The 56,950-nt window shown below is 64.3% G+C and carries 49 protein-coding genes and 3 pseudogenes (1 of these 52 cut by a window edge); 27 read left to right on the top strand and 25 right to left on the bottom strand.

The window, feature by feature from the left end:
* Window positions 1-547, top strand: partial view of a dienelactone hydrolase family protein gene (locus AC3WXD_RS26365; protein ID WP_059414318.1) — the 3' portion only. 212 nt of this gene lie to the left of the window's left edge; only the last 547 of its 759 coding nucleotides appear in the window; its start codon lies off the left edge, out of view; the stop codon is at window positions 545-547.
* Window positions 544-1,131 carry a cysteine dioxygenase family protein gene (locus AC3WXD_RS26360; RefSeq protein WP_059414316.1) on the top strand — a complete coding sequence of 196 codons (588 nt, stop codon included), beginning with the start codon at window positions 544-546 and terminating at the stop codon, window positions 1,129-1,131. The genes AC3WXD_RS26365 and AC3WXD_RS26360 overlap by 4 nt, the downstream gene beginning before the upstream one ends.
* An 86-nt stretch (window positions 1,132-1,217) precedes the next feature.
* Here AC3WXD_RS26360 and AC3WXD_RS26355 read toward each other — a convergent pair whose 3' ends face one another.
* Entirely contained in the window at window positions 1,218-1,424 is a 207-nt protein-coding gene (locus tag AC3WXD_RS26355; RefSeq protein WP_370552872.1) for a DUF6884 domain-containing protein, read from the bottom strand.
* Window positions 1,425-2,822: 1,398 nt separating this feature from the next.
* Between AC3WXD_RS26355 and AC3WXD_RS26350 the strand changes: the two genes are divergently transcribed.
* Window positions 2,823-3,065, top strand: a complete 243-nt coding sequence (locus AC3WXD_RS26350) for a hypothetical protein (protein WP_454734071.1) — start codon at window positions 2,823-2,825, stop codon at window positions 3,063-3,065.
* A gap of 406 nt (window positions 3,066-3,471) precedes the next feature.
* On the opposite strand, the gene AC3WXD_RS26345 is transcribed toward AC3WXD_RS26350, so the two are convergent.
* Complete coding sequence (locus tag AC3WXD_RS26345) at window positions 3,472-5,484, bottom strand: hypothetical protein (RefSeq protein WP_454734072.1); 2,013 nt, start codon at window positions 5,482-5,484, stop codon at window positions 3,472-3,474.
* Window positions 5,485-5,719: 235 nt separating this feature from the next.
* Here AC3WXD_RS26345 and imuA point away from each other — a divergent pair, with 235 nt between their 5' ends.
* The 8 genes and pseudogenes from imuA to AC3WXD_RS26305 form a co-directional block, all read left to right on the top strand.
* Window positions 5,720-6,421: a translesion DNA synthesis-associated protein ImuA gene (gene imuA / locus AC3WXD_RS26340; RefSeq protein WP_454734073.1), complete on the top strand. Its 702-nt coding sequence runs from the start codon at window positions 5,720-5,722 to the stop codon at window positions 6,419-6,421.
* Window positions 6,348-7,811, top strand: coding sequence for a Y-family DNA polymerase (locus tag AC3WXD_RS26335; RefSeq protein ID WP_454734074.1), 1,464 nt, complete (start codon window positions 6,348-6,350; stop codon window positions 7,809-7,811). The genes imuA and AC3WXD_RS26335 overlap by 74 nt, the downstream gene beginning before the upstream one ends.
* Window positions 7,812-7,818: 7 nt before the next feature.
* Window positions 7,819-9,354 (top strand): annotated as a pseudogene (locus AC3WXD_RS26330) (PHP domain-containing protein); the annotation flags it as partial.
* Window positions 9,355-9,418: 64 nt separating this feature from the next.
* On the top strand, window positions 9,419-9,736 hold the full coding sequence (locus tag AC3WXD_RS26325) for a hypothetical protein (protein ID WP_454734075.1): 318 nt from the start codon (window positions 9,419-9,421) through the stop codon (window positions 9,734-9,736).
* A 15-nt stretch (window positions 9,737-9,751) separates the two neighbouring features.
* On the top strand, window positions 9,752-10,039 hold the full coding sequence (locus tag AC3WXD_RS26320; protein WP_454734076.1) for an EexN family lipoprotein: 288 nt from the start codon (window positions 9,752-9,754) through the stop codon (window positions 10,037-10,039).
* Between the two features lie 102 nt (window positions 10,040-10,141).
* Window positions 10,142-10,552, top strand: coding sequence for a hypothetical protein (locus tag AC3WXD_RS26315; RefSeq protein ID WP_454734077.1), 411 nt, complete (start codon window positions 10,142-10,144; stop codon window positions 10,550-10,552).
* A 3-nt stretch (window positions 10,553-10,555) separates the two neighbouring features.
* Window positions 10,556-11,062 (top strand): M48 family metalloprotease, encoded by a 507-nt coding sequence (locus AC3WXD_RS26310; protein ID WP_454734078.1) that lies wholly within the window; start codon window positions 10,556-10,558, stop codon window positions 11,060-11,062.
* A gap of 40 nt (window positions 11,063-11,102) precedes the next feature.
* Window positions 11,103-11,686, top strand: a pseudogene (locus AC3WXD_RS26305) (amino acid ABC transporter ATP-binding protein); the annotation flags it as partial.
* A gap of 67 nt (window positions 11,687-11,753) precedes the next feature.
* Here AC3WXD_RS26305 and AC3WXD_RS26300 read toward each other — a convergent pair.
* Window positions 11,754-12,035: a hypothetical protein gene (locus tag AC3WXD_RS26300; protein WP_454734079.1), complete on the bottom strand. Its 282-nt coding sequence runs from the start codon at window positions 12,033-12,035 to the stop codon at window positions 11,754-11,756.
* A gap of 363 nt (window positions 12,036-12,398) precedes the next feature.
* Between AC3WXD_RS26300 and AC3WXD_RS26295 the strand changes: the two genes are divergently transcribed.
* The 3 genes from AC3WXD_RS26295 to AC3WXD_RS26285 all read left to right on the top strand — a co-directional run bounded on the left by AC3WXD_RS26295 (window position 12,399) and on the right by AC3WXD_RS26285 (window position 13,901).
* Window positions 12,399-12,764 carry a BON domain-containing protein gene (locus tag AC3WXD_RS26295; RefSeq protein ID WP_420992452.1) on the top strand — a complete coding sequence of 122 codons (366 nt, stop codon included), beginning with the start codon at window positions 12,399-12,401 and terminating at the stop codon, window positions 12,762-12,764.
* 37 nt (window positions 12,765-12,801) lie between these two features.
* A complete protein-coding gene (locus AC3WXD_RS26290; protein ID WP_420992451.1) occupies window positions 12,802-13,263 on the top strand; it encodes a PRC-barrel domain-containing protein in 462 nt (153 codons plus the stop codon).
* Between the two features lie 119 nt (window positions 13,264-13,382).
* Window positions 13,383-13,901, top strand: coding sequence for a hypothetical protein (locus AC3WXD_RS26285; RefSeq protein ID WP_454734080.1), 519 nt, complete (start codon window positions 13,383-13,385; stop codon window positions 13,899-13,901).
* Between the two features lie 67 nt (window positions 13,902-13,968).
* On the opposite strand, the gene AC3WXD_RS26280 is transcribed toward AC3WXD_RS26285, so the two are convergent.
* Window positions 13,969-14,190 carry a YMGG-like glycine zipper-containing protein gene (locus AC3WXD_RS26280; protein ID WP_420992449.1) on the bottom strand — a complete coding sequence of 74 codons (222 nt, stop codon included), beginning with the start codon at window positions 14,188-14,190 and terminating at the stop codon, window positions 13,969-13,971.
* Window positions 14,191-14,528: 338 nt separating this feature from the next.
* Here AC3WXD_RS26280 and AC3WXD_RS26275 point away from each other — a divergent pair, with 338 nt between their 5' ends.
* The gene (locus AC3WXD_RS26275; protein WP_454734081.1) at window positions 14,529-14,786 is read left to right on the top strand and encodes a hypothetical protein; all 258 of its coding nucleotides are present in this window, start codon (window positions 14,529-14,531) and stop codon (window positions 14,784-14,786) included.
* Window positions 14,787-14,816: 30 nt separating this feature from the next.
* Here the strand turns inward: AC3WXD_RS26275 and AC3WXD_RS26270 are convergent, their stop codons facing one another.
* From AC3WXD_RS26270 to AC3WXD_RS26260, 3 genes are all read right to left on the bottom strand, one after another.
* Window positions 14,817-23,396 carry a glycoside hydrolase family 94 protein gene (locus tag AC3WXD_RS26270; protein WP_454734082.1) on the bottom strand — a complete coding sequence of 2,860 codons (8,580 nt, stop codon included), beginning with the start codon at window positions 23,394-23,396 and terminating at the stop codon, window positions 14,817-14,819.
* 51 nt (window positions 23,397-23,447) lie between these two features.
* The gene (locus AC3WXD_RS26265; protein WP_454734083.1) at window positions 23,448-23,624 is read right to left on the bottom strand and encodes a CsbD family protein; all 177 of its coding nucleotides are present in this window, start codon (window positions 23,622-23,624) and stop codon (window positions 23,448-23,450) included.
* Window positions 23,625-23,715: 91 nt separating this feature from the next.
* Complete coding sequence (locus AC3WXD_RS26260; RefSeq protein ID WP_454734084.1) at window positions 23,716-23,871, bottom strand: DUF3309 family protein; 156 nt, start codon at window positions 23,869-23,871, stop codon at window positions 23,716-23,718.
* A gap of 593 nt (window positions 23,872-24,464) precedes the next feature.
* Between AC3WXD_RS26260 and AC3WXD_RS26255 the strand changes: the two genes are divergently transcribed.
* The 6 genes and pseudogenes from AC3WXD_RS26255 to AC3WXD_RS26230 form a co-directional block, all read left to right on the top strand.
* Window positions 24,465-25,184: a Crp/Fnr family transcriptional regulator gene (locus tag AC3WXD_RS26255; RefSeq protein ID WP_454734085.1), complete on the top strand. Its 720-nt coding sequence runs from the start codon at window positions 24,465-24,467 to the stop codon at window positions 25,182-25,184.
* Window positions 25,185-25,379: 195 nt separating this feature from the next.
* Entirely contained in the window at window positions 25,380-25,535 is a 156-nt protein-coding gene (locus AC3WXD_RS26250) for a DUF3309 family protein (RefSeq protein ID WP_454734086.1), read from the top strand.
* Window positions 25,536-25,610: 75 nt separating this feature from the next.
* A complete protein-coding gene (locus AC3WXD_RS26245; protein WP_454734087.1) occupies window positions 25,611-25,958 on the top strand; it encodes a hypothetical protein in 348 nt (115 codons plus the stop codon).
* Window positions 25,959-26,226: 268 nt separating this feature from the next.
* The gene (locus AC3WXD_RS26240) at window positions 26,227-27,006 is read left to right on the top strand and encodes a PRC-barrel domain-containing protein (RefSeq protein ID WP_454734088.1); all 780 of its coding nucleotides are present in this window, start codon (window positions 26,227-26,229) and stop codon (window positions 27,004-27,006) included.
* A gap of 102 nt (window positions 27,007-27,108) precedes the next feature.
* Window positions 27,109-28,086, top strand: a complete 978-nt coding sequence (locus AC3WXD_RS26235) for a 2-deoxy-5-keto-D-gluconate 6-phosphate aldolase domain-containing protein (protein WP_492324974.1) — start codon at window positions 27,109-27,111, stop codon at window positions 28,084-28,086.
* Window positions 28,083-28,436 (top strand): annotated as a pseudogene (locus tag AC3WXD_RS26230) (alpha-D-glucose phosphate-specific phosphoglucomutase); the annotation flags it as partial. The gene AC3WXD_RS26235 and the pseudogene AC3WXD_RS26230, both read left to right, overlap by 4 nt.
* 211 nt (window positions 28,437-28,647) lie before the next feature.
* Here the strand turns inward: AC3WXD_RS26230 and AC3WXD_RS26225 are convergent.
* From AC3WXD_RS26225 to AC3WXD_RS26200, 6 genes are all read right to left on the bottom strand, one after another.
* A complete protein-coding gene (locus tag AC3WXD_RS26225; protein WP_454734126.1) occupies window positions 28,648-28,932 on the bottom strand; it encodes a hypothetical protein in 285 nt (94 codons plus the stop codon).
* Window positions 28,913-29,368 (bottom strand): RES family NAD+ phosphorylase, encoded by a 456-nt coding sequence (locus AC3WXD_RS26220; protein WP_454734114.1) that lies wholly within the window; start codon window positions 29,366-29,368, stop codon window positions 28,913-28,915. Before AC3WXD_RS26220 ends, AC3WXD_RS26225 begins: the two co-directional genes overlap by 20 nt.
* A complete protein-coding gene (locus AC3WXD_RS26215; protein WP_454734115.1) occupies window positions 29,368-29,793 on the bottom strand; it encodes an Xre family toxin-antitoxin system antitoxin in 426 nt (141 codons plus the stop codon). Before AC3WXD_RS26215 ends, AC3WXD_RS26220 begins: the two co-directional genes overlap by 1 nt.
* A gap of 39 nt (window positions 29,794-29,832) precedes the next feature.
* Complete coding sequence (locus AC3WXD_RS26210) at window positions 29,833-30,204, bottom strand: hypothetical protein (RefSeq protein ID WP_454734116.1); 372 nt, start codon at window positions 30,202-30,204, stop codon at window positions 29,833-29,835.
* A gap of 218 nt (window positions 30,205-30,422) precedes the next feature.
* Window positions 30,423-31,514: a PDDEXK nuclease domain-containing protein gene (locus tag AC3WXD_RS26205; RefSeq protein WP_454734117.1), complete on the bottom strand. Its 1,092-nt coding sequence runs from the start codon at window positions 31,512-31,514 to the stop codon at window positions 30,423-30,425.
* 273 nt (window positions 31,515-31,787) lie between these two features.
* Entirely contained in the window at window positions 31,788-32,048 is a 261-nt protein-coding gene (locus AC3WXD_RS26200) for a hypothetical protein (protein WP_454734118.1), read from the bottom strand.
* Between the two features lie 245 nt (window positions 32,049-32,293).
* On the opposite strand from AC3WXD_RS26200, the gene AC3WXD_RS26195 reads away from it, so the two are divergent.
* The 6 genes from AC3WXD_RS26195 to AC3WXD_RS26170 all read left to right on the top strand — a co-directional run bounded on the left by AC3WXD_RS26195 (window position 32,294) and on the right by AC3WXD_RS26170 (window position 42,488).
* Window positions 32,294-33,718, top strand: a complete 1,425-nt coding sequence (locus AC3WXD_RS26195; RefSeq protein ID WP_492324973.1) for a KAP family P-loop NTPase fold protein — start codon at window positions 32,294-32,296, stop codon at window positions 33,716-33,718.
* Window positions 33,718-35,838: a site-specific integrase gene (locus AC3WXD_RS26190; protein ID WP_059414610.1), complete on the top strand. Its 2,121-nt coding sequence runs from the start codon at window positions 33,718-33,720 to the stop codon at window positions 35,836-35,838. The genes AC3WXD_RS26195 and AC3WXD_RS26190 overlap by 1 nt, the downstream gene beginning before the upstream one ends.
* 438 nt (window positions 35,839-36,276) lie before the next feature.
* Window positions 36,277-36,903: an HNH endonuclease gene (locus AC3WXD_RS26185; RefSeq protein WP_082080044.1), complete on the top strand. Its 627-nt coding sequence runs from the start codon at window positions 36,277-36,279 to the stop codon at window positions 36,901-36,903.
* Window positions 36,904-38,690: 1,787 nt separating this feature from the next.
* The gene (locus AC3WXD_RS26180) at window positions 38,691-39,395 is read left to right on the top strand and encodes a nucleotide-binding protein (RefSeq protein ID WP_059414608.1); all 705 of its coding nucleotides are present in this window, start codon (window positions 38,691-38,693) and stop codon (window positions 39,393-39,395) included.
* Window positions 39,392-39,730, top strand: a complete 339-nt coding sequence (locus tag AC3WXD_RS26175; RefSeq protein WP_156174007.1) for a stability/partitioning determinant — start codon at window positions 39,392-39,394, stop codon at window positions 39,728-39,730. The genes AC3WXD_RS26180 and AC3WXD_RS26175 overlap by 4 nt, the downstream gene beginning before the upstream one ends.
* A gap of 1,453 nt (window positions 39,731-41,183) precedes the next feature.
* The gene (locus AC3WXD_RS26170) at window positions 41,184-42,488 is read left to right on the top strand and encodes a replication initiation protein (RefSeq protein WP_059414606.1); all 1,305 of its coding nucleotides are present in this window, start codon (window positions 41,184-41,186) and stop codon (window positions 42,486-42,488) included.
* 546 nt (window positions 42,489-43,034) lie between these two features.
* Here AC3WXD_RS26170 and AC3WXD_RS26165 read toward each other — a convergent pair.
* The 12 genes from AC3WXD_RS26165 to AC3WXD_RS26110 all read right to left on the bottom strand — a co-directional run bounded on the left by AC3WXD_RS26165 (window position 43,035) and on the right by AC3WXD_RS26110 (window position 56,473).
* Window positions 43,035-44,762, bottom strand: a complete 1,728-nt coding sequence (locus tag AC3WXD_RS26165) for an ATP-dependent helicase (protein ID WP_059414604.1) — start codon at window positions 44,760-44,762, stop codon at window positions 43,035-43,037.
* A gap of 236 nt (window positions 44,763-44,998) precedes the next feature.
* Window positions 44,999-45,850, bottom strand: a complete 852-nt coding sequence (locus tag AC3WXD_RS26160; RefSeq protein ID WP_059414602.1) for a hypothetical protein — start codon at window positions 45,848-45,850, stop codon at window positions 44,999-45,001.
* Window positions 45,851-45,911: 61 nt separating this feature from the next.
* The gene (locus AC3WXD_RS26155; protein WP_059414594.1) at window positions 45,912-46,526 is read right to left on the bottom strand and encodes an IncC plasmid conjugative DNA transfer DtrJ family protein; all 615 of its coding nucleotides are present in this window, start codon (window positions 46,524-46,526) and stop codon (window positions 45,912-45,914) included.
* 284 nt (window positions 46,527-46,810) lie between these two features.
* Window positions 46,811-47,317, bottom strand: a complete 507-nt coding sequence (locus AC3WXD_RS26150; RefSeq protein ID WP_059414658.1) for a hypothetical protein — start codon at window positions 47,315-47,317, stop codon at window positions 46,811-46,813.
* Between the two features lie 6 nt (window positions 47,318-47,323).
* Window positions 47,324-49,180, bottom strand: a complete 1,857-nt coding sequence (gene traD, locus AC3WXD_RS26145) for a conjugative transfer system coupling protein TraD (protein WP_059414589.1) — start codon at window positions 49,178-49,180, stop codon at window positions 47,324-47,326.
* Window positions 49,180-50,427, bottom strand: coding sequence for a TraI domain-containing protein (locus tag AC3WXD_RS26140; protein WP_059414587.1), 1,248 nt, complete (start codon window positions 50,425-50,427; stop codon window positions 49,180-49,182). Before AC3WXD_RS26140 ends, traD begins: the two co-directional genes overlap by 1 nt.
* Before the next feature lie 2 nt (window positions 50,428-50,429).
* A complete protein-coding gene (locus AC3WXD_RS26135; RefSeq protein WP_063923078.1) occupies window positions 50,430-51,500 on the bottom strand; it encodes a type IV secretion system protein in 1,071 nt (356 codons plus the stop codon).
* Between the two features lie 8 nt (window positions 51,501-51,508).
* The gene (locus AC3WXD_RS26130) at window positions 51,509-52,270 is read right to left on the bottom strand and encodes a TrbJ/VirB5 family protein (RefSeq protein WP_059414585.1); all 762 of its coding nucleotides are present in this window, start codon (window positions 52,268-52,270) and stop codon (window positions 51,509-51,511) included.
* A 12-nt stretch (window positions 52,271-52,282) separates the two neighbouring features.
* A complete protein-coding gene (locus AC3WXD_RS26125; RefSeq protein ID WP_059414583.1) occupies window positions 52,283-54,733 on the bottom strand; it encodes a VirB4 family type IV secretion system protein in 2,451 nt (816 codons plus the stop codon).
* Entirely contained in the window at window positions 54,727-55,056 is a 330-nt protein-coding gene (locus AC3WXD_RS26120) for a VirB3 family type IV secretion system protein (protein ID WP_059414581.1), read from the bottom strand. The genes AC3WXD_RS26125 and AC3WXD_RS26120 overlap by 7 nt, the downstream gene beginning before the upstream one ends.
* A 1-nt stretch (window position 55,057) precedes the next feature.
* Window positions 55,058-55,405 carry a hypothetical protein gene (locus AC3WXD_RS26115; protein ID WP_059414579.1) on the bottom strand — a complete coding sequence of 116 codons (348 nt, stop codon included), beginning with the start codon at window positions 55,403-55,405 and terminating at the stop codon, window positions 55,058-55,060.
* A 15-nt stretch (window positions 55,406-55,420) separates the two neighbouring features.
* Complete coding sequence (locus tag AC3WXD_RS26110; RefSeq protein ID WP_059414576.1) at window positions 55,421-56,473, bottom strand: TadA family conjugal transfer-associated ATPase; 1,053 nt, start codon at window positions 56,471-56,473, stop codon at window positions 55,421-55,423.
* Window positions 56,474-56,950: the final 477 nt, after the last annotated feature.

Here is a 56,950-nt window from a genome sequence, read left to right as displayed (position 1 = left end):
TGGTGTCGACCTTGAATACAACCCGCAGGATCAACAGCGCGGGCGTGCGCTCAGCGCAGGCCTGGACAGGACGCTGGCCGTCCAGGACCTGGCAGCGACCGCCGCGTGGCTGCGCTCGCGCCATGGTGCCGGCGCGGTGGCATCCGTGGGTTTCTGCCTTGGCGGCGAATTGGCCTACCTGGGTGCGGCGCAGGGCGTGCTTGATGCCGCCGTGGCATATTACCCGACGCGCATGGGCGATCATGGGGGCGCTGGAAAGACCATAGACGTGCCCACCCTGGTCCATATCGGGCATCTCGACTTCCGCACGCCTCCCGAACTTGTCGACGGCCTGCGCAAGGATCTCGCAGGGAAGCCACACGCCGAGGTTCATGTCTATGCCGAGGCCGATCACGGCTTCGGACGCTTCGGCCATCCGCCCTTTCATCCGGCATCGGCTGCCTTGGCGGAGCAGCGCACGCATGCGCTGCTCGGGCGCTTGGTTAACGGGACATTGACATCCGGCGATATCGCCGTTCATCAACGTAGCACAGGAGAACCCGCATGAGTCATTCCCCCGCCTGGAAGCCCCTCGTGGCCGCGGCCGTCAAGCGGATCAAGCGCATCCATGCGGAAAGCGCGGAGCACAAGCTGGAGCGCACGGCGCAGGTGCTAGAGGAACTTGCCGCCCGCCGCGAGTGGTTCTCTTTCGCCAACTTTCCGCTGCCGGCGCCCGGTGGGTCTGGATCACAGCGTTACGTACTGCACGCTGATCCGGATCAAGGCTTTGCACTCTACGTCAACGCGCTGCACCCTGGGAAGACCAGCGTGCCGCACAACCATGGCACCTGGGCCATCATCGTGGGGATCGAGGGGGAAGAGACCAACCGGGTCTATCGGATCACTGCCGACGACGGGCCGGCCGCCGTGGTGGTCGACAGGGAGTTCAAGGTCGAGCCTGGTCACCCTGCGCTCTACCAGCCCGATGATGTGCATAGTATCCATGTGCTGAACGGCCAGCCGGCGCTGCTTTTTCACCTGTATGGCAAGGCGCTGGAAACACTGACGGACAGAGTGGCTTTCGACCTGGAGTCCGGAAAACGCTATCCCTACAACGAAAAGCATTTTCGTCCGAGCGTCTCGACCATTTGACGGGCGAAAACGACCAGCAATGCTCACCGCGCAACTCCGGATCGTGATAATTAGCGAAGCCAGAATGCTTGAGCGCGGACATTGCGCTAATTTGTTGCGGGCTCGAGCGCGAGCCGAACGTCATAAGGCTCAACCTCGAGATCCGGGCCAATAAATCCGTGCAGGGCGGAGAGGATCATCACTTTCGGCACCGCGCCTGCGAGCGTGACCGCACGATAGGTCTGGTTTATGACACCTCGGTAAAGCTGCAACGCCGGTGCGCGCTGCTCGTCCTTTGGACCAGAGCAAGCCATCAGCACCAATCGAAAAGTGGGTGGGGGCAGGGAGCTGTCTATGGGTGCTCGAGGGATGCAGGCCCGAATTGCAGCGCATCTGTTTTGAAGGACATGTCGCGATACCGAGGGGGACATAGGCCCCAAGGTACACCGCGCAATCCATTGTCAATGCTTGGGAAGGCTCTTGTCGTCGTCGCATCAACCACCCTCGGATGCTGGCGGCGGCGGGGGCACCATGCCAAACGTTGCATGCCCTAGACCAAGAGCTATTGCGAGAGGTGTTCAACGCGTTAACGGTCTCGTCGTTCAGAGAGTTCCAACAAGCCACACTTAAGAGGATCCTGGGGGAGGCAAGCAGCGTGCTAACTCAGGCTCTTGTGGCCCGACGGCCGGCTAAATAGTCCGCGGAGGCCAGCGCGAGGCGGTGGTGATTTTTCCCCGTCGCCATAGGCGCTCTCTGCACGCTAACGCGCCGTGCTTCGGCGGGAACGCGTCGCATTTCACGAGACAGGGAAGCGAATGGCGGGAAGACTAGCGCGATTGCGAGGTAGACTGCCGAAAAACTAGGTTGGCGTGGATCGGCCTTTAGCGAAAGCTGTACGGATTCAATCTGCACCATGGCCCGCACGATTAAAGCCCGTCAATACACTTGCCGCGTGGTTAGGGTGATGGTGTCCGGTGTCATGGCAGCCTCCAGCAGACTGGAAACCGCTCAGGTTACGCCCGACAAACTCGGACATTTGAACTTGGCTATAGCGGACATTACAACTTAGCCCTGACAAAGCTTAAATTCATAATGATAATTATGTAAAATAAAGGCCAATCATGACTTTCGAACATGCAAAATGTCCGTTGTGTCTGGACCCGCTCGCTGAGCGCAGTCGCCTCCCTGACCGCGGTTATCAGTACCAGTGCCCGGCTTGCGGTGGGCCGTTTGAGGTGAGCGCCCTGGCCCAGAGACGAGCCGGCAAAGTCGGCATCCACCGCGGCGCCCGCGCCAAAATGCAGCAGCATCTATTGGATGGCAAGCGACCACGCGTAGTCTTCGTCAATACGACCCCGAACAGCTACTATGAGGTCAGAGAGGTTAACGCCAGCGAGCAGACAATAATCGATTGAGTAAACGATTCTGCTCCTCCGGATTTTTGGCATCGAAACTCGCACGGAACACATGAAAATCTTGCCACCGGAAGGTCTGAGCGTGGACCAGCTAATTGCAGCATTGCAGGCGATCTCACATGAGGGGTTGGGCAGCGCGCCGGTCCACGTACTCGTGGGCGGGACAACCACGGGTACCGTGCGCTCTGTCGAGGCCATCCCTGGCTGGCATACGGCAATCAAGGTGGCCGCCGTGCTAATGGCCGACAACGACAGCGACGAGGCGGCCCAGGGCCACCCACCGAGCGCGAGTGCACCATGACCGGCACTCCAGAAAACCAACGGGCGGAAGAGCGCGCGGCGCTAGAGCGAGAGCGCCGCGCGTTTGACCGACGGCAAGCCGCCTTCATCGCTGTCACCCGGCAATTTGTCCCTTCGGGCAGCGGTGTGCCGGCGCAGCAGGACTTGGCCGAGTTGTTTGCCGCTGACTCGGAGTGGGACGCCGCTCGCGCTGACGTGCAACGGATCGTCGGCGAGATCCGCTCGGGCACCCGCAGGTAAGGAAAGACGGACGAACGATCGACGCGTGCCAGCCGAGGCCCACAGCAACGTATCCCGATCCGCCCGGATAGGCTCCAAATCGGAGCCTGCAGAGCACGAAACCAGCTGGCCAGCCTGAAAGCTGCCGATGGCAAGGTTTGGCCCTAGCAAGGCAGTGCTAGAGGCGTTGCCGGACGGAATGGCGGCGCTGAAGCGCCAGCACCCGCCGCCTCCCCGAAGATGAGGCCCGGGTCCAGGCGCTGTTCGACGCCTTCAGCCGGGGCCATCCCGCAAACCAACCGGCACACACGCGAATAGTGCCCCTGTTGGCGATGGGCATGGCCTGGCGCATGGGGATGAACGCCACTTTTCTCAGCGTGCACATTCTCGTGCTCTTTCTCGGCTCGGCTTTCCCCTGACGCCCATCTCAAGGCTGGTCGTAGACCCACACCGAGCCGTCCGTGAGGCGCACGGCGACGCGCAGCTTGCCGTTGGCATCCTGCGTTGCCTCGAAATCGGCGCCCTGGCCGACGCCCGGCAGCATCAACGTCGAGGGCACGAGCCCGCTCAGGTCGAGCAGCGACAGCGCGGGACCGGCGAGGCCGACCAGGAAGTTCTGTGTCGCCTGCAGCTTGGTCAGCGTCGGGACGGCGCCGGGCAATGTCGCATAGGGCGCGTTTGGCTCTTGGGTGACAATCATGCCTACCCCGCCCTGATAACCGTAGAAGGCACCATACGGGTCGGTTGCCGTAGCCGGGATGGCCCCGAGGCTGAGCCGGGCCTGATTCAGATACCAGTAGCTCCAGCCGGCATTCCCGGCGTTCAGGAACAACCGTTCGCCGGTCGAAAAGAATCCCACGGCACTACCGTTGGCAAAGGGACGCGCGTCGACGACGTGCTCGCCGGACGGATGATTGCTATTTCGCATTGCGGTCACGCCGACCTGCTGTGCCCACCAGGATGCGTCTGTCGTGCACCACCCCGTCGTCATGATGCTGGCCCCGCCGGTGGTCTTCACGAACCGGCGCCCGGCCGTCGCATCGGCCGCATATTGCGCGCAACCGGTCAACGTGAAGTCCGCGCGCGGATTGGCGAAGGCCGCGTCGAAGCTGCCGAACGGCACGCTCGCGCCATCGGCGCCCAGTTGCACCACCACCGCCGGATCGGCCGGGTTCACCACGCTCGTGTCCGCCGCCAGCCACACGCCCCGGGCCGCCGCCGGCAGCGCCGTGGCGGGCTCGACCGGCCCTTCGCCGGCCACGCCGAAACGCTCCAGCCGCGCCGGCTGGCTGCCGTCGGCGGTCAGCCGCCACACACGTGTGCCGTCGATGGCCAGGCTGACGACCGACGGGCTGGCGATGGGCGCGTCCGGCAGGCGGCTCCAAATGCCCGGGGACGTCAGCTGCAGCGTGCTGCTGTTGGTGCGGCCATCCGGGTAGGTCGCGGTCAGCGTCAGCGTCGCGGCATAGGCGTCGACCTGTGCGGCATCGATGCCGATCGTCAGACTGGTGCTGGTGGGCATGCCGACGATGGATGCGGCCGTGCCGCTTTGCTGGATCGACCACGCCAGCGTCGCCCGGCCGGCCAGGTCGGCGCCCGGCCCGTCGGTCAGCGTCGCCGTCACGGTGCCGGTGCGGCCCGGCTTCACGCTCAGCGACGGCGCCGAGAACGCGATCGAGGGCAGCGCCACCAGCGGCCGCGCCAGCGCCGCGTTGGCGCACAGCCGGTCGCCCGCCGGCGTGCTGGCGCACGCGGTGAGTTGCCCCGTGCCCGCCAGCGTGCCCATGGTGGAGACCTGCGCCGAATGGCTGTCCGCCGCCGGCGCGGCGGCGAACGTGGCGTTGTCGACCGCCCACGACCAGTCCGTCAGGTCGGCCGCGCCGTCGACGCCGTCCGAGCGCTGCACCACCGCGGTGACGACTTGCGCCGCTGCGCCGTAGTTGACCGTCAGCGTGGAGGGCGACAACGTCAGCACATAAGTCTTCGCGGGCGCGGCCTGCACCGTCAGGTGCGTGGTGCTGGTGGCCTGAGTACCGTCGGGCAGCGTCGCCGTGGCGACGATGTCGACCTCGCCGGGCGCGAGCATGCGCACCGAGGCATAGGTGCCCACCGGCTGCATCATGCTGGCCGCCGCCGGCGCCTGGTCGGAGGCCGACACGATTACCGCGACCGCTTCGTTGGACGACGACCACGCGAACCTGGCGCCCTTGACCTCGAGGCCGTCGGCGCCGAGCAAGGTAGCCTTCAGCGTCAACGTGCCGCCCTGCGCGGGCGCGGCCGTGCCGGTGTCGACGACGAGCCGGCTGCTGGGCGCCTGCGTGGTGGCTGGGGAAGATGGGGCTTCGTCGCTGCCGCAGGCGGACAGCAGGCCAGCGGCGAGGACAAGCGAGAGCAGGCCGGCCGCGCGAGACCGCGCGCCGGCATGGATACCTTGGAACATGTGACCTGACCCGTTTTTTGTTTGTTGGCAAGTGCGCGCCGCCGGCGTGCTCGGGCGACTCTAGCGACATGCTTCCCACTCTTCCATACCCCTTTGTGGCTATCAAGTTTTTGTAAAATGCACAAAAAATCACAAAGAAGGCCGGAGATGAGCTGCATAGAGCTTATTCTTGCTTCCACATGACCACTGTATAAATATACAGTAGACTGGTTTACAGATTGCTCTGAAACCAGCCATGCCCATTCCTCTCCCCGAGTCCATCCACCCTGCCCTCTGGCGCGCGTCCCAACTCGCCCGGGCCATCGGTCGTACCGTGCCCACGGGCTACCAGGAACTGGTCGGTGAACTCCCCGGCGGCGGCTGGCCGGCCAGCACACTGGTGGAAATGCTGGTCCAGCAGCCCGGCGTCGGCGAACTGCGCCTGCTACGGCCAGCCCTGCTGGCAAACACGCGCCCTATCGCGCTGATACAGCCCCCGCATGCGCCCCAGGCACTGGCCTTCGCCAATTGGGGCCTATCTCCCCGGCAACTGCTCTGGGTCCGCGCGGAACGCACCGCCGACGCCCTCTGGGCGACGGAACAGATGCTGCGCGCCGGTACGTGCGGCGCGGTGTTGCTGTGGCAGCAGCACATGCGCAACGACGCCCTGCGCCGGCTGCACCTGGCCGCGCAATCGGGGGAAGCGCTGTTTTACCTCATACGCCCTCTCGCCTGCGCGCGAGACGCGTCACCGGCGCCGCTACGGGTCGGCATCGTCCCAGCAGCTGGTGGCGCCGATCTTACCTTCTTCAAGCGCCGCGGCCCGCAGCAGGACAAGCCCGTCTTTGTTCCGCTGGCGCCCTCGCCCATCCTGCTTCGCCGTCATGCATCGCCTGTGGATCTGCCTGCGCCTGCCGCGCCTATGCCTCGAAGTGTTCCGGCCTCGTTGGTCCACTGAGCTGGCCGTGGCAGTCCTCGACAAGGACCGTGTACACCACGCCTCGCCGCTGGCCAGCGTCGCCGGCGTGCGGCCGCATATGCGCCGCGGCGGCGTGCAGACGATCGCGCCGCAAACCGTGCTCATCGAGCGCGACCCGGCGCGAGAGGCGGAGGGCCTGCGTGCGCTGGCCCTCGCCCTCCTGCAGTTTTCACCGTGTGTCGTGGGCGCCGAGGAAGACGCCGTGCTGGTCGACGTCTCCGCGAGCCTGCGGCTCTTCGGAGGTGCCCGTCGGCTACGCGCGCGCATGCGTGCGACCGCCGACGCGCTGGGCTATACCGTGGTGACCGGGTGCGCGTCCACAGCGCAGGCCGCATGGCTCCTCGCGCGCGCTGGCGGCGGTGTGTCGCTCAAGACAACCCGCCTCGGCCATCGGCTGGGCGCCCTCCCCGCTGCAACCCTGCCGGCCGCGCGCATCCATGCCGAGTGGTTGGACGGTCTGGGTTGCCGCACTCTGGGCGACTTGCGCCGCCTGCCGCGGGCCGGCCTGCAGCGGCACTGCGGCGCCGCCATCAACGAAGCACTCGACCGCGCACTGGGCGAGGCAGCGGAAGTGTTCGGCTGGCTGGAGGCGCCGCCGGAGTTTTCCGCGAGGGTGGACCTGCCCGACCGTATCGAGCATGTGGAGGCCACCCTGGTCTATGCCTCCGGGTTGATTGAGCAGCTGATCGGCTGGCTCACGGCGCGGCACCTGGCCATCACGCGCTTTGCCGTGTCCCTGCATCATGAGCGGGGTCGGGAGGCGATCCCGCCGACGGTCGTGGAGATCGCCTTGGCCGAGCCGAACTGGCATGCCGATCACCTGGTCCGCCTGCTGCGCGAGCGGCTGGCACGGCTGAGCGTCGACGCGCCCATGATCGCCGTGCAATTGGCGGCCATCGATACCCAGCCGCTGGCCCCGCCGAGCCAAAGCCTGTTCCCTGAACCGGGCGGCACGCCGGAGGACCACACCCGGCTGCTGGAGCTGCTCGTCGCGCGACTGGGCGCGGATCGCGTCCTGCAGCCGGCGCTGCAGCCCGACTACCGGCCCGCCGTCGCGAACGCCTGGGTGCCCGTGACGGACAAGATCCCGGCCGGAGCCGCCGCGCCGGCTTTGCCGCGGCCGGTCTGGTTGCTGGACCAGCCGATCCCCCTGCTCGAGCGCGAGCATCGCCCCTACTATGGGTCCCCGCTGCGCATGGTGTCCCCGCCAGAGCGCATCGAGGCAGGATGGTGGGCAGGCGAGGTGGTCACGCGTGACTACTATGTGGCCGAGGGCCGCGACCATGCCTGCTACTGGATCTTTCAGGAGCGCATGGGCAGTCGCGAAGGAGACGCCGCACGCTGGTACCTGCACGGGCTGTTCGGGTGATCGAGCCATGTTGCCCACTTCTTCCGGCGGCGGGCTTCCCGACTACGCCGAGTTGCACTGCCTTTCGAATTTCTCTTTCCTGCAGGGCGCCTCTCGCGCCGAGGAGCTGGCCGAGCGCGCGGTGCAACTGGGCTACCACGCGCTGGCGATCACCGACGAATGCTCTCTGGCCGGCATCGTGCGCGCGCACACCGTTGCCAAGCAGCACGGCCTGAGACTCCTCGTCGGCGCCTCCTTCCGTCTCGTCAATGCCGATGGCGGCACGGCCTTGTCCTTCGTTGCGCTGGCCCGCAACCGTGCAGGCTACGGCAATCTGTGCGAGCTGATCACGCTCGGCCGCATGCGTGCGGCGAAAGGTAGCTACCAGCTAACCCTGCGGGATCTGGCCTCCCCCGAACCACCCTACTCCCATCTGCGCGGCCTGCCTGACTGTCTGATCGTTTTCACACCGGAGTACTGCGCGCCGGCGGAGAAACTCGGCAGCCAGGCCGCGTGGATCTCTGCCACCTTCGCCGGCCGGGCCTGGATGGCGCTCAACCTGCTCTACCGGCCGATGGACGACATCCACCGCGCCGGCGTCGAACAGGCTGCGGCGGATCACCACCTGCGGCTGGTGGCCACGGGCAACGTCCTCATGCACGTGCGTTCGCGCAAGCCATTGCTGGACCTGCTGACCGCCATCCGCCTGGGCAAGCCCGTGGCTCAGTGTGGCTACGATCTCACGCCGAACGCGGAACAGCATCTGCGCTCGCAACTGCGGTTGGCCAACGTCTATCCACACCGGCTGCTCACCGAGTCCGTACACATCGCGAACCTCTGCCGGTTCTCGTTGGATGAACTGCGGTATGAGTATCCGGATGAGCTGGTACCCGACGGCCGGCCTCCGACCGAGTACCTGCGCGAGGAGGCCTACATCGGCGCGAACCGCCGCTTCCCCAAGGGCATCCCGCTCGCGATCCAGACGCAGTTGGAGCACGAGTTGGCCCTGATCGCGGAGATGCACTACGAGCCCTACTTCCTGACCGTCTACGACATCGTGCGCTTCGCCCGATCGAACGGCATCCTGTGCCAGGGGCGCGGCTCGGCCGCGAACTCGGCAGTCTGCTATTGCCTCGGCATCACCGAGGTCGACCCCGCGCGCGGCAATCTGCTGTTCGAGCGATTCATCTCGAAGGAGCGCGGCGAACCGCCCGATATCGACGTGGACTTCGAGCACCAGCGACGTGAGGAAGTCATCCAGTACCTATACCGCAAGTACGGGCGCAACCGCGCCGCCCTGGCCGCGGCGGTGGCCACCTATCGCCCCCGTGGCGCCCTGCGGGAGGCCGGCAAGGCGCTGGGCGTCGATCCGGCCATCGTTGACATGGTTGCCAAGGCACATCACTGGTTCGATGGAAAGGCCGACCTGCTGCTGCGCTTCGCAGAATGCGGGCTGGACACCGACGCCGAACTCACCCAGCGTTGGGCCAGCATGGCAACGCAGTTGCTTGGCTTCCTGCGTAGAGCTTCAGTTCATGGCCGAGGTGCTTGCGCCGGTTCCGGATCTGCTGTTGCGCTCCCGGTATCGCGCCGCTGTCCTGAAGCAACCGATCCGATAGGAAAAGAACATGCAGCGACTTGCACCATCCGCTGACTCCCGCCCGCAGGACGCGCCGGGGTTCAACCGACTTCACCATGTTTGCCTGCTGTGGGTCGATTATCTCCGCGCAGCGAGCGAGAGCGAAAAACAAGCCCTCCTCTATGAAGCCGTCATCCACCTGGTTCTCTTCGGCCCGCGTGGTGATGAAGGCGAGGAAGTATTCAAGCAAGTGTGGCAGGCCATTAGGCGCCGCGAGCATGGGCGCGTCTACATCAAGACGGACGTTGGTCGCAACGCAGCGGTCGCAACGGACGATGGACGGTTCTCGATGCATCAGGTGCTGTAGGACGGAAAAGAGCAAATGAAGAGGAATTTCGCGATGACTCTGGGCGTCGCTGCTGTCGCGGCCTCGCTCATGTCGCACGCAGTTCATGCCCACACGGTGGCCTGGTACTCCGATCACATTGAGGAGGCAAAGAAGCGTGACATGCAATGTCAAGCCAAGCAGAAGTCAGACATCTCGCCAGGCGTGGAAGATCAGACTGATTGCGACAACGCAGTGGTCGCGCTGGTGACCCAGCCTTCCAAGCGGCCCATTCCCAAAGCCATTTCGGCACCCGCGCCAAAGTGGAAAAACTTCGGTCATTGATTGACCGCACGATAGGAAAAAAAGCCTGACAATGGAGCCTCACCGCATTGAGGTATCGGCGCCGCGCCAGCGTCGTTCTGATTAGAACTTGGAACCCGTCCGATGTTACATACTCTTTGGACCATTGCCCTTCTCTTAGTCGCCACCATGTGCGCGGCGAAAGCCTGGTTGCATCTCTCCACAGCTGACGATAGCTCGGCTGAGCGCGCGCTGTTCTGGCAATTTTCCGTCCTGCTGCCACTTGCGCTGATTGTCGATATTCAGCGCGGGACCCTCGCTTTTGGCGCCATGGTGGCTGGGTGGAGCAAGGTCTTGCCAGAGCCCCATACAAAGCTCAACGAGATGACGTCCATCTTGCTGACGCTGGCAGTTTGGCTTCTCGTCTTCGTTGCGATCAATGGCCTCGGTGCATTGGTGGTCGAAGGATGGGCACTTCGGTGCAAGCGCAATAGGGCTCGCGCACTCACAGCCACTATCCTTCGACGCGCGGGCCGGATCCCGACGGGAGAGTAGTTGATGGCGCAGGCAACGCAGAGTCGGCCCAGGGCGGTCCGTTCATCTGATTGGGTCAGCGGCTTGTCCGCAGACCAGAAGAACCGCCTGCTGCAGAAGCTCAAGCTAGCACAATTATGGATCGACAGCTTCACTGTGGCGCTCGGTAAGCGAAAACCACCAAGAGCACGTATTGCGGAGCACTACATTGCCTACGCGCCTTTTTCAAACACGATTTCCGTCCCCGCTCGCATGCTGATGGAAGCGGATGAGCGGCTATTGCGGATTGCCGTCGCGCATGAGTGCGGCCACTTCCGACGACGCTGGTCCTCGCTGCTGTCCAGGTCGGACACTGCGCGCACTGGCGAGGAATTCTTGGCAGATCGGATCGCAATGCGTCTGACAGGTGCCTCACTCGACGAGCTTGTTGCCGCACTCCTCGAAATTGCCACCTTTGAGCCTGGTTCGAAAGGTTGCGACGCTGAACAGCTCGCCGATCGCCGGAAATTGCATGAGTTGGCGGGGTCATGAACGGAACGAAAAAAGCCTCGGAGACCTGCATTAAGAGCGGCTACGCTGCATCAACAGCCTGGAGAACATCGACGAAGGCAACATCACGGTGGCCGGCGCCAAGCTCGGCACCAGCGAGCTGGAGCTGCGCGCGCTGCGCCGCAAGGTCGGCATGATCTTCCAGCAGTTCAACCTGTTTCCGCACCTGAGCGCCGGGCGCAACGTCATGCTGGCGCCCACCGTGGCCGCCGGCGTGAGCGAAGCCGAGGCGCGCGCGAGTGCCTGGCCAAGGTGGCGCTGGCGGAGAAGTTCGACAGCTACCCCAACCAGCTTTCCGGCGGCCAGCAGCAGCGCGTGGCCATCGCGCGCGCGCTGGCGATGCAGCCCCGCGCGCTGCTGTGCGACGAGATCACCTCCGCGCTCGACCCGGAACTGGTGATGGAAGTGCTCAACGTGGTGCGCCAGCTGGCCAGCGAAGGCATGACGCTGCTGATGGTCACGCACGAGATGCGCTTCGCGCGCGAGGTCTGCAACCGCGTGGTGTTCATGCGCCAGGGCCGCGTGCACGAGGTGGGCTCGCCGGAGCAACTGTTCACCAGGCCGGCCACGCCGGAGCTGCAGCAGTTCCTGGGGATGGCCGCCTGAGCGGTCCGCGTCTAGGCGATCGTGCCGCACGTGGCGCACACGTCCGGCACGGCCGCCTGGCTCCCGCTCAGACCAGCGCCGCGCTGCCCGGCTGGCCCTCGGTGATCTTCTCCATCCGCTGCGCATGGCCGAGGATCATCAGCGCCTCGTCATCCCCGCGCGCCGGGGAATCCGCCATTTCCAGCACCGGCAACTCGGGAAACAGCACCGGGATCAGCTCCTTCACGATCTTGCGTGAATCGAATGGCCCGAAGCGGTAGACGGCCTTTCCGTCGATTTCCGCGAAGTACCATCCACCAGCCAGATCAGGATAGACAATCACACTGTGATCTTGACTTTGGGCTTGCATGCACCCTCCAGCGTTACGGTTTGCGACGGATCCTCCGCGGCCCGGCGGCAACGGCCGCCCGGGTCAGCCTGAGCGGCCGCGCCTTCGGGCCGGGGAATCGCATCTGTTGCCAGTGTAGGCCCGCCTACAACAAATCGGTACGGTGCCGTGCACTTGCGAGCGATTCTTGTTTGCCCCGGGAGGCACGCCGGATGCGGCGGATGCGTGTCCGCCATCGTACCGACAGCATGGCGAATCGATGCCAGTCTCAGCCTGTTGGCACTGCGCGGCGAAGGACAAGATCCATCGCCACGCCGCGCCGAACGGCCGCATTTCCCGGCCGTTGACTGGATCCCTGACCGGATCCGCATCGAGGTAGCCCAAGTGAAAACCATCCATTCCATCCGACTCGCAGCCAGCGCTGCCTGCATCGCGCTCGCCACCCTCTACGCGCCGCTGAGCCACGGGGCCGCCGGCAGCACGGACGCGTCGCTCTCCAACCCCAACCCCACGCATGAGACGGTGGGCGAAGGCGTCAGCGACACCACCATCACCACCAAGATCAAGGCAAGCCTGCTCGAACAGAAGCACCTGAGTTCCACCCGGGTCCACGTGCGTACCCGCGAAGGCGTGGTGCGCCTGACCGGCAGCGTCCCGTCGGCGACACAAAAGCAGACGGCGGCGGACATCGCCAGCGCCACCGACGGCGTCAGGTCGGTGGAGAACCATCTGGCCGTGCGCAAGCTGTGATGCGCCGGCGGCACAACCGCAACCCTGGAGCAAGGCCATGAACCCGAACGAACTCGATCGCAACAGCGGCGGCCCGCGCGCCGCCATCGTCGGCACCAACGACCCGGACAACCCCGGCCCGGGGCCCTTCGTGATGGCGGCCGACACGCTGGAAGGTAATGCCGTGGTCGGCCCCGGCGGCGACAAGCTCGGCACGGTCGATCACATCATGCTGGACGTGGGCGGCGGGCGCATTGCCTATGCCGTGGTGTCGTTCGGCGGCTTCCTCGGCATGGGCAGCAAGCTGTTCGCCGTGCCGTGGTCCGCGCTGACCCTCGATACCCAGCGCAAGAGCTTCGTGCTCGGCATCGACAGAGCCATGCTCGAGGCCGCGCCCGGCTTCGACAAGGACCACTGGCCCAGCATGGCCGATCCGCAATGGGGCACCACCATCCATGAGTACTACGGTGCCTCGCCGTACTGGAAGGACTACCGCTACGAGCGCGAAGCGCAGCCCTGACGGCGGCGCGGCCGCGAGCTCTTCCGCGCGCCCTGGCGCGCGCGGAAAGCCGCCGGCCGCACCGGCACCGCTCCGTTTCCGATCCGGTGAAAGCAGCACGCTTGCTGCGAGGTGAAAACATGCGCACCGTACTGTATTTCCGGCTTCGCGACGCCGTCGGCGCGGCGAAGATCCAATCGGCGCTGGCCGAGCTTCCCGCTTCCACCGTGCGCATCAAGGGCCCGTGGTTCATCCAGCGTGACGGCCACGCGGTCGAAGGACTGCGCAATGCCACCGCCGCCCAGACCACTTACCGCGGCGAATGGGAAATCGCCGGCATCCTGCCCGGCGCCGCGCTGGCGGTCTATGCGACGCTGGCCCTGGGCACCTCGGCCGGCACCTTCGCTAGCGTGCTGGCCTGCGTCGCGGCCGGCGCGATCGGTGGCCTGGCGGGCGCGTGGCTGGGCCGGTGGCTCGGCGGGTCGATCCCGCGCGGCGCGGTCGCCCGGCAACGGGCCAGCCTCGCGCCCGGCGAAATGCTGCTGGTCGCCAGTTGCGCCCGCGGGACGAAGGCGTCCGTGAAGCTGGTGGTCAACGCCCTGGGCGGCGAGAGCGTCGAAGAACGCCACGAGGTGCTGCCGGACTTCCGCCGGGCATGAGCCGCCGCCTGCGCGGAGCGCCCGCCTTTGCGCGGGCGCGTTCGCGGGGGCGTTGTTCGCGGGCGCGTTACTTGCCGACCTGGTTGCCGACAATGCCGCCAACCGCGGCGCCGCCCACCGTGCCCAGCGCGCTGCCGCCGGTCAGCACCGCGCCGGCCACGCCGCCGATCCCCGCTCCCGCCACGGTATCCGTATCGCGCCGGGACATGCCGCTGCATCCGAGCACACCCACCACCGTGACGGCAATGGACACGCGCAGAAGGATGACACCGATATTGTTGCTGTTCATTTTGATACCTCGATTTACTGATGTCCGCCCCGGCCGGAGGCCCAGGTTGGAAGCGGCAATGCAGACCGCCATCGCCAGCCTGCCCTGAGGCTAGCCCGGCAGCGCCCGCGCGTCGGTCCGGCAGCGTACGCGCTGCGCCGCGCGCCGGGCTTGATGCCGGCGCCTGTCCAATAGCGTACCGACGCCGCGCTTGCGCCGGCGCAATGATGGCTCGTCGCGATGATGACGCTCCGCAATGAAACGCCTCCGCCCTGCCCTGGCAGCCCTCATGGCCGCTGTGGTCCGATGGCCCGCCGGGCCGCTCATCCACGCGCCGCTGGTGTCGACCGGAGAATGACATGCGAACTTATCGCTGGCTTTGTATCGTGGCGTTTTCACTCGTGCAGATGGGGTGCCTGTGGGTGCCCGGCGGATACGGAGGCGATGGCCGCGATGGCCGCGACGGCGGCTATCGCCACGGACAGGACGAACGCTATGAGGGCCGCCCGGACGGCTCCGCCTTCCGCCCGGGAGACCGCGAGCGGGTCAACGCGACCGAGCGCGTCGGCGACGGCGGGATGCGGGAATCCGGGTTGCGCAACGGATGGATGCAGTAGGCCGCAAGGACGACGGCACGGCTTGCCCCCTCATGCCGCAGACGGTGCAATGCATAGCAGCAGTTCGTGCCTGCCGCCATCGAGCGGCACGCGCGCGCCACCGCCTTCCAGGGCAATCGGCAACCCGTCGAGACGCGCATCCGGCGTGCCGGCCGTGGCCTGGACGCGAATCGCGTAATGGCCGGCGCCCAGCCTGACGGTGGCCTCGAACCCCGGCCACGCGGCCGGCAGCGCCGGGGCGACGACCAGCCAGGCTCCTTCGCGGCGAAGGCCGAGGATGCCCTCCACGCCGGCGCGGTACATCCATCCCGCCGCGCCGGTGTACCACGTCCAGCCGCCGCGCCCGACGTGGGGCGCCACCGAATAGACGTCGGCCGCCACCACATACGGCTCCACCTTGTAGCGCGCCGCGGCGGCGGCCGTGCTCGCGTGGTTGACCGGGTTGAGCATCGAGAACAGCTCGGCGGCCTTCGTGCCCGCGCCGAGCCGGGCGAAGGCCAGCACCGACCACATCGCCGCATGGCTGTACTGGCCGCCGTTCTCGCGCAGGCCGGGCGGATAGGCCCGGATGTAGCCGGGGTCGGGGCCGTCCCCGTCGAAGGGCGGCGAGAACAGCAGCGCCAGCCCGTCCTCGCGGCGCCACAGGTGCTGCTCCAGCGCGGCCATCGCGGCCGCCGCGCGCGCGGGATCGCCCGCGCCCGACAGCACCGCCCACGACTGCGCGATGGCATCGATGCGGCACGCCGCGCTTGCCTGCGAGCCCAGCCAGTTGCCGTCGTCGAAGGTGGCGCGGCGGTACCAGCCGCCGTCCCAGCCGTGCCGCTCCAGCGCTTCGCCCAGCGCCGCGGCATGCGCGCGCCAGAGGCCGGCGCGGCCGGCATCGCGCGCCTCGGCGTAGGGCGCGAACAGCGCGAGCGTGCGCGCCAGCAGCCAGCCCAGCCAGACGCTCTCGCCCCTGCCCGCGGCGCCGACGCGGTTCATGCCGTCGTTCCAGTCGCCGCCGCCGATCAGCGGCAGCCCTTGCGCGCCGGTGAGCGCCAGGCAGCGGTCGATGCCGCGGGCGCAATGCTCGAACAGCGAAGCCGGCGCCGCCCCGGCCTGCGGCTGGAAGAAAGCATCGTGCTCGCCGGCCTGCAACACCGGGCCATCCAGGAACGGCACGGGCTCGTCGAGCACGGCCGCGTCGCCCGAGGCGGCGATGTAGGTCGCCGCCGCGAAGGCGAGCCAGACGCAGTCGTCTGAGATGCGGGTGCGCACGCCCTGCCCGCTGTGCGGCAGCCACCAGTGCTGGACGTCGCCCTCGGCGAACTGCCGCGCGGCAGTTCGCAGCAGATGGGCGCGCGTGGTGGCCGGGCTGGCGAAGGTGAGCGCCATGGTGTCCTGCAGCTGATCGCGAAAGCCGTAGGCGCCGCTGGCCTGGTAGAACGCCGAGCGTGCCCAGATACGGCAGACCAGCGTCTGGTAGAGCAGCCAGCCGTTGAGCATGATGTCCATCGCGCGGTTCGGCGTGCGGACCTGCACCGCGCCGAGCAGGCTGTCCCAGTGCGCCGTCACGGCGGCCAGCACGGCGTCGAGATCGGCGGCGCGATAGCGCGCGACCAGCGCGCTGGCTTCGCCCGCTGAGCCGCACTGCCCCAGCAGCGCGACGATTTCCACGCTCTCGCCGGGAGCCAGCTCCACGAAGCACTGCAAGGCCGCGCAGGGATCGCGCCCCGCGCCCACGGCGCCGGACAGCGGCGCCGTGCCGAGCAGCGCCGCCGGCGCGGCGGCCGCGCCGTTGCGGCCGAGGAACTCGGTGCGGTCGGCGGTCCACGCCACCTGCCTGCCGCCGAGATCGGCAAAGGCAACCCGCCCCGGAAACGCGGTGCTCCACGGATTGCGCGCCAGCATGGCGCCGGTGGCACCGTCGAGCGCGGTGGCAATGAACGGCGCCGAGGCGCCGCGGGCGGTGCCGAGCACCCACTCGGCGAACGCCGTGACCGACAGGCGGCGGCGCCTGGCCGACAGGTTGCGCAGCGTCAAGCGCGAGATCTTGAGCGGATCGTCCAGCGGCACGTATTGCAGCAACTGTGCCGCGATGCCGTTGGCCTCATGCGCGAAGCGGCTGTAGCCGTGGCCGTGGCGCGCCGTGTAGGCGCCGCCGTCGCGCACCGGCTGGGCGGTGGGCGTCCACAGGTCGAGCGTGTCTTCGTCGCGGATGTAGATCGCCTCGCCGGGCGGGTCCAGCACCGGGTCGTTGGACCACGGCGTCAACTGGTTCTCGCGGCTGTTCTCCGCCCACGTGTAGCCGCTGCCTTGCGCGGACACCTGGAAGCCGAACGCCGGGTTGGCGATCACGTTGAGCCACGGCGCCGGCGTCGACGCCTCTCCCGCCAGTTCGATCACATATTCCCGCCCGTCCTTGTCGAAGCCGCCCAGCCCGTTGAAGAACTCCAGCGAGGCCGGGTCCCATGCCGGCGCATGCGGCGCCGGCACGGCGTGGGCCGGCGGGAACGCCAGCCGGGACAGCCAAGTCGGGCGTTCGGGCGCCGCGCGGACCGGCGCCTCGGGCAAGCGGGCGATCTGTTCGGCGATGGCGCCGCGGCGCGCGACCAGCGCGACGCGGGCCACCGACTGCAGCAGCGCGCGCTCCTCGACCCGCATCAGGTCCGCGCGCAGCGTATGGACCGCCCCCTGGCCAAGCCCGTCGCCCAGGCGCGGCCGCGACTGGCTGCTGCGCACCGCGGTGTCGATGGCGGCCTGCAGGTCCTGCGCGTAGGAGGAAGCGCGTTCGTTGACGATGATGAGGTCCACGCCTAGGCGCTTGAGGCGCCAGTATTCGTGCGCGCGCAGCAACTGGCGCACCTGCGCCATGTCTTCGACGTCGTCGATGCGCAGCAGCACGATGGGCAGGTCGCCGGAGATCGCGTGCGGCCACAGGCCGGACTGCGGGCCCGCGCCGCGCAGGATGGTCTCCGGCGGGCTGCGAAAGCGCGCGTCGGCGTACAGGATCGGCGCCGCCAGGCGCTGGAAGTCCGCCGCCTCGCCGGCCTTGGCGTCGAGATAGCGCAGCTGGACCTGGGCCTGGGTCCACGCCAGGGTCTTGGCGCGCTCGAAGGCGCTGCGGTCGTGATGCTTGTCGATCAGCACCATCAGCTCGGCCCGCGAAGGCGCCACCAGCGTCCAGAAGGCGACCCGGGCCACGCCGCCCGGTGCCACCCGCACCCGCTGGCGCAGCGAAAAGACCGCGTCGAGGACGATGCCGGTGGTATCCGACAGCGGCTGCGCAAGCCGCGCGCCGCCGGCCGCGCGCGGCGCCAGGCCGGCGCCCAGGAAGCGCGCGCGGTCGGTCTCGTGCTGGAGATCCGCGACCACGTCGCCCTCGGCCACGGTGAAGTGCGCGGCCCATATGCCCGGCTCGCCGTCGGTGCGCGGGCGGCGCGTGGCAATCAGCGCGCCGAACTCGGCCAGGTACTCGGTCTCGACGAACAGCTTGGAGAACGCGGGATGCGCGTCGTCGGCGGCCGGCGTGGCCAGCGCCAGCTCCGCGTAGGAGGTCAGTTCGATCTCGCGCGGGCGGCGACCGCTGTTGGCCAGCGACACGCGCCGCACTTCGCCGTCGTCCTCGCCGGAGACCAGTACGTCGAGCGTGGTGAGCAGGCTGCCGTCGCGGCGGATGAATTCGGCGTGGTCCTCGGCGAAGACCACGTCGCTGCCGGCGTCCTCTTCCTCCGCCTCGCCTTGCCCAGGCTGAGGGCCGGCAGACCAGACCCTGCCGCCCTGCGTGTCGCGCAGGAAGATGAAGGAGCCGGCGTCGTCGCGCGTGGCATCCTCGCGCCACCGCGTCACGGCCAGGTCGCGCCAGCGGCTGTAGCCCGCGCCGGCGGTGGTCAGCATCACGGCGTAGCGGCCGTTGGAGAGCAGATGCGTGACGACGGCGCCCGCTGTGGTGCCCGCGGCGGCCCCCGGATACCGGCGCACGGTGGAATCCTCGTGGCCCGCCTCGGCCCGGGACGCCTTCACTTCCTCGGCGCGCGGATGGGAGATGGCGACGTTGCGCGGCATGCGCTCCTGCAGCAGCAGTTCGGTGGCCTGGATCATCGGCTCGCGGTGGAAGCGCTCGCGCATCTGCCCCGCGTGCAGCGTGTTGGCGATGGCGACGATGGTCATGCCCTGGTGATGCGCCATGTAGCTGCGGACGATGGCGAAGTCCTCGTCTTCCGGCAGGCGGGAGCGCGTGAAATCGAGCGCCTCGTAGAAGCCATGGCGGCCCTTGGCGCCCATGCCGGCCAGCCGCACGTAATTGCGCTGGGCCGCCTGCGGATCGACCATCGCGGCCAGCGCGGTGGCATAGGGCGCGATCACCACGTTGTCCGACAGGCCGCGCTTGAGGCCGAGCCCCGGCACGCCGAAGTTGGAGTACTGATAGGTGAACTCCATGTCGCGCGCGTTGTAGGCGGACTCGGACACGCCCCACGGCACGCCCAGCGAGCGCCCGTAGGCCTGCTGGCGCTCCACTACCAGCCGGTTGGTCTGCTCCAGCAGGCTGCCGCCCGGCGCGCGCATCACCAGCGACGGCATCAGGTACTCGAACATGGACCCCGACCACGAGATCAGCGCCGAGCCGTTGCCCAGCGGCGTGGCCGTGCGGCCCAGGTGGAACCAGTGGCGCGTGGCCACGTCGCCCTTGGCGATGGCGAACAGGCTGGCCAGCCGCGCTTCCGAGGCCAGCAGGTCGTAGCAGTTCACGTCAAGGCGGTTGTCCTCCTGCGAATAGCCGATCGACAGCAGCTTGCGCTCGCGGTCGAACAGGAAGCAGAAGTCCATCGCCAGCGCCATCTCGCGCGCCTCGGCCGCCAGCGCGTGCACGCGGGCCGCGAACGCCGCGGGCGCGGCGGCGATCTGCAGCCGGTCCTGCTCGTGGCCGGCCATGGTGCTGCGCAGCGCCTCGACCCAGAACGCCAGGTCGGCCAGGGTGTCGTCGCCGGCCGCGGGCAGGATCTCGCGGGCCGTCATGGCGGCTTTCTCCGTCAGCCGCCGGAGCGTGGGCGAGAGCGTGGCCATCGGCTCGGTGCCGGCCAGGCGCGCCTCGATGTCTTCGATCAGCCCGCCCAGGATGCCGCCGCGCTCGCCGCCCGGGGTGGCCAGGCTGGCGAGCGCCTCGCGCGCGAGCCTGGCGGTGTCCGCCATGCCGGGGCGCAAGTCCGGCGCCGCGGCGGCATCGGTCCATTCCTCGCAGGCATTGGCCAGCACGATCAGGTGGCCGGCGAGGTTGCCGCTGTCCACCGACGACACGTAGGCGGGCGTGAGCGCGCGCAGGTCCTGCGTGTCGTACCAGTTGTAGAAATGCCCGCGCAGGCGCGGCAGCTTGCGCATGGACGCAAAGGCCGCTTCCAGGCGCTCGACCGTCGCCACCGTGGCGCTCCAGCCGAAATCGCGCGCGGCAACGGCGGAGAGCAGGTAGAGGCCGATATTGGTGGGCGAGGTCCGGTGCGCCACCACGGGCCGCGGCCTCTCCTGGAAGTTGTCAGGCGGCAGCATGTTGTCGGCCGGCGTGACGAAGGTCTCGAAATAGCGCCAGGTGCGGCGCGCGGTCAGGCGCAGGTCGCGCGCGTCCGGCTCGGACGGCAGCAGTCGCCGCGCCACCGTGGGCGAACGGCTGACGCCCAGCGCCAGCGCCGGCGCCAGCAGCCACAGCAGCCCGAACGGCAGCGCCAGCGGCCAGGACGGCTGCGCCACCGCCAGCGCGCCGGCCATCATGGCCACCGCCAGCACCACCCCGCCCGCCATCTTCAGGTAGAAACCGGCAAGATCCAGCCGCGGGCTGCTTATCGACTGCGCGGCCGTGCTCCACTCCAGCAGATGGCGTCGCGTGAAGCGCAGGCGTACCAGCGTGCGCGCGATGGCGTCGCCCATGCGCCAGGCCTGGTCCGGCAGGAAGGCGATGGTGAGCAGCACCTGCGTGGCCGCGACCTGCAGGTCCCGCGCCAGCATCCGCACGTGGTTGCGCATCTGGATGCCCGCGCGATGCGGCACCAGCGAAAACAGGCCGGGAAAGAACGCCGGGAACGCAATCGCGGCGAGCAGCATCAGCGTGGCCCACAGCCCGGCCGCCAGCGGCAGCAGCCAGCATGCGCCCAGGGCCAGCAGCAGCACCGGCGCGAGCAGCGCGCGCCGCAGGTTGTCGAGCATCTTCCAGCGGCCCAGCATCGGCACCGCCTCGCTGCCGGCACGACCCTTGAAGATCCAGCCCAGCAGTTGCCAGTCGCCGCGCGTCCAGCGGTGCTGGCGCTTGGCGGCGACGTCGTAGCGCGACGGGAAATCCTCGACCACCTCGACATCCGAGGCCAGTCCGGCGCGCGCGAACACGCCTTCGAAGAGATCGTGGCTGAGCACCGCGTTCTCCGGGATGCGGCCGTGCAGCGCGCGCTCGAAGGCGTCGACGTCGTAGATGCCCTTGCCGGTATAGGAACCCTCGCCGAACAGGTCCTGGTAGACGTCGGACGCGGCTGCCGCGTAGGGATCGATGCCGCCGGGCGCCGAGAAGATGCGCTGGAACACCGATCCCTCGTTACCCACCGGCAGCGAGGGCGTCACGCGCGGCTGCAGCACGGCGTAGCCGCCCACCACGCGCCGTAACTGCGCGTCGAAGCGCGGCCGGTTCAGCGGGTGGGCCATCTTGCCGATCAGCCGCAGCGCCGCGTCGCGCGGCAGGCGCGTGTCGGCGTCGAGCGTGATGACGTAGCGCACGCCGGCGGGCACTTGCGGCGGCCCGCCGTCGGCGCCGACGTAGCTGGTGTCGGTGGCGCCGCGCAGCAACCGGTTGAGTTCGTGCAGCTTGCCGCGCTTGCGCTCCCAGCCCATCCAGGTGCGTTCTCTGGCATTGAAGAGGCGGCGCCGGTGCAGCAGCAGGAAGCGCTCGCCCGCAGGCCCCGGCCCGTGGCGGCGGTTCAGCTCGCCGATGACGTCCGCGGCCACGGCCAGCAGCGCAGCATCGGCCGCCACCGCTTCCTGGTCCGCGTCGGCGCCGTCGGTCAGCAAAGCGAAGGTCAGGTCGCCGCCGGCACCGGCCAGGTGGTGCACCTCCAGGCGCTCGATCTGCTCGCGCAGGCTCGCCTCGCTGGCCAGCAGCGTGGGCACGGCGACCAGCGTGCGCAGCGAGGACGGCACGCCGGCGGTCAGCTCCAGCCCGGGCAGCAAGGACGCGCCGAAGCTCCAGGCCATCGCGCGGTTGACCAGCGCGGTGGCCACCTCGCTCGCGGGCACGAAGCCGAGGGCACCGAGCAGCACCAGCCAGCCGCCGGCGAGCACGGGTTCCGACACCGCGGCCAGCACCCACAGGACGGCGGCGAGCACGGCAAGGGTGGTCAGCAGGATCGCGCCCACGTAGCCGCCGATGCCGAAGGCAATGTTGAGGCGGCTGAAACGCAGCCGCGCGGGCGGGCGGAAGCCGATGGCCTGCTCGAGGGCGAGCCGCCCCTCCGCGATCAGGTGATAACCCGGGTCGCCGGTGCGTTCGGCCTGCGCCGCGCTGTGCGCGCTGGCGGCCGCGGCGCGCGCGGCCGCCAGCGCGGCGTCGGCGATTTCGAGCTCCGGCAGCGGCGAGCCGCGCGCCAGTTGTTCGATGGCGCTGCGGTAGAGATTGCGCGTGGCGAAGTCCATCGCCGCGAACGCGCTGCCGTCGCGCAGCCGCCGGTCGACCAGGCTCACGCTTTCGAACAGCTCGGCCCAGTCGATATCCAAAATCAGCCGCATGCTGGTAATGACATTGCGCACGGTGACGTTGGCCGCGCCCTGGCGCTGCTGCGCGTGCCGCACCACGTCGTCGATCGACACGCCCTGCAGGCTTAGCCGCCGCTCCAGCCAGCCCAGCGTGGGCGTGGTGCGCGGATCCTGGTCCCGCAGCCGCTTGGCGAGCTGCGCGGCGAACAGCTCCGACAGCGGCGACGCCGAGCGCGAGGCGATGTCGATGTCGAGCGCGGAACCGGCGCAGCCCGACACCAGCAGCCGCTTCGACAGTTCGTCGGCGTCGGCGCGCGCGGCGCGCCCGGTGGTGATCTGCTCGGCCAGCCGGCGCAGGTTTTCCACCAGCACGATGCGCAGGGTAATGGCGACCGCCCACAATTCGCCGATGGTCAGGGGCTGGACACCCTGATAGGCGGCAATGAAGCGGCGCAGCATGTCCGGGTCGATATGGCTGTCGGTATGGGCCACGAAGGCCCATGCCAGCCCGAATATCCTGGGGTAGCCGGCGAACGGCCCCTCGCTCAGCTTGGGCAGCTGGCGGTAGTAGCCGGCGGGCAGGTCGTCGCGGATCTCGCGGATCTGCGCTTCCACCAGGTGGTAGTTGTCGAGCAGCCATTCGGCCGCGGGCTCCACGCCCTTGCCGCTTTCCAGCTCGGCCGCGCTGGCGCGGTAGGCTGCCAGCAGCACCTTGGCATTGTCATTGAGACGGCTGCGCAAGGTCGGCACGCGCGGCGGCCGCGGCGTGACCGGCTGGGCCGCGGCGAGGCTTTGCGCATGCTGCTCCAGCCGTTCGGTGCCGAACAACTCCTCGCGTATGGGCGCGGCGTTGGTCCATGGTGATGCTGGTGAGGAAGAGTCGAACGTACGGAGCAGTGCTGAATACATGAACACCTTTGAATTGGGCTGCCGCGCGCTTGCCGCGTGCGCTTGCCGCATTTACGGCTGCTTGCGCTGTTGTTCCTTCGCGTCTCCGTAGGAAGCCTGCGCCTCGCCGACGACCTGTTCGGCCTTGCCCTTGATCTCGGTGGTCTTCCGGCCCGTGGTCTTGCCAAACATTTCCCGCAGCTTGCCCTTCGCCTTTTCGAGACGGCCCTTCACCTGGCTTTCGTTCATGACATCGCTCCTTGAAGAAGGCGGCTGGCCGGCTGGCCAGCCGGGCGCTGCGCGCGGCGACGCCGGCCGGTGTACCGACGCCCCGGCGGGCCTAGAAGCGGCCTGTCAGCACCAGCACGAGCACCACGATCAGCAGCACGCCCAGCACGCCGCTGGGCATGTAGCCCCACGAGCGGCTGTGCGGCCACGTCGGCATGGCGCCGAGCAGGACCAGCACGAGCACGACCAGCAATACGGCTCCTAACATGGAACCCCCCTTTCCCCGACTCCGCGTTTTTGGCCAGGCCACCGCTGCGCTGCGCCAGCGGTGCCAGAATCATCGAGCCCGATGCGTAGCCGGCCGCGTTACCTTGGAACCGGCCTGACCGTTGCCGCCACCTTGCCATCTGGCGGGGAGAATGTCGGTACGCTGACGGACAATGACGCAGGCGGGAATGCAGCGCGCAAGGCCATGCGGAAAAAAATACAAAGGCCCACGCCATAACACGGGCACCATGACTCACAATGGGAGCACCGATGCCGGTCAGACGACGCGCATCGATCCGCAGGCGGCGCGGTACGGACAGGGTCTGGAACGGGTGCGAGAAACGGGACTGAAGAACGCTTCGGTGAACAGTCCGGCCACAGCATGGCGGCGGGACAAAAGTGATGGATATGCATCGGCCCCGGGTGCAGCAAGCGGCGCGTATGCGCCGCTGCAATGTGTCGCCATCATCCCATGATCCTGGCATCGCGCTGGACTATATTTTTAGCGGCGGCAAATTCGCGCGACCAAAAAGCCCGCGCGAATTTCCCGCCAACATGCCGGCTCCTCCGATTGGCCGGCGCTGGAGGCGCAACATGAGTGCCCTGGATGACCCGAAGGCCAACCATCTGCTTGCCGTGCTGCCCGAAGCGGACTGGTTGCGCATCGCACCGCACCTCGTGCCGGTCGAGTTGCCGCTGGGGCACGTGGTCTACGAGTCCGGCGACCAGTTGGGCTCGGTGTACTTTCCCACCAGCGCGATCGTATCGCTGCTCTACGTGATGGAAGACGGCTCATCGGCCGAGATCGCCATCGTCGGCAACGAGGGGATCGTCGGCATCGCGCTGTTCATGGGCGGCGAGACCACGCCGAGCCGCGCCATCGTGCAAAGCGCCGGCCACGGCTACAAGCTCAATGCCAAGCTGCTGAAACAGGAGTTCGCGCGCGGCGGCCCGGTGCAGCGCTTGTTGCTGCGCTACACCCAGGCCCTGATCACGCAGATGGCCCAGACCGCGGTCTGCAACCGGCATCACTCCATCGAACAGCAGCTTTGCCGCTGGCTGCTGCTGAGCATCGACCGCCTGCCGACCAACGAACTGACCATGACGCAGGAGCTGATCTCCAACATGCTCGGCGTGCGGCGCTCCGGCGTCACCGAAGCCGCGTTGAAGCTGCAGAACGCCGGCCTGATCCACTACAGCCACGGCCATATCTCGGTACTCGACCGGCCCGGGCTCGAAAAACACGCGTGCGAATGCTATGCCGTGGTGAAGAAGGAGTTCGACCGCCTGCTGCCGGACATGCAGGCCGTTTGACGGATAGCGAGAGCACGCCCGCCCCGGGCATGCGCCGGTGCGACGCCGGTACGCGTACCCATGCGCACATGTCCGCCATCGTACCGACACCACGGCGCTACCGTGCCAGTCTTCGCTCATGGGCCGGCCTCGTGCCCGCCATGCGGGCGGGCCGATGACAAGCCCTGCCGCGCAGCGAACCGCAGGGAGAGAACCATGTTGAGCGTTCTGGTGGTCGTCGTACTGGCGATGGCATTGATGGCAGTCGTGCCGGTGTGGCCCCACAGCCGCGCCTGGGGCTATATGCCCGGCAGCGTGCTGGGCGCGTTGCTGCTGGTGATATTGATCCTTGCCCTCTTCGGCAGGATCTGAATGCGGGCAGCGCCCCTTTCTTGAGGCGGCCCTGCCGGCGACGTCCATGCCACGCGCATGGGCAGGGAGCATTTCATGCAATCGGGCATTCCGGGCATCGCGGTGGTGACGTATCGCACCACGCCCTCCAGCTGGTTCTTCGCCGAGGTCGACGGGGCGTGGATCTATCGTTTCGGCCCCTTCGCCAGCGCGCAGGCACTCGATGACGTTCTCGCGGTGATCTACGCCACGCTGCCGCAGCGCGCCGCGCTCGCGCTGGTTGGCGAATGCGACGATGCCGGGGGGCTGCTGGCCGCGGCCACGCTCGCCGCGCCGGCGCCACCCGGCCGGGTAGCGCTGGTGCCGCGCGCCGCGGCGTCCTGGTGGCACGCCTTGCTATACAGGCTGCGTTCCCATGGCGCGCGGAGGATTGTGATCCATTGACGGGCGCGCAGGCCCGGTGCCTGCGATCCTGCGACGCGCCCGGTCCACACCCGCCCCACCCAACGGAGACCGCCTCATGGCATTTGCCTTCCCTCGCTTCCGGCCCGAGACGCCCCTCCCGCTGCCCAGCGCCATGGCGGCGGCGCTGCTGGAGCCGCCTGCCCCGGCCGCGGCAGCACCGTGTCCCACGCATGGGCTGCGCGGGACACGGCCGGGCCGGCTGTATCCAGGCGAGCCCGGCCCCGGCGCGCTTGCAGGAGGACAAGACATGTTACGCAGCATCGAAGAACTGGAAAGCTACCCCATCCGCGCGACGGACGGCGAAATCGGCGTGATGAAGGACCTCTATTTCGACGAGAAGGCATGGGTGGTGCGCTACCTGCTGGTCGAAACCGGCAACTGGCTGTCGAGCCGGCGCGTCCTGATCCCGGCCCTGTCGGTCGGACGGTCGGAATGGCTGGACAACGTCATCGAGGTGACGATCACCAAGGCGCAGGTGATGCACAGCCCCGACGTCGACGCGTGCAAGCCGGCCTCGCGGCAACACGAGACCGACTACCTGGCCTACAACGGCTATGCCGACTACTGGGGCGGCGCGGGCTTCCGGGAAGGACTTCTATCCGCGGGCGAAGTCGCGGCGGGCCACAGCGAATCCGACCAGGAACGCGGCGAAGGCGGCGGCACGCATCTGCGCAGCGCGGAGGCCATTGCGCACTACGCCATGCATGCCCGCGACGGCGACATCGGCCACCTGGAAGGCCTGCTCGTCGACGTGCGGACCTGGGCCTTGCGCTACGTCATCGCCAGCACCAGCAACTGGCTACTTGGAGACCGGATCGTCATCCCCGTGAAAGCCATCGAGAGCGTGAACTGGCCCGACGCGACGGTCTCGCTCGACCTGCCGCGCGCGGTGCTAAAGGCCGCGCCGCGCTACGACGACGAAGTACGCCTGGACCGGCGGCAGGAAGCCAGCATCCACCGGTACTACGGCCAGCCGGGCTACTGGCTCAACCAGCCCGCCGGCGACGTTTCCGCCCGCCCGCACTGAAACGGGCGGAGTATCAGCCTGCACGCCATGCACCACGGCTGGACACGGCGGCGTCATCAACCCAGGGATCCGGCGCCAGCGCCGGCTCCGGGAGGGACCATCATGAAGCCCGGCTACAACGCATCGCTCTACCTGCTGCCGTTCGATCATCGCCAGTCCTATGTGGCCGGCATGTTCCGCTTCCAGCCGCCGCTGACGCCCGCCGAGCGCGATACGGTGGCCAGCAGCAAGCAGATCATCTACGACGGCTTCCAGGAAGCGGTCGACAACGGCGTGCCGGCGTCCTGCGCGGGCATCCTGGTCGACGAGGAATTCGGCGCGAGCATTCTGCACGACGCCAGGAAAAACGGCTACGTGACCGCGCTCTCGGTCGAAAAGAGCAGCCCGGGCGAATTCGAGTTCGAGTACGGCGAAGCGTTCGCGGAGCATATCGAAGCGTTCAGGCCGACCTTCGCCAAGGTCCTGGTGCGCTACAACCCCGCCGACGACGCCGCGCTCAACCTCCGGCAGACGGCGCGCCTGAGGCGGCTCGCGGACTACTGCCGGCACGCCGGGCAGCGCTTCATGTTCGAGTTGCTGGTGCCGGCCACCGAAGCGCAGATGTGGCAGGCCGGGATGGACAAGGATGCCTATGACCGGCACACACGCCCCGCGCTGATGCGCCAGGCGATCCGCGCCCTGCAGGACGCGGGCGTCGAACCCGATGTCTGGAAAATCGAAGGGCTCGACGGGCGCGGGGACTACGAGCAACTGGTCGAGACCGTGCGGCGCGACGCGCGCGATGACGTCTGCTGCATCGTGCTGGGACGCGGCGCCGGCGAAGCCCGGGTCGTGGCGTGGCTGGAAGCCGCGGCGCCGGTGCCCGGCATGATCGGCTTCGCGGTCGGGCGCACCACGTTCTGGGATGCCATCGCCGGTTACGAGAGCGGAGAAATCAACAGGCGGGAAGCCGTCTCGCGCATCGCCCGGAACTATGCCCGCTGGGTCGTGCGCTTCGAGCGGGCGCGTGCGTCCCATCGCGCCACGGCGCTCGGGGCCGCCGGCTCCGCAACGCCGGATACGCCGGATACGCCGTCATGATCGTCAGCCCCCTGGCCGGCAAGCCGGCGCCACGCTCGATCCTGGTCGACGTCGCGCGGCTGGTCACGGCCTACTACACCGATGCGCCCGATCCCGCCGAAGCGCGGCAACGCGTGATATTCGGCACTTCCAGCCATCGCGGGTCATCGCTGGAGCGAAGCTTCAACGCGCCGCACGTGCTTGCCATCAGCCAGGCGATCTGCGAATACCGCGCCGGGCAAGGGATCGACGCCCCGCTGTTCCTCGGCATCGACACCCATGCATTGTCGGTGCCCGCCTGCGCCAGCGCGCTCGAGGTACTGGCCGCCCACGGCGTGCACGTCATACTCGCCGAGCACGACGAGTACACGCTGGTTCTAATGGTCGTGCTGCACAATGATGGCCTGACGTTCCGGCAAGCCAGCGTAGGAATAGCAAATGATCAGGGTGCTGCTCAATTTTTTCACCCCATTGCCCCCAAAGCGGGTATCGCGCGAGTCGACCGACGCCTTGCACGCAGATATCAAGGCTGCGGGCGTATGGGGCGAGGAGATCGGAGACCCGCCGGCGCCAGACCTCCAGCTAACCGGACTGCACCGCCAGTGCCAGGTGGCTACGGTGCTTGCGTGAGGGATAGCGGAAGCCGACAGGGCCGCCCTCCTCCGTCATACCCGGGAGGACCTCGAACATACGCAGACCGAACCACTGGCACCATGCATGGTCGCCGTGGATCTGATCGTAGATGCCCGACTTGCTTAGCACCGCGCCATAGGTGCCCGGAACGCGGAGGAATCGCGTGCCGGCGGGCAAAGCGACTTCCGCGCCGGGCAGCGGTTTGGTCGCGCTCCTAGCGGAATAGCCGCTCATCCCAGCGCACGGGCTCAGCCGGCCCGACGACAATCCGTACAGCCTCCGGGTGGGCAGGATTGACCAGCGCATTCCACTCGGCGCGCGCGACCACAGACGGCACCAGCAAGATCGCAGTTCTCCCGTCCTCCAGCCAGCGATCTCCGTAGGCGCGCGCGATGGCTGGCGCATCGTGTGCATCCCAGCCTGCCGGCAAGGCCGTCCATTCGACGCGCTCAATTGACACATCCTCGGGCACGTCGGCGGCCACACAAACGTGGTGGCGCGGCACCTTGCCGATGCGCGCATGGACCAGCACCTCGAGCATGGCGCCGGAGAAGGTCAGCGCCCCGTAAATGACGGGCCGCCCTGGGCTGTTGAAGCGCCCTCCGACCAGCATGGCGCCGGTGCCGGTCCAGATCGGGTGGCGACTGTCGGCGATGCGGTAGATCCGCATCAGACCGGAATCCCATAGAACAGCTTCCAGAGCAGCTCTTCCACCCGGCGCGCGCCCAACTCCGTCATGCCAACGTCCAAGGGGGTGCGGCCCTCCAGCAGCGGGTGCGGCGTGTTGAGAAATTCACGGGCGTCATCTTCGTCGTCCCAGACAAAATTGGCGCTCGCGAAGATTCGCGCCAGGCGCTCGGTCTTCTCGGACTCGTCCGGCGACAACCGCTCGCGGCGGCGCTTGTAGGTCGCCTCGGGCACGATCCGCGCCATCAAGGCGCGTCGCTGCTCAACCGAACGCGCAACGTGCGCCACGCTCTCGCGCAGCGCCGCCTTCGGCAGGCCTTCGCGCACCGCCGCATCGAGCTCGGCAAACGAGTGCGGCACCGGCGCCAGCGCCATGACCGCGCTGATCTCTTCGGGCGTGATCGCCATCTCGGCTCCATCTGGCATCAAATGACTAACCATTATAGATCAAATGATTCCTCCTGACGGCCCCCAGTCGCTGACGAGCCGGGCCGGCTGGAATATCGCGCCGACCCCGTCGCTGTGCTGGACGGCGAAATAGGGGACGCTGTCGAAGCTAAGTCGAACTGGCTCAACAGTGGGAAGAACGATCGGCTCATCGGGACGCCATCCAGCGAACTGGGCCTCGACAGCGCGGACGATGTGCTTTGGGCAGCAGCGCCGCATGGTCCAAGGCGCATCGTCGAGGCCGGTGGGCAGCAGGATCTCGCGCCGGCTGACCCAGGCCGGTTCGTTGCCGACAAGGGCCTCGTCGACGGTGTCGATGGCATCCCCCTGCGAACCCGCCAGACGATGGGCGAATCCCTGCCGGCCCAGCATCGAGAAGGCCGCCGCGTAATTGTCCCGGCCCACCGTTGCGACGGCCGCGGGCGCTGGGGAGTTCGTGGTACTGGCCGCTGACGCTGCGGGACCAGGGGCGCAGGGCACACCCGGGCCACCGTGGCAGAACACGGTCGGCGGGGTCCCCGGCCGCCACGCACCATAGGCTGCCACCAGTTCCGTCGCGCCCGGCGCGCCGGACGCGAGACCGGCGGCAACTACGCGTCCCGCGGTTGCGCCGCCGCCGCCGCGTGGCGGCGCGCCCGTAATCGGCAGGATCTGCGCACGCCAGCCATCCTTGGCCGCCTTGTCCGCGTCACCGAACGTGCCCTTGGCATCGACCGGGCGCACCTCGGTGATCGACCGGGCGCACCTCGGTGGGCTTGGCGAAGACGAAATCCGGATGCGCGGCGACCAACTTGGGTGCCGCAGCGCAGTCCTCGCAGTGGCCCGCCCAGCGGTAGCCGAGCGCCTGCATATCCTGGTAGGCCAGCGCAGCCGCGATCATGCCGGTAAGCCAACTGCCCGGCATACTCGGGCTTGAACGGCGTGGTCTTCAGTTCCACGACGACGTAGCAACGCAGTTTCAGATGATAGAACAACAGGTCGATGAAGAATTCGTCGCCACCGACCTCCAGCCGGTACTGACGGGCGACAAAGGCGAAGCCGGCTCCTAATTCCAGCAGGAAGCGCGTAATGTGCTGGGTCAGCGCACGCTCGATCTCGCGTTCTTGCGCCGCTTCGGTCAGTCCCAGGAAATCGAAAATGTAGGGATCTTTGAGCGTCTCGCGAGCTAGGTCCGACTGGGCCGGCGGCAGTCGGTCCGCAAAGTTGGTGACTGCCCCGCCCTTCCGCTCATGCAGCCGGGTTTCGATCTGCATCACCAAGATGTTGCGCGACCAGCCGTACTCGCTAGCCTGCGCGGCATACCATTCGCGTAGCTCGTTGGTCTTCAGTTTGTCCAACAGGGTACACAGGTGGAACCAAGGCAATTGTGCAGCAGGCTGCTGCACAAACTCGCCTCCTGGCCAGGCCTCGGCGAGGGCACGCATGTATTTGAGGTTGCGGGGCGAGAAGCCCTTCATGTCCGGGAAGGCCGCACGCAGGTCGCGCGCGAGCCGGTCAATCACGCGCGCGCCCCACCCTTGCTGTTGCTGCCGCTCAAGGATGTCGCGGCCGATCTGCCAATAGAGGGTCACCAACTCGCGGTTCACGGATACGGCGGCGCGCTGCCGCGCCCGCTCGACCCGCGTCTTGAGGTCAGCCAACCAGGCCGCATAGTCGGCGGAAAGAGGAGTGATGTCGGGCATGCAGTGACCAATGCGTGGTGGGAGCAGCGCCCCTCGGGCGCCGGCATCTCCGTTCATTATCCCGGTCGACCAGGCGGCGAGCAACCTTGGGGCTCCGCCTGCCGGTGACCAGTTCGGCCAGCGTTCGCGTCGGGCGTCGCCGCCCTCGCACGTTCGCCGGCAGGTCGCCCCGCGGCACCAGAATTCTTGCCTCCGCACGCTCCTCGATTGCGGCCCTATTCTCAGGCCGGGCGCGAACCACGCCATACCGGTCCCGGCCTCGAGCGGGTTCGACTAGCGCTTGCCCAGTTGCGCGCGCTCGGCCTCATTGAGTTGGTCACGATGCAGGTACTGGCCCGGCACGGGCGGAATGGGCGTCAGCTTCGCGGTCACGCCTGCTCCGGCGTCGCGCCCGCCTGCCCCCACCAGCCCCTCCACTTGCCCATTTTCCCTCAGTCCCCACGCCGCCAGGTGCCAGACTGCCGGCGGGTTCCCCTCTCGCACGTCCGAATGAACAAAGAACCAATCGTGGGCGGGGATGATCTGCGTGTGCATAGTGCGCGCTCCGTTGTCGTGACGACGCTGTTAAAAACGTCTCTTACGGCACTAAACGGCACTTTCTTAACCAAAAATTATCTTTCTTCACTACATGATAACTCTTATTATCATGTACTTTGAAAATAATGTACGCATTCCCTAGCAGGGCCGGCGGCACCCTGCCTATAATGTGACCCTATGCGCGCGTCCCCGCGCCGGCACTGGGCTGGCGGGCCGCCCGTCTGTCCTGAACAGGGATCTCCATGGCTGACGCAACCTCCTCCGTGCTCGTGCAACGCCCTCCGCTCACAGATATCAAGGTCCCATTCGAAGGCGATCTGCTGCAACGACAAGCTGTGGCCGAGCGGCTGACGGCCTACGTGCAGCGCCTGCAGGTCGGGGCCGTGGTCGCGATCGACGCGCCGTGGGGCGAGGGCAAGACCTGGTTCGGCCGACACTGGGCCAAGCACCTCGAGCAGCAGGGCCACCGGGTCGGCTTCCTCGACGCGTTCGGCCAGGACTATGCGGAGGACGCCTTCATGGTGCTGTCCGCGGCGATCCTCAAGCTGTGCACCGGCGACGCGACGGTCGCCGACAAGGTCAAGCACGGCGCCGGCGAGGTCATGCGCGCGCTGCTGCCGGTGGCCACCAAGGCGCTAATCCATGTCGCGACCACGGCGGTCGGCGCCGGCGCTGTCGTGGAGGCGGTGAACAAGGCCACCGACCTGGACCTCGGCGCAGACGAATTCGCCGCCGCCGCCAAGCAGGCCGGGGACAAGGCGGGCGATGTCACCAGCGCGTGGGTGAAACGCCGCCTCGGCCAGTGGGAGGCCGAGCAGAAGAGCGTGGCGGGGTTCCGCCAAATTCTCGCTGAATTTGCCAGCGAGACCTACGAGCAAACGAAAAAGCCGGTCGTCATCGTGGTCGACGAACTCGATCGCTGCCGACCAGCCTTTGCCGTGGCGCTGCTGGAGCGCATCAAGCATTTCTTCGACGTACCGCACCTGGTGTTCGTGCTGCTCATGAACCGGGACCAGTTAGAGAAAGCCATCCGCGGCGTGTATGGGGCGGAGACCGACGCCGCCACCTATCTCGGGAAGTTGTTGCACCTGTCACTTCGGTTGCCCAAAACGCACACGCGCTCGGTGACCACCGATCACCCCGCGCGTCGCTTCATCGCAACCGTGATGACGCTCCTCGGCCTGCAGACGGGAATTTTCGCGGACCATTTCGCCGCGTGCGCGCTGCTGTTCAACCTGTCGCTGCGCGAGATCGAACGCGGCTGCACGCTCTTCGCGTTGACAGACGGTCGACAGGAGATGCTTCGAGCCTATCTCATCGCGCTCAAACTGAAACGGCCCGACCTCTATCAGGCCTTGCGCGATCCTCTTCGCACCGACGAAGCGCATCGGGCATGCTTCGCGCTGTTGGAAGAAGAAACGTCGATGTTGGTCCGAGCGGAAAGCAGGCGCTCGAGACAATCGGTCGCCCTGCACGACACGGATTTTCCCGGCCCGTATTTCAATGGCCTGCTTTACTTTCATGGAAGTTTTACGGGCCACAGTAACAGTGTCCTTGAAGATGCTGGGCGGAAGGCACAGCAGGCTATGAGCGGTATTTTTGGACCCCGAGACACCGACCGCGTATTCGGGCACGCGCTGAGCGCTATCGACCTGGACATCCAGTAATGGCGACAAGGCTGGCGCCAGCGGTGCCTGCTCAGCCTGCCCGCCGGCGCCGCTCGGTGACGCGCCGGCCGCTGCATCGCGGCCACTTCGGCTTTCTGCGCGCGCTCATCCAGGGCATGCCCGCGCGCCCGATGTGGGAACGCTATCTGGCCGAGGAAGGTGAGATTGAAGACGAAGCGCCGGCAACGGCTGCAGCGGGCGACTCGACTACCACCGACGCGGCCGCTGCACGGTTCGCAGATCACCCGAAGGTGCGCCGGGTCACGGCATGGCTGCGTGGGGAGTTGGCCGCGGCCGCCGGCCGCGCCGAACGGTACGGCATGGCTCGCCTGGTGCGAGTTGACTTCCGCCAGATCGGCCGACCGGGCGAGGGGTTGCCGTCGTTGGAGGATTTTGCGGCTGAGGCCGGGCTGGACGGGTTTTCCCAATCGGAGCAAATGGAGGCGTACCGGGCCCGCTTCGGTCGCGCGCTCGAGCGCGAGGCCAAACGTGCCGCGCTGATGCGCCGGCAACTGGAAGCCATCGACTGGCTGGAAGGAAAATACGCGCAGCCCGTGTTGGCCGCAGACGCTTGCCGCGCCTGGCTGGCCGATACTCTGGCGATACGGCTGGAGGCCGCCGGCGTGAGCACGCTCGCCGACCTCATCGATCGCATCAACGGGCTCGGCAATGGCTGGGCCCGGGGCGTGGCTGGGATTGGCGCGGGCAAGGCTCGCGCGATCGAAGCCTTCCTGACCAGTCACACTGAAACGCTCGGCAAGACGATCGGCCCTCATGTGGCGGTACCGCGCCGCCAGCGCTACGCCCACGAACTCGCGCGCGTGGTGCCGCGAGGCACCAACGATGCGACCTTGGTGCCGCTAGACAAACTCGTCATGCCGGCCGAACTGGACGGTCGCAACGGTGCCTACCGCCTTCCGCAGGCCCGCTGCCTCATCAGCGCACACAACGACTATGAAGCCGTGCTGTCGTGGCTACGCGCCAAACCGGGATTGCCGCCAGACCAGGTGGCACGCTTGCGCGAGCGCCGGCGGGACGTGGCCACCGTCCCCGGCCCGCTCGACTGGCTGAACTGGCTCTCCAATACCCAGCGCGCCTATCGCAAGGAGGCCGAGCGCTTCCTGCTGTGGGCGCTGCTTGCCCGCCGCAAACCACTGTCCTCAATGGACACCGACGACTGTCTGGCATATCGGGATTTCCTCGCCGCGCCGCCCGCTGACTGGTGTGCGCCACGCTCCCGTGAGCGCTGGAGCCCGCTGTGGCGTCCCTTCGAGGGTCCGCTCAATCCGAGCGCGCAACGCTACGCCGTCGGCGTGCTGACCAACCTCTACTCGTACCTGAACGCGAAGAACTACCTGGCCGGGAATCCGTGGCAGGGAATTCACGTCCCGCGCAGCGCCACGCCGCAGCTGGATGTCGGGCGGAGCCTTACCGAAGACCAGTGGGTATTCGTGACCGATTGTCTGGCCCGCCTGGTTCCCACTTCGGCCAATCAACGCCTGCAGGTCGCCCTGCCCCTCCTGTATGCCACCGGGCTGCGCCTCTCCGAGGTGATCGGCGTCACCACCGACGACCTGGAATGGGTGAGCCTCGCCCAGCCGGGCACCGGGGAGCGGGAGGAAGGCTGGTGGCTGACAGTACTCGGCAAGGGCAACAAGTTGCGCCGCGTTCCGGTGCCGGATAGCACCATCGCCGCACTCGGGCGCTACCTGCAGACGCGCGGGTTTTCCGCGGATCCGGCGGCTAGCCGCGGTGTCGCGTTGCTCGGCCATGCCACGGACCAGGCCGAGCGCGCGCCCTGGGCGAAACGGGACACTGCCGGCGCCGACGCTGGACTTGCCGGATCGACCCTCTATCGCCAGATCAAGCGCTTTTTCGAGACATGCGCCGTCGAGCTCGAGCCGGTAGACCCGCGCGGCGCGGCGCGATTGGCTTCGGCCAGCACTCACTGGATGCGGCACACTCATATATCGCATGCGCTGGCTGCCGGTGCGCCGCTGGAAGCTGTCAAGCAAAACGCTGGGCACGCATCGCTAGACACGACAACACGCTATGTGACGACAGAGGACGCCAGACGTATGCGCGCAATGAAGCAGCTCTGGAGCAAAGACGGGAACTAGCACTCTCAGCAACGGCAGATCAGATCAACAGGGAGGTCGGCCTACCCTCCCCGTCTTACTGTCCGGGCTTTCCAATTGCTGAGGCGCGCGGCCGGAGCCCCTTCCAGTCAATTCAGTAGCTTTTTCCAGACATGCGCCGTCGAACTCGAGCCGGTAGACCCGCGCGGCCGGGCGCGGCTGGCCACGGCTAGCACACATTGGATGCGGCATACTCATGTTTCCCCCGCATTGACCGCCGGCGCACCGCTCGAGACGGTCAAGCAGAACGCGGGGCACGCATCGCTGGACACGACAACACTTTACGTAACCACCGAGGACGCCCGCCGCATGGACGCAATGAAGCGGTTCTTTGATTCGGGAAGATGAAACGAATCGACGCGCTTGACTGTCGAGTGGCGCCCGCCAGGTGAGGACAACTGGTTTTGCGGGAAATGGGAAATGAGCTACATCATCTTAGATAGAGCCGCCTTGGAGAAACGGGCGGCACGCACATCCGACCCGCGGCATCGCTACTATGCCGCGCTACTCAACGCCTCGGCCTTCGACGACTATGTGCGCGCCATCAAGGGCGAAACGCCGGTGTACCCGCGCACCTTTGGGAAGGGACGCGTGCCCATTACCCCCATGCAGGAATATCGCTACGCCCGCGATCGACGTAAATGGATCACGGAAGCGTTCCCGACGCCATCGCAGAAGAATACGCTGAAGGACTTCAATGAGGCCTTCGCGCGAGATCTCGACGCGGCGTCACGCAGAAGCCCTGAGGAGCGAAAACAGCGGTTGGCGCGGGCATCCAAGACACCGAAGCGCATCACGGTAACCACAACTGTTTTCGCGCGTAACGCCGACGTGGTGCTGCAAGTACTCGATCGCGCAAACGGCCAGTGCGAGGGATGCAGCCAGGTTGCGCCATTTCGACGCAAATCCGACAACTCGCCGTATTTGGAGGTGCACCATGTCGTCCATCTAGCAGATGGCGGTGAGGATACGGTGGACAACGCCCTCGCCCTCTGCCCGAACTGTCATCGACGGCGGCATTTTGGACCGGCCGACAGCGCGACATAGCCTACGGCTGGATGGTGAGGGGTTGCCCTCGCCTTGGCTAAAAGCCATTTGTGCCACGGGGAATCGAGGTGCCACAAGCAATGATCGAAGCCGGCGGTCTGACTGAGCACTATTCAGTATATAACCGCGCGATGCTGCGGACGCTGATCGGATAGCCGGTAGCTACCAGCTACAGATTGAATTTGAATGCCGGAGTGCGGCAGATCACAGGCTGCGATCAGTAGTAGAGGCATTGCGCCCTCTACTGGGCTGCCCATCTCTAATACCTCGCCCATCCGCTATCTGGTAGCTATCTGGTATCTACATAGTATCCAAACAGCAGGACTGAGTCAGATGATGGGCAGATGCCCACCGAGGTTAGCTAGTAGCTATCTGGCGATGGCACTCGCTGCGCCGAAGCTGTTTGGTGATAGGAACGTTGTCCTGGTTGCCTATCGAAGCCAAGTACGGTTCAGCCACCTTGGCCGGTAGATGACTGATAGCTACCAACCATAGAGCGGAACCATCAACGAGAGCGTCATGGCACAGGTGAAGCTTGGCAATGAAGGGAGTTCGAGCGGCTATTCATAGCGCCCTCCTCTCCCTACGGCCGCCGGCCAATTCCTCACCAGATCGTATCTGGTAGCTACCAGATAGTTTTTCCTTAAGAATTGGTGCGGACTCTAATGCAGTCGGCTAGATCAAAGGCACAATTGCCTAATGCTAGCTGGTAGCTACTGGCTACCCTGCCTGATCGCATCAACCAAGAGAAATCGAGGTTCTCGCTCAGGTTGCCAAAACCAATACGCTGCCCGGGTCTCAAACCAAGAAATAGCTGGTAGCTACCAGCTATCAATCTGCTTGGCCTGGTCCAGTTGGCCAGAGCGGTCAGGCGATATGGGCAGTGAAGGGGCCTCGAGCGACTATTTACACACTGAGGCCGCACCTTCTAAGAGTGGGGAGTTCGAGCCACAATGCGCCGGTCAGTCTGCACCAGACAGCCAAATCGTAAGCTCAGGCGTAAGGCTAGCTGGTAGCTATCAGGTACCTAATTGGATCAACCGGGAACGGGCGGCAAATGGCTGCGTCGTTCTGGTTGTTTTCCCGTGGTAATACGTTGCGCCAGGATATCCGTCCCACGGGTAGCTAGTAGCTACCAGATACTCCAAAGTCGGTCTTGGGGCCGGGGCGCTCGTGCATTGTCCGGTAGGAAAGGAATTCGATCAGTCATGATGCCCCGCACGCCTTCTTCCATCAACCTTGTCATTTTTAGCTGGTAGCTATCTAGTAGCTTAGCTCGCCCAATTAAGACTGACCTGAGAACGCAAAGTTACCCTCTCTCGTCTCAGCCGATGCTCGGCGCGACGGACGAATCGGTCGATAAGGATTGTTAGCTGGTAGCTATCAAGTAGCTTTGCGGCGATCCGTGTGACCTCAACATTGAATTTCTCCGTGCTTGCGCTGTCCGCGGGCAAAGTAGGTAGCCGATAGCTACCAATTGAATGAAGCGGCCGGCATCACCAAAAAATGGTATCTCCTAGGTACCTATCAGGTACCATAATAAAGAAAAATATATATTTATCAATCAGTTACGAACTGCGAATGAGCAACCTTAGTAGCCATCAGATACCTAAAGCCTACCTCTTAGGTACTGTAGTGGCTACTAAGATAGCTACCGCGGTACCAAGATAGCTATCGGATACCCCTTGGATATCGGGTAGCTATCCGCTACTATGGATACCAATCAGATACCAGATTGCTTCTTTACCTGATAGCTACCAGCTAATGTAAGTAACTAAGGAACTTCGATGCCAACCATCGTGTTTGTTAGCCCTAAGGGCGGCGCAGGGAAAACCACCTCAGCGTTGGTTCTTGCCACGCAAATTGCGGAGCGGGGCCGGGACGTCACGGTTATCGACGCTGATCCGAATCATCCCGTCCAGACTTGGGCTAAAGGGGGTGCAGCACCGAAGACGATGAAAGTGGTGTCGGATGTCACGGAGGAAGACATTGCCGACAGAATCGATGAGGCATCGAAGGAGTCCACTTTCGTGATCGTTGACCTCGAGGGAACTGCAGCGACCATCGTAGCTCACGCTATTAGCGAGGCGGATTTCGTCGTAGTGCCAACCCAGGGTTCCCAGCTCGACGCGGAACAGGCCGGCCGGGCGTTTCGCCTCATTCGTGCTCACGAGCGCGGGATTCAGAAGCACAAACCTGACTATAAGCTCCCCTACGCGGTCCTCTTCACAAGAACCTCTGTTGCAATTCGAAGTCGTGACACGGCTCATATCCGTCAATCGTTCTCGGAGGCAGGAATTCCGATGTTCGTGACCGAGTTGAATGAACGGGCAGCGTTCAAGGCAATGTTCTCGTACCGGCAGTCGCTATCCGGGCTCAGCCGCTCGGAGGTCTCGAATGTAGATAAGGCGATCGAGAATGCCGAGGCATTTGCTGGCGAAGCTCTCCAATTCCTGCGCAAGGATCAACCTGACACAGCAAGGGTGGCGTGAACATGAGCAGAGCAAATCCTCTTGACGCAGCTCTCGAAGAATTCGAGCCCCAGCCGCGGGACGACAAGCCCCGTGCTGACCGCACAGCCATCGAGCAACTGGCCAAGGAAAACGGCTTCGTTAGTCGCGATGCGCGGAAGCTGGAAACGGCAGCCACAACACCGCCTGTCCGGCGCCAACGCCGCTTTACAACCGGCCGCAACATGCAAATCAACATCAAGGCCACAGCGGAGACGATTGCTCGCTTCAACGCACTGGCGGAAGCACTTAATCTCCCGGCTGGCGCACTACTTGAGCGTGCTGTCGAAGCAATGGAAGCTAAGCACAAAAGGTAGCTGATAGCTACTAGATACCAGACAAGAAGGGGGGCGTTGCCCCCTTCTTGTCTTTTTACCGCCGTGCACGTTCGAGTGCTGAACCCGCTCCTGGTAATTTCTAACTGACTAGGTGTTCAAGGCGAAAGTGGCTTGGCTTTCCGCGAGCTGCTCATATCAGCGGGGAGCGAGAACCTGGCCGAAGAGGCAGCGCTACCTCCAGTCGTCAGTGATGCTAGCCCGAACAGGACCGTAGCGCCGCTGCTTGACCTCGGGTCGCTAGCATGTGCTAGCGGTCGAGCACGCCGTCTCTGAGAGCTTATTGAGGCTCACTGACAGGCAAGGTAGGGGGTCCTATATTCCTTTCAGCAGCGGCCAGGTAGCGCACGAGCTAGCTCCTGGTGGTAGAGCCATCTCAGTAGATGTCGTGCTGACGTCGAGCTCTGAAGCTTGGGGCAGGGTGGGTGGATGTCTTGCAAAGAGACGCACGCTGGTTTAAGTGCTTTATTACACACTGTAAACCCTTTGGTAAACCTTTAGCCGCCCAAGATCCGCGCCCAGTAAGGGTTTCCGGGAGGTTAGGTGAACAGTAGTAGGGATATGGTGAACAGTGATGAGGCGAAAGGGTTGGGGATTTGGGGATATGGTGAACAGTGATGGGGCGAAAGGGCTGTGGATTTGGGGGAAGGGTGAACCATTTTGGGGAGGTGGCTGGCGCTCTGGCACGTGATCTGGAGGTGAAGAGATTTGGGGCGACCTTAGGGTGAAGCTTTTTGGGGAGGAGGATCCCCTCAAATTTCAGGCCCTCAGAGCGCTACGACCGATAGGTGAATAGTATTGGGGATGCGTTTAGGTGAAGGTATTTGGGGTCCCCGGAACCGCGGAGCTCGCCGAAAGCCAGTAATGACGCCATAGGTGAACAGTCTTGGGGGTGCCAAAGGTGAACGATTTTGGGGTGGCGATATGTGAGTGAGTACTTCACCTGCTGACCGCCATGAAGTGATGGTGAACAGGTTTGGGGACGTCGTAAGGTGAAAGGAAATGGGGAATAGCGAATCTAACCCTGGGTTATGAGTGCGCTAAATATCACTTTTATCATACCTTTGCTACCGAGGCCGATCTGACGCACGGACGCACGGCAGACGTCGCGGATTTATTCCCCGAAAGCTACCCAAAAACATTCACCTTTCGCGTCTCAGTCGCGCGGATGTGATCTATAGGGCCACAATTTCGCCAAAAGGCGAACAAATTTGGGTAGCTTTCGAAGCCTAGGTGAATGATTTTGGGGCAGGCATAGCTGAAGTCCCCCATGAGGTGACCGAGCTAAGTTCCGGATTCTTTGGGCAAAGCGAATCGAGACGGGATAGCAGTGATGGCAAGACTCTGGTCATGACGGGCTGCACCTGTGCCGAGCTTGATAGGTGAACGAATGAGGACTAAGATTTCACCAATCCATCGCCAACACCGGTCCTAGATGTCCAAACCAGCCACGGGTCAGAAAGGCGCGCAAATCGCGTTGTTCCAACAACCCGAAGTGCCAGAACCATTCAAGAAGGCCGTTCAGGCGATTCACTTGTCGCCAGTTGGCGGTGCACTGTCTCTACAGCAACGGCGTCTGTTCAATGCCCTGATTAAGAATGCGATCGAGCATCGGCTTGCCAAGAGCGACGGTGCAACGATCTTCCAGATATCGATTCCGGAGATGATGGCTGGCTTAGGCTTGACCACGAAGGACACAGGCTACATCAAGGAAACGGCAAAATCGCTCATGCGGACCGTGGTGGATTGGGACCAATTGAACAGCGACGGCACCGCCACCTGGACTGGTTCGACGCTTGTCGCCGGCGCGAAAATCACTGGGTCCCAGCTATCCTATTCGTTTGCACCGCAGATTTCCGAGGAACTCCTGAACCCCGAGCGGTTTGCGATGATCGACATGCGCATCGCGAAACTGTTCCGGCGTGCCCATTCCCTCGCTCTTTGGGAGAACACCGTCCGGTATGAACGGATTGGCGTGACTACCCGAATTCCACTGACCATCTTCCGAAATTTGATCCTGGGTCGCGAGGAGAGCGAGACGAAGTACAAAGAGTACAAAATCTTCAAGCGAGCCGTGCTCAACCCGTGCATCGAGGAGATCAATGCCGTTTCCGATCACCTCATCGAACTCGTTGAGCACAAGAATGGACGTTCGGTGATGGAGCTCCAGTTCAAGATCAAGCGAAAGGAGACGCCGCCGGAAGAAGACCAGCAGGATCTCGACTTGATTCAGGCTGTCGTGAAATTCGGCGTACCCCTTACCGAGGCCAAGAAGATGACCCGCACCTATGGTGCGGAACGAGTAAGGCAGGCCGTCGCTTACACCAGGGCACGCATTGGCAAGAAGAACGTCCCGTCGCTGGACAACGTGGCCGCGTATTTCCGGAAAGCGGTTACAGAAGACTGGGCCAAAGCAGCTTCACCAGTTGAAGAGACCCACGTCGACAAGAAGCCACCAAAGGCTGTAGGCGCAAGAACGCCTGCCGAAGCGAAAGATCAATACATCGCCGCACGCCTTCCAGATGCTCAGGCGTACTTTATGGAACTCTCGCCCGATGAGCAGAGCGCTCTCATAGGCCAGTACAACGAACAGTGTGCAGCTGCAGATCTGCGCCTGCCAGCGTCCAAGAAGCCCAGCAAACTTGCACAGTCCAGTTTCTTCCGCTGGCTTGCGGATCAGACGTGGGGCGAGCCCTCAGCGGACGATATCCTCGCATTCATCCTTGGTGGGAACGTCTAGAGTCCGTGAACCGCTACGCTCACTGAGACCTCTGTGCGTGGCGCCGCAGACCCTGGCCAGCCCAGTCCGTGCCCGCGCTGAAGGAGGGGTGGCGTGTTATGGCCGGTCCGTGGCGCAACAGACGAATAAACGCGAGTTCAACCTAGCGCAACTGTGCTGAGGGCGCCAGATCCGACGCGCTCATGCCAGTGCCGACCTTAGGGCAATTGTCCGGCAAGTACCGTTTCCCGCGATCGAAGCGACCCAGGGAGGCTCTGGTGTCTCGATTCCGGCGGACATCTTGAGACGAGGATGTTGGCGCGCAAGCCCCGGCCGGAGATGCCGAGGTCGAAGGAATGGCCAAGTGCGGGAGATTGCACGATGCGATCGCATCCAGTGCAGGCGCGCTTCACGCGACGATGTCTGATGGCACATAGCCGTCCGGCACCATTTCTTGTTGTTCGGAGACGTCTTTGCGCCACCACATGCCACGGCACGTGGCCTCCGCCGGCAGGTGAACGATGGCGCCCGCCGAGCGGTCGATCGGTGGAATATTCCACAGGCTCGCTATACTAGTCCCGCCTCAACTACGAATCGGGAAGTAGGGTTCTTCTTAGCAGTGCTGATCCTCAGCGAGTCCCGCGCGCGTGTCATCCCGACATAGCAAAGGCGACGCTCTTCCGATTCCGTGCTTCCGTCGTCAGGGATCACTGTCTCCTCGACCCGTATCAGCGCCACGTGCGCCCACTCGCGTCCTTTCGAGGCGTGCATTGTCGTGAGGACCAATGCGTCTGGCGCTGGTTCGTTGTTCTTCCGCCGCAGATATTCGAGTCGATCTGAAAACGGGCCATTGAGGTTCGACAGGACGTCATAGGTCGTGTTGATTGCCCGCTTGGCCTGGTCGGAAACGGCCCATTGCAGCATCCACTCTCGCACTCCATCGAGCACGAGAGAGTGGAATTCCCGGTCACAAAGCGATCTCCAGTCTGCCATCCGTTTCACGAAGTCCCGGTACTTCTTCGTCGACTCCTCGGACAGGCCCATGTCCAGAAGGTCCTTCTTCTTCGCAGACGCGCCATTCCAAGCCGATCCCAGCTTCTTGTGCAGCAGCATCAGCTCGTGACTTCCGATCCCGGCGTGGCTCAGTAGTGAATCGACGCCGGAGTCTGACGCCCTTTGGATGAGATTGAGCAGCGTGCCAAACAAGGCTGCCTCTGGCCGATCAAGGATCGACTTTCCCGCCGCCCTGAAATACTTGATGCCATGGGAGCGGCAGACGGCCTCAACCGGATCCAGAATGCGGTTGGTGCGCGCGAGCACGGCGGCGGTTGCGCCGTTTCGGAGCCACGGCGTGAGAGCCTCGACTGCGGCCACTGCCTCGTTGTACTCGTTATCACATCGCTCGAAGTGCACCGTTCCTCCGGGCCCGCGGTCCGCGACCAGGTCTTTCTGGATCCGATCCTTGTTGTTCCGAATGACCAGATCGGCGGCTGCCAGGATTTCCGCGCGAGAGCGGTAGTTCTTGCCCAGCACGACAGTCTTGGCGTCGAACTGATTGATGAACTGCTCCATACCGCGAAAGCCGAGCGCCGACCTGAACCCGTAGATGGATTGGTCGTCGTCGCCGACCACGGTCACGGTCGAGCCGGCATCGGCATGGGCGGCGGTCCATTGCGCCTGGAGGTCATCGCAGTCCTGATACTCATCTACAAGAAGGTGGGTAACAGCGTACGGATTCAGTGCTTTCCGGCGCATGCCGTCGACCGAGAGGCGAAGCATGTCCTGGAAGTCGATCTTTCCATTCCGCTCCAACGCTTCTTGGTAGGCCAAGTACAACTGCGAGTCGACCGTTCCTGGATCGGGGGCAGTGAGCACCGTCTTTAGCCGCTCGATCGCGGCAAGGGCATCCTCCACCTTCCAGCCGATGCCCGTGTCCTGAAGTACCTGGGTCAGGATCGCGAGGCGGTGGCCACTGCTTGCTATCTCAATTCGGCTTGCCGATGCACGATGCAACTGCTTGTAGGCAAGCGAGTGGAAGGTGCCCGCGAGTAGGCGCTTTTTTGCCGAGGGCACGGCAAGGGCCAGGATCCGGTCGCGCAGTTCAATGGCCGCATCCCGACTGAAAGTCACGGCACCCACTGTTACCTCTGGGTCGGCGAGAAGTGTTGCGGCCTTGGCTGCTATGGTCGCTGTCTTCCCAGCCCCAGGCACGGCTACCGCGACGCAGTGCCGACGAAGCTCCACGACTTCGCGCTGGGCGGGATTGAGGCCCGCCAACACATCATCAAGCGCCATGTATAGGGTCTCGTTTGGATTCTTGGGCACGTCCCGGCGTGCCAGTAAGTGCCAGATGCACCGCGCATCGCAGACAAAGGAGCACCATCGCGAACTTGGTGCCAGTAACTGCCACTAAGTGGCAGCGACGAGGACCGGGGAAACGCCGTGCGATGCCACTTGATGCCACATGTTCTCTCCCCGTGGCACATGACCAGTCCACGGCCTCGTCGCTGCCATACTTTCAGCCCGGATCGTCAGGCGCCCCGCACCGTGGTCATCAGCTTGAGGTGCGTGGTGTAGCTGCGCAGGCCGAGCGGCTGGAACTTGCGCAGGAAGCGGGTCACTTCCTCGTTCACATCAGACTGATCGCGAATCCCGTTCCACACCATGAAGTCGAATTGGTCCATCGCCTTGTCGAACTTGGTCAGGATCTGCAGTGTGCGCACTGCGAAGCGCGAGTACGCCTGCACCTCCAGATCGATCGACGGCCGGGTAATCGTCGGTTCGAAGATGATGTCGCTCTTCGCCGCCATCTCCTGCTGGCGCTGAGTCCTGTATCCCGTCGCTACACGAAGCACTTCGTCAACGTATTCTTCCAGCTTGGTCACCTCACGTTCGAGGAACGTCTCGAGCGTCGAGAGTTCCGTGCGAGAAAATGTGCTCTGACCGAAGCGTTGCAGGTTCAGGCTCATCCGGTTCATGTATGGCCACCATTGCTCAAACAACGGGCGCAGGCGCGTGTGGTTCAGCCGGAGGCCGACCACGACAACCGACGCGCCTGCCAGCTCGCGCGTGAGGATCTGCAGGCCAAGCTCACGGCGCCGCCGAACGATTGCCTGACGGTCCTCCGGCGAGAGCTCCCGGAACATCTTGCGGGTGCTCTCGACCGCGGCCATCTTCCGCTCCAGATCGGCCGAGGAGATCAACCCCTCTTTGCGCAGGGCATCCGCCGACTGTTCCATTTCGAGCAGCTCGGCATCGACGTCCAGCGTCTCCGACGCCGGACGCATGTCCGTGGCGCCCGCCAACGCATCGGTGTCGGGGGCGGCGGGGAGCGCAAGCTCTTCACGCTCAACGGTGTTCGCCAATTCGGTTGTTGCAGTCATGGTGTATCTCCCAAAGGTGGCAGGGGGTGCCCGAAAATCAGAAATGGTGTTGGCTGGCGCACTATCGACCGACGTGAAACGAGGAAGCCAGGCGCCAGCAGAGGAAGCCGGCCACGCCGACCGCACCGTTCCACCAGTAGGCGAGCAGCGGCACGGGGACAAACATGGCCGAGGACGTGATGCCGAAGCAAAGCAACAATCCGTGCGCCGCGACGTGGAATGAGACCGGGTTGGCGAAGCCGGCCGAGGCAGCTTTGATTCTTCTGGCCACAGCGCCGTCATTGAGCAGGGCAGCGAGGAAAACCAGCGAACCAAAGAGCCAGTAACCGGCAACTGAAGCCCGATAGACGCCTCGGTACACTGACAGCCATAGATGCCGGACCCACCTGCGCCCGATGTCAGCAGCCCCGCCGTCCGAAAACTGAGTGCGCACGTCGGAGCCGGAGAACGAAAACTTCATCGCTCCCGATTGCACGAACCAACGGTCGAATCGATCGTTGGCTGCCTTAGTCGCCTGGTCTGCGCGATGCTCACCCAACGCTTCTGCGACCGATTCCTGCTCGGTTGCTCCTATTTCGAACACGCTGTCGTCCCGAAGCATCGGCGCGGCTACGCAGAGCACGAGTGGGGTGGCCAGCAACCAGAGGCGGATGTGAGATGCGAATTTGCTCGCCATGTCAGAGCACCCACCGAAGAGCGATCAAGATGGGAAGACAGAAGGTCGCAATAATGGCACCGTAGAACGTTCCGGGGCGGTCGGAGGCGATGCGGAGCAACGCAAAGCAGGGCGCGGCCCCGCCGGCAACGAAGTGGTCCGGCGTGGAACCAAGTGGCTCGCCCTCCTCACGGTGCATCCGAATCCACGTGGCCATCGACGCGGCCAGTGCGCGATCGACGCCGGTGACGCGCGCGGCTATCGCGATGGGCAACCCGTCGACTCGGGCTCGCAGAGCCATCGCCTTAGTGTGCAAAGTCGCGAGCGACATCGTAGGCCTCGAAGTAGCGACAGAAGGAATGCCCGGTCAGGACGCGCGCCGCGAGCTGAAATGCGGCACTACGTTGAGTGACCGTGCCTGGCACGGGTTCATTCACCACCTGGCAGACATAGCCGGGTGCCTGGCGTTGTTCGAAGGCGGGGATCGGTTCGTTGAATGGATACCAGACGGTGTACTTCTCTCCCTTGAACGCCGCGTAGCGCATCGTGTAGAGATCGTGGGAACGGCCAAAAAGCCCCTTCATGAATGCAACATTGGCATCCCCATGCTTCCGCGCGGCCCGCCACGCCGTAATTGCGTCAACGAGCATTTCCTTGACCAGCGGCTCCTCGCGAACACGGAAGTTCACCCCAATGTAATCGACAACCCGCGTGCAAGCGTCGTCCAGATCGGGCGAAAGGTTGAAGACCGGCGACAGCTTTGCCGAGAGCTTGTACTCCCTGGCGATTTGTCGGAAAAGACTGACGGACATTGACAATTAACCTTGGATGATAGGAATGCGACCCTGGTGGACAGAGCCACCGGAGATGCGCAGAAAGTACTGCAGATTCGGCAGCATCGTGATGAGCTCCTTCGGGACCAACTGAACCTTCTCGAGCTGTGAGGACCGCGAAACTGATCCGCTGAACTCACCAACGTGAGCCTCGGTGCCAGTGCTGGTGCTGCTAGAGGTGACCAGGTTGCGGATCGCTGTTTCACCGAACTTGTCGGAGATCCACTCTGCCGTGTCGGTGTCTTCCAAGCGTAAGACGATTTGGTTATTGAGATTCGCTAAAACCTGCATCATTTTGGCCACGTTTCCGAGCTTGGATGTGACATCGGAACGGCTTTGGAAGGCGGCGAACACATTGAAGCCTGCACCGCGGCCCTTGTTCAGGATCTGGATCGTCTGTTCGTTGATAGCCTCGGCAATCTCATCGATCATCAGAACCACCTTGGGCGGCTTCTTGTAGAAGTTGTAGATCGCACCCGCCACGGACGCGACATCGGCGAGAATCATCGACATGATGGCCTGAGCGACCATCGAGTTCGCGAGCGAGTCGGCGCCAACGTAAAGGACCGCCTTTTGCTTGATCACCTTGTCGATATCCCAGATCTCACGGTCATCCTCAAAGTCATCAGCCTTGGGCGCCAGCATCAGGCCGGTTTCACCAGTCGCAAGCATCTGCAGCAAGGGCAGGACGGAGGCAATGATCCGGCCGTAGTGGTCTCGATCATGCTGATAGGTGGACACTAGCCCGTCAATGGACTCGTGACCGCGGCCGGCGTTGGCGAACCGCTCAACATACATTTGCACCATTGCGTCGAGCAGGGTACCGCCGGCTCGCTGCCCCACCTTTTGCATGAAGCCATTGGCCTCGTCCTCCCAATCGGCCATCCCGGCCTCAGGGAAGAATCGGCGCAAGCCTCTATCGAGTAGCGCGTTGACGCCGCCCTGCGCATAGCGAAGAATCGAGCGGAGGTTAGGCTTGTCACCCACGTAAAGCTCGCCCTTCACGCTGCGATCCATGAACAAGAACGCAAATTGCCGGAAAGGGCCTTCTTCCATCAACTGCGCGACGCGGCTCGGGATCTCGGACGGTTGCGACCAGTTTTCAAGCGGATTGAGCCGGATCGACTTGGAGGGCTCGGCCTGTTTCCAATAGAGGAACTTGCGACCGACGCGCTCGCATTCGCGCTTCACCCTAGCAATCCATTCCGCATCCGACTTCGGGTCGATGATCACCAGAACGTCGTCAGGGCTGTGAATCACCTGCGTGGAAATGATCTCGAACGTCCGGGTCTTACCCGCGCCGGTCGTGCCAGCAACCAGCGTATGGCCGGGCATGGCCTTGTAGTGAAACGGGACAATTGCCTTCACCGGTTCCATCCCGTGGATCCAAGATTTGCCCTGTGGCAGACGATCGCGAATTGCGTTTCTGGGGGCGAAGACCTGTTCGACACGTGCAGCCACGGCATGGGGAAGCCACCTGGGCAGGCCGGGAATCTCCGTCGACGGCATCCGGAGAACGTCGTACGCGATCTGGCAATGCTTCTGTGTCCATTCGAAGCCCAAACCAAGGTACATCGAATCGATGTCCTCTTTCATTCGGTTGCTGGTGCCGATCAGCTCGCTAATGTGAATGAGGGACAACCACTTCGTTGAGATGGCCATGCGAAATTTCAGCGCAGCCCATACTTGTGCCGAGCGTGCCGTGAGAACCACCGCGCAGAACAGCGCGAAGTACGCGGCGTGCGGCATTCCCGAGAACGGCAGCAGGACCAGGGCCAGCGCCCAGCCGACCGCAGCGCGGAACTCGAAGATCGGGCGGAAGTGACTTACGTAGTGGTCCATCACTGCAGCTCATTAGACGAGGCCGGGCGGGGGGCGATGAGGCTGCCGACCTTGTCGACCAGAAGAATGTCTTGACCGACCTGTTTGAAGAGAAGCTGCTGCTTGCGTAGGTTGTCCAGGAGAGTCTCGGAGGCGATGCCATAGTTGCTGAGCACGCGCTTCGGAATGGCCAGGCGATTGTCCACCCAGGCGACCTTCACTTTGCCGGCGGTGACGTCCTGTGAGAGCGCCCGGAAGAAGTCGCGCATCAGGTTCGACGGTGTCGTGAGTACCGCGGAGAACGGATCGCCGGCGACCTCCTTACGCACGGTGCGCTCACCATCGAGACGCAGCACGCTTGGGCGCTCCGTCTCCGGCAACGTGCTTGTTGCGCCGTTCTCTTGAGGCCGGCCTTGGCCGCCGGCGGGGGCATCGGTCTGGCCAGGCGGATCGCTGGCGGGCGGGGCGACCTCCTTGGTCGCCGGGGCGACTGGTAGAGAAGGCGCAACAGGCGCCACCCCGGTCGACACGATGCCGCTCGCAGAGAGCAAGGCGGCACTCGGCGCCGCCGTCGTATCAGGAGAAAAGGCCGCACGACGCGCCTTGATTTCGAACTGCGTCACTGCGTCGATCGCTTGGCGAGCGACCTTGTGCAGAAGCGTCTCGAGTCCGGTCGGGCGGGGATCTGGGTTAATCGAACCCAGCAGATCCGACATCACAACGCTGTCAAACTGCTCGAGCCGCTCTGCGCCAAGAATATCGCGAGCGAGTAGGGCGGTACGCATGCGCTGAACCGGCTCCGCCGATTCGCGCCGCACCACACGATAGGTGTCCTGTCCGAGCCACGGCCCGAACGCGCCGTGAAACACCGGCACCCATTCCGCGTTGTCCCGATTACGGAAGAACTGGAAGTTGCGGTACGGCTCGTCCAAGCGGGAGCAACATGCTGCGAGGAACAGTGCGTGGAGGTACTGCGGTTCAAGTGCGCGCCGGCGTTCGGACGGTTGATCGGCCCCAAACTTTTGCCCACCGGAAAGACGCATCGCAAAGTAGGCAGCCTCGACCGACGCGCGAAAGGCGCCGCCCGGCTCGGCGTGCTGATCGGGCCGCAACGGCATGGAGGAGAACCAAGCTGCGCAGCACCTCAGTACGGAGAGCCATCGTCGATCGAAGTCCGCTGGATCGGCTTCGTTCGCATACTGGCATACCAGCGTGATGCGATCACGGTGTTGTTCAAGCATTGATGATGGATCGGCCGCGGTGTGCATGCTTATCCTTTGGCGAGCTTTTTGCCCGCCGCCCAGGCACCTCTGCCCGCTCCGCTCGCCATTTTCATGATTGCCGAGCCGCTAAAGCCGCCACCACCGCCCCAGATGGAGCCGGCGATTTTCGGGATCTCAAAGGAGAGGAACAGCAAGAAGAGCGAGATAATCAATGCGTAGACTGCACCGGCAATCGATTGGTTACCGATGTTGTTGAGGTCGACGATAGAGGCTTCGAACGAGGCGGAAACCAGCCGGGTCATGATGTTGGCGACGACGACATACATCGATCCAGTGATCATGTAGTCCAACCAGGAAGAGAAGAACCGCCGGGTGTAGTCCGAGAATCCAAGCGCAACAGCGATCTGTCCCAGAACAATCCCAATGGCAACTTGAATCTCGCCGAGTGCGGTAAAGAACGTGTAGACCACCGACGTTACCGCGCACACCACGAAGGCGAGCATCATCACGAAGAAGGAAAGCGCGACACCAATTTTCTGGTACCAACTTGCTGCATCCATCGCTTTTTGAAACGCGTCCAGGAAGCCGCCGGCAGCCGAGGCAAGAACGAGTCCGGGGTTGGAGGAATTTGTACCGGCTATCTTGTCCGCAAGGAATTGAAACCAGGAAAGAATCCCGGGTCCAAACTGGTCATAGCCGACGTAGATGGCCGCGAAGATGCCGAGAAGCAGTATCGTCTCCAGAAAGCTTGTCCACGCCGCGACCGGATCACTGGTTGCGGCGAATCGCAATGACGCTAACGTGAGCGTGATGATCCCGAGGCCAAAAGCGAGCTTATCCGCTTCGTCTTTCAGGGAGTGGCTGATGGCGACCGCGGCGGTGATGATGCTTGTCTGGACGGACCGAAATTGGGCGAGTGCCTTCTCGATCGCCTCCCCCACCGCACCTTTGGGGCCGCCCAATGCAATACCACCGCTTTCGTTGGAGGGCGGCGCTGGCGAGCTCACGCCCGTCGTCGGAGAGTCGCCCGACGCCTGAGCTAGCGCGGGCCGTACGATCACGAGAGACACAAGGAGCGCCGAGAAGATGCCGGCCAGCAGGTATCGAAAGACTCTCACCGGGATCCTTATTGGTTTCGATAATCGCGGGTGTAGACCGTGCTGCGGATCTGCTGCAATTGCCTGTCCTGTTCCGCGACGATCCCCTTCATTGCCTCTGTCTTTTCGGTTGCCTCCGCATTGGCCTGTTGTTCCTTTGCAGCGTCCGCCTGCGCTCTCGTACTCATGAGCCGCAGGACATCTGAGTTTTGACTCGCCAGGACGTCGAGCATCTGGTTGGTGGTCTGCGCCGTAGCTTGGGCCGTAGGGGTCAGATTGGTCTTCTCCTGAATCTGCTTCCGGCGCTTTGCGAGGGCTTCAGTATTAGAAAAAACCTTGGAGCCCAGATTGAAGAGGTTCTTCGCCGTCTTGTCGCCACTCGCCAGAAGCGACGCTTGATCCTGAAACCACTGAGAAGATGTCTTGCCTGAGGAACTGACCATGCTTTGGACACGGTGCAGATAATCGGCGCTGTCAGACACGCCGCCGTACAGGTCCTTCAGGGCAGCGCCATAGGTCTGCAGGTCGTTGATGTTGTCGGAGATCGACGACGTTTGCTCCGTGAGCGCGTCCGCGTCCAGGCCTGTGGCCTGAAGCAGCTGGTTGGCCATCATCTTGTACTGGTAGATGATGTTCGTGTTCTCGTAGACTTCAGTCTTCACCGACTGAAGGGCGGAGACCGTCGTCTGGGCCAGGTTGGCCACGTCGATCACCGGGAGGCCGGTGGCATTCGCACCGGTTGACGCGGCAATGCTTGCCGCAAGAGTGGCCTTGGCAATCAATTTCTGCATGTTCAGTTCTCCTCAGGCGGAACGCGCGAGCATCTCGCGCACATAGCGGTCTTGCCAATCGGGGGCACCCGTGGCGATGTGTTGGTCGAGAATGTGCTGTGCAACGCCGTCCGAGCGAAGCATCGCTACCATTTCGTCGGAGAACGTGCTCTGCAACATGCGGGTCTGAGAGCGCGTGATCCAAAGGTAGTCCCGATTGGGGACCGCGTCGTTGATCAGCTGGATCTGGTCATCGGTCAGGCCAAACTTGTCCTTGTAGAGACCTTTGCTGGTGTTGGCCTGGTTGTTGGGCAGATAGACCAGATTGCCGATGTTGTCCTTCAGAATTTCAAAGTCTGGAACACGCTCGAGCTGGCGCAGAGACTGCGTTGCCATCCAGATCGCGCCGTTAAGTTTCCGGATCGTGGTGATCCAGATATCGAGACGGCGGTAGAAGCGCGCGTACTGGAAGAAGAACCCAGCCTCTTCCAGCTCGATAATCGTGTACCGGCGCCCATCCATGGACTGGCTGATCCGGTGGAAGGCGTAGTCGACGAAGAGCGCCGCCGCGCGGGGGTACTTCTCGAACAGGTCCCCCATCTCGATCGACAGGTTGTCGCTGACCTCGAACGCGTCATCAGCATGGTCGAAGAAGTTGCCGTACTGACCGCCCTTCAGCCACACCTGCAGGCGCTCACGCAACGTGTCGTGAAGCAACGTCGCAAGAAAGCTGAGCATCCAGCGTTCCCGCGGATAGGTTGCCAGGATCTTCACCGCCTCAAATACATCGGAGGACTGCTGTGGCGTGAGGGAAAAATCATCGTCTTCGAGCGCGAGCGTTACCCATTCGCTGACGTAGGTGAAATTCTTTGGGTCACCCAGGAGAGACAGCGGGTTGATCGGTGTTGAGCTCTGAAACTTGCCCGTCACATCGATGAATTTGCCGCCACTCAGCAACGTCGGAATGCGGGTGGAGCGATCTTTGTCGAAGCGAATGCGGCGCGCGTCATGACGCCCGGCTTGGGACACAAGGAAGTTGAGGAATACGGACTTGCCCGCACCGATTGGCCCGATCACGAAGAGGTGCCCGTTGCCGCCTGGCTGGTGCAAGTCGACGCGCTGCGCCGTGCGATGTCGGGTAGGCAGGCAGGTCAGCGGAGGTACTTCCTTGCCGGCCAATCCCGACAGCCAATGATTCTGCAGTGGCCCGGGCTGGATGGAGCGAACCGGCGCGATATCGGAGATGGCTGGAGTTTCGACAAACTGCAGCCGACGTTGTTTGTCCCAGCGACCCGGCAAGGTGCTGTTCCACGCTGGCATCAAGTTCGTCTTTTCCCGGATCGATCCGAAGCCCGCGTTGGTCAGCGCACCGACCACCTCGCTCGCAGCATCTTCGCACTCGGACTCGCTATGGCCATAGACGATGATCGAGATATTGGCGAAGCCGTGTTGAACATTCGCGGCTGCTAGGCGCTTAAGCGCGACGCCAGCCTCCTTGGCAAGCTCGATCCGACCTTCATCGTTCTCCGGCTCCTCCTTGGCAAAATATTGCTTGAGAATGCCTCGGACGTTGAAGGACGCCATCTTGTAGAATCGACGGACCTTCTCGATGTACGCGGTTGCACGAGCTGTGTCCAGAAACCGAAACATAATGCAGATATCGAGCTCAGCATCGATCTGCATGAGACTGTCTAGAGCGGCCTCCTGGAAGCTCATCCATTCCTTGACGGAGATGATCGCTCCGTAGCGCTTCCCGTGAGCGGATTCGAACAGCAGTCGCTCGGATCCTGATGCCACCTCGGATTCGGTCAGGTGCGTGTCGAGTAGCGTTACCGGATATCGGATCCGGCGGGGCGGCACGCTCGGATTGGCAGTCTGATGCAACGACGCATAACTGTCCTGCATGACCGTCCGCTTCATTCGTAGCCGAGGTACGCCACCGACAAAAGCGTCGAGGATCGACTCGAATCGCTTCACTTCAGTTGCAGCACGTTCGAGATCGAATGCGAACGCGCTGCGAGCGAACAGGGTATCCTTCGTGGCCTCGAAAATTGCGGCATAGATGCTCTTGCCGCCGGTGGTCATGTGGAAGCCGACCTTGTCGAAGAACTTGGCGATGCCGGTTTCCGGCGTATAGGCCAGCGCCAGGGAATGGGTATTCCGGAAGTATTTGCCGGTGGTCATGTGCGCGCGGTTCAGTGCGTCGAGGCGCGCATCGGCGCCTTCGGAGAACTCGCCGCCCACGTAGTCTTTGGCACGCCGGTGTCGAAGCCGCCACCATGCAGTGATCCGATGGTCGAAGCTCTTACACGCCTGGTCGAGTTGATCGCGTGCGGAACTGATATCGCCTGCGTTCGGCGAGTCAGCATCGACCCCCTCAAAATCGTAGGTAGCGAGCAGCGAGCCGTCCTTGTTCAGGATCAGCTCAGGCGTGATCGAGGTCAGCCACGGCACGATCTCATACAGCGGGCGTCGCTTCAGCATGGCAGGTCGCTGTCAAAGCCGTAGGGCCGGCGGAACAGGGAGTGCAACTTGCCATGCCACGGCGTCGATTCATACAGATCGCCATACTGGTTGTAGACGTTGAGCACCTGATTCCACCAAGGGTCGCGTGATGTGAGCCAGGCGAGCAGCCAGTGGGAGAACATGCCGAGCACAACGAAGGCCGTCGGAATCTTCCAGCCGCTTCGGAAGGTGATGTACACCAGCAGCGCAACGATCAGCCAATTCGCGAGGGCCAGGCTCCGAACTGCTCCCCCAATCTGCCGTGGGCGGGAGAGCCCAATGCTGACATGGTGCTCGCGCATGCTAGAACCCCGTGCAGGCGGCACCAATGCCGAACTGCTTCATGATCGACGGCGCCGCAGCCGCGAGGCCGACACCCATGATCAGGACCGACAGAACCTTTATCAGCGTGGATTCGGAGGCAGCGTAAGAAATAAAACCGAAGACCAAGAGGACGAGACCGCCAACGAATAGGTACTTCGTGTTGATAAACGTCGCAAGACCGCAGACGAAGATCCCGAGATTCGAGAAGGCGGCAATCTCTTGGGCGAAAGCGGGGGGAGCGACGGTGAGAAGCGCGGCCAGCAATACGACCGGGGCGGTGTATTCGCGAACGATCGGTGCAGTGCGGTGGAAGGTGCGATTCAGCATGATTTGGTTTCGTGGTCAAAAAACGCGTTGGAGGTCATATCCGTTCTTGCGCGCTCCCTTGATCTCGACGATCTCGGAAACGTGTCTGGTCTCTCCCGTGCGGCGCATGTGCACCACATAGTTGAAACTCTCGGCGATCAGCTTCCGCATGTCGTCGAGTTCCCAGCGGGAGCCTTGGGGGATGCCGAGCATGGCCAAGCTTTCCAGCCGGGCCAGCGCCGCAGGCGCGCTGTTGGCGTGAAGGGACGCCATACCGCCGTCATGTCCGGTATTGAGGGCCTGAAGCAGGTCGAACGCTTCTCCACCGCGGACTTCGCCCACGAGAATCCGGTCAGGCCGAAAGCGCAAGCTCAGCGCGACGAGTTGCTGCGTCGTGACATTCTTGTCGGTGTTCGAAAGCAGCCGGACCGTGTTCGGTACTTGCGGCTTGAGTTCCATCGTGTCTTCGATTGTCACGACCCGCTCGGATGGCGGGATCACTTCGACGAGTGCGTTCAGGAAGGTGGTCTTCCCGGATGAAGTACCGCCGGCGACCAGAACGCTTTTCCGGCGAACTACCAACTGTGTCAGAGCGTCCGCCAACGCTTCGTCTTCGACGACTCCGTTGAAGATAGGCCGATCGGCCTCGGCGCTTCGGGCGTGGCGCAACGAGAAGGCGCCGGCTTGTGCGTAGTCGGCGAGGCTCAGCTTTGTATCCCGATGCCGCCGGATACTCAGCGCGTGGCCGTCGATCGCAGTCGGCTGCATGACCGCGGCGATACGCAAGCCCTTGTGGCCAGCGTTGATGATCCCCTGGGACGTGCCGCGGACGGCGGACTTCTGCACTGACGAGGCCAGGGCGCGCACTGCGCCTTCGACCTTGGCTGGTTCGAGTTCGATATCCAGCCGGAGCAGCTCGCCTCGTCGCTCAATCCATACGCTGCGGTGGTTGTTGATCATGATCTCGGCGACGTCGGGCGCCTCGAAGTGCGGGCGAATGGGAGACAGCGACTCGAAGAACATCGCGACGGCGCTCTCTTCGAGTTGACTCAACTGCAGGAAAGGGTGGTTGGCGGCTACTGGATCCATGCCCGCTATTGTTGGCGGGCTTGATCGCCGCGTGTGGAGCGAAAGCTATGCGATCTTCGTGAGCATTCGGCAAAAATGCGAATGCGCTTTCGCTGTTCCGTTCGACGCCAATATCACGATATTGAGTTGATCTCGGAAAGGCGCACTCAAAATGCCAGCTTTCGGTCAAAAACCCGTTCTTGGCCACGAGACGCCATAGAGAGAGGGTCGAAGAGGTCTTCGCCAGGTAGTCGAACGAGTCGAGGTCAGCGGCCCGAGGGGCGGGCGATGCGCGAGGACCTCATCGAAGGCAGATAGGCGATTTAAAGCGGAATGCTCTCGAAAATCGCATAGCTTTCGACCCTCTGCGTTGGGGCTTTCGCTGTTTCAATTGGCGGCATCCAAGAGGAAGTCGCCGGGCGTCAATAACCCCTCCCTGAAGGGAGGGGCTTGAGGGAGCAATCCCGAGAGCCCGAGATTGACCAGGGCAAGCGGTAA

This window comes from Cupriavidus sp. FW216-B1 (genome assembly GCF_058789195.1).
The sequence above is the reverse complement of the archived record's forward strand: the minus strand, read 5'-3'. Positions and strand labels throughout refer to the sequence as shown.

Coding starts and splice junctions, on each gene's coding strand:
- AC3WXD_RS26225 (WP_454734126.1), bottom strand. CDS start 28,932: ATGAGCGGCTATTCCGCTAGGAGCGCGACCAAACCGCTGCCCGGCGCG.
- AC3WXD_RS26185 (WP_082080044.1), top strand. CDS start 36,277: ATGAGCTACATCATCTTAGATAGAGCCGCCTTGGAGAAACGGGCGGCA.
- AC3WXD_RS26275 (WP_454734081.1), top strand. CDS start 14,529: ATGCGAACTTATCGCTGGCTTTGTATCGTGGCGTTTTCACTCGTGCAG.
- AC3WXD_RS26115 (WP_059414579.1), bottom strand. CDS start 55,405: ATGCTGAATCGCACCTTCCACCGCACTGCACCGATCGTTCGCGAATAC.
- AC3WXD_RS26110 (WP_059414576.1), bottom strand. CDS start 56,473: ATGGATCCAGTAGCCGCCAACCACCCTTTCCTGCAGTTGAGTCAACTC.
- AC3WXD_RS26310 (WP_454734078.1), top strand. CDS start 10,556: ATGGCGCAGGCAACGCAGAGTCGGCCCAGGGCGGTCCGTTCATCTGAT.
- AC3WXD_RS26180 (WP_059414608.1), top strand. CDS start 38,691: ATGCCAACCATCGTGTTTGTTAGCCCTAAGGGCGGCGCAGGGAAAACC.
- traD (WP_059414589.1), bottom strand. CDS start 49,180: ATGGACCACTACGTAAGTCACTTCCGCCCGATCTTCGAGTTCCGCGCT.
- AC3WXD_RS26205 (WP_454734117.1), bottom strand. CDS start 31,514: ATGCCCGACATCACTCCTCTTTCCGCCGACTATGCGGCCTGGTTGGCT.
- AC3WXD_RS26170 (WP_059414606.1), top strand. CDS start 41,184: ATGTCCAAACCAGCCACGGGTCAGAAAGGCGCGCAAATCGCGTTGTTC.
- AC3WXD_RS26280 (WP_420992449.1), bottom strand. CDS start 14,190: ATGAACAGCAACAATATCGGTGTCATCCTTCTGCGCGTGTCCATTGCC.
- AC3WXD_RS26325 (WP_454734075.1), top strand. CDS start 9,419: ATGCAGCGACTTGCACCATCCGCTGACTCCCGCCCGCAGGACGCGCCG.
- AC3WXD_RS26335 (WP_454734074.1), top strand. CDS start 6,348: ATGCATCGCCTGTGGATCTGCCTGCGCCTGCCGCGCCTATGCCTCGAA.
- AC3WXD_RS26260 (WP_454734084.1), bottom strand. CDS start 23,871: ATGTTAGGAGCCGTATTGCTGGTCGTGCTCGTGCTGGTCCTGCTCGGC.
- AC3WXD_RS26270 (WP_454734082.1), bottom strand. CDS start 23,396: ATGTATTCAGCACTGCTCCGTACGTTCGACTCTTCCTCACCAGCATCA.
- AC3WXD_RS26235 (WP_492324974.1), top strand. CDS start 27,109: ATGAAGCCCGGCTACAACGCATCGCTCTACCTGCTGCCGTTCGATCAT.
- AC3WXD_RS26125 (WP_059414583.1), bottom strand. CDS start 54,733: ATGCTGAAGCGACGCCCGCTGTATGAGATCGTGCCGTGGCTGACCTCG.
- AC3WXD_RS26160 (WP_059414602.1), bottom strand. CDS start 45,850: ATGACTGCAACAACCGAATTGGCGAACACCGTTGAGCGTGAAGAGCTT.
- AC3WXD_RS26220 (WP_454734114.1), bottom strand. CDS start 29,368: ATGCGGATCTACCGCATCGCCGACAGTCGCCACCCGATCTGGACCGGC.
- imuA (WP_454734073.1), top strand. CDS start 5,720: ATGCCCATTCCTCTCCCCGAGTCCATCCACCCTGCCCTCTGGCGCGCG.
- AC3WXD_RS26150 (WP_059414658.1), bottom strand. CDS start 47,317: ATGTCCGTCAGTCTTTTCCGACAAATCGCCAGGGAGTACAAGCTCTCG.
- AC3WXD_RS26250 (WP_454734086.1), top strand. CDS start 25,380: ATGTTGAGCGTTCTGGTGGTCGTCGTACTGGCGATGGCATTGATGGCA.
- AC3WXD_RS26210 (WP_454734116.1), bottom strand. CDS start 30,204: ATGCTGGGCCGGCAGGGATTCGCCCATCGTCTGGCGGGTTCGCAGGGG.
- AC3WXD_RS26140 (WP_059414587.1), bottom strand. CDS start 50,427: ATGCACACCGCGGCCGATCCATCATCAATGCTTGAACAACACCGTGAT.
- AC3WXD_RS26320 (WP_454734076.1), top strand. CDS start 9,752: ATGAAGAGGAATTTCGCGATGACTCTGGGCGTCGCTGCTGTCGCGGCC.
- AC3WXD_RS26120 (WP_059414581.1), bottom strand. CDS start 55,056: ATGCGCGAGCACCATGTCAGCATTGGGCTCTCCCGCCCACGGCAGATT.
- AC3WXD_RS26315 (WP_454734077.1), top strand. CDS start 10,142: ATGTTACATACTCTTTGGACCATTGCCCTTCTCTTAGTCGCCACCATG.
- AC3WXD_RS26190 (WP_059414610.1), top strand. CDS start 33,718: ATGGCGACAAGGCTGGCGCCAGCGGTGCCTGCTCAGCCTGCCCGCCGG.
- AC3WXD_RS26255 (WP_454734085.1), top strand. CDS start 24,465: ATGAGTGCCCTGGATGACCCGAAGGCCAACCATCTGCTTGCCGTGCTG.
- AC3WXD_RS26290 (WP_420992451.1), top strand. CDS start 12,802: ATGAACCCGAACGAACTCGATCGCAACAGCGGCGGCCCGCGCGCCGCC.
- AC3WXD_RS26240 (WP_454734088.1), top strand. CDS start 26,227: ATGTTACGCAGCATCGAAGAACTGGAAAGCTACCCCATCCGCGCGACG.
- AC3WXD_RS26350 (WP_454734071.1), top strand. CDS start 2,823: ATGACCGGCACTCCAGAAAACCAACGGGCGGAAGAGCGCGCGGCGCTA.
- AC3WXD_RS26345 (WP_454734072.1), bottom strand. CDS start 5,484: ATGTTCCAAGGTATCCATGCCGGCGCGCGGTCTCGCGCGGCCGGCCTG.
- AC3WXD_RS26360 (WP_059414316.1), top strand. CDS start 544: ATGAGTCATTCCCCCGCCTGGAAGCCCCTCGTGGCCGCGGCCGTCAAG.
- AC3WXD_RS26355 (WP_370552872.1), bottom strand. CDS start 1,424: ATGGCTTGCTCTGGTCCAAAGGACGAGCAGCGCGCACCGGCGTTGCAG.
- AC3WXD_RS26285 (WP_454734080.1), top strand. CDS start 13,383: ATGCGCACCGTACTGTATTTCCGGCTTCGCGACGCCGTCGGCGCGGCG.
- AC3WXD_RS26265 (WP_454734083.1), bottom strand. CDS start 23,624: ATGAACGAAAGCCAGGTGAAGGGCCGTCTCGAAAAGGCGAAGGGCAAG.
- AC3WXD_RS26195 (WP_492324973.1), top strand. CDS start 32,294: ATGGCTGACGCAACCTCCTCCGTGCTCGTGCAACGCCCTCCGCTCACA.
- AC3WXD_RS26300 (WP_454734079.1), bottom strand. CDS start 12,035: ATGCAAGCCCAAAGTCAAGATCACAGTGTGATTGTCTATCCTGATCTG.
- AC3WXD_RS26130 (WP_059414585.1), bottom strand. CDS start 52,270: ATGCAGAAATTGATTGCCAAGGCCACTCTTGCGGCAAGCATTGCCGCG.
- AC3WXD_RS26165 (WP_059414604.1), bottom strand. CDS start 44,762: ATGGCGCTTGATGATGTGTTGGCGGGCCTCAATCCCGCCCAGCGCGAA.
- AC3WXD_RS26200 (WP_454734118.1), bottom strand. CDS start 32,048: ATGCACACGCAGATCATCCCCGCCCACGATTGGTTCTTTGTTCATTCG.
- AC3WXD_RS26155 (WP_059414594.1), bottom strand. CDS start 46,526: ATGGCGAGCAAATTCGCATCTCACATCCGCCTCTGGTTGCTGGCCACC.
- AC3WXD_RS26245 (WP_454734087.1), top strand. CDS start 25,611: ATGCAATCGGGCATTCCGGGCATCGCGGTGGTGACGTATCGCACCACG.
- AC3WXD_RS26215 (WP_454734115.1), bottom strand. CDS start 29,793: ATGGCGATCACGCCCGAAGAGATCAGCGCGGTCATGGCGCTGGCGCCG.